This window comes from Stappia stellulata (genome assembly GCF_020176715.1).
Classification (GTDB): Bacteria; Pseudomonadota; Alphaproteobacteria; order Rhizobiales; family Stappiaceae; genus Stappia.
In genome coordinates this window covers 170,011-227,361 of the sequence record NZ_JAIVMF010000003.1, presented here as the reverse complement: position 1 = coordinate 227,361, position 57,351 = coordinate 170,011, and the positions used below count along the sequence as shown (strand labels likewise).

Below are 57,351 nucleotides of genomic sequence, written 5' to 3'. Positions count from 1 at the left end.
GCGAGCGAGATGTTCGCACCAATGGTCTTCACGCTGTCGGTCATCGCCATCGTCTACACCTCGCTGGTGGCGCTCGCCCAGGAAGACATCAAGAAGCTGATCGCCTATTCCTCCGTCGCCCACATGGGGTATGTGACGATGGGCATCTTCACCATGACCGAGCAGGGGGTGCAGGGCGCGCTCTTCCAGATGCTGTCGCACGGCATCGTTTCGGGCGCGCTGTTCCTCTGCGTCGGGGTGATCTACGACCGGATGCACACGCGCGACATCTCGGCCTACGGAGGGCTCGTCAACCGGATGCCGTTCTATGCGGTCGCCTTCCTGATCTTCACGATGGCGAATGTCGGCCTGCCGGGCACCAGCGGGTTCGTCGGCGAGTTCCTGACGCTGATGGGCGCCTTCCAGGTGAACACCTGGGTCGCGTTGATCGCGACCTCCGGTGTGATCCTGTCGGCCGCCTATGCGCTGTTTCTCTACAAGCGCGTCGTCTTCGGCGCGCTCGACAAGGAAAGCCTGAAGTCGATCATGGATCTTAGCCTGCGCGAGCGCGTGATCATCGTGCCGATGATCATCCTGACGATCCTGTTCGGTTTCTATCCCGCACCCATCCTTGACGCCACGGCCGCGTCGGTCACGGCGCTGGTGACCAACTACCAGGCGGCGATCGAGGCCGCGAATTCCACCGCCATGCTGGCGCATTGACGGGTTGAGGACGAGAGACGAGCCATGACTGCTTACAATCAACTCCCTGACCTCGCGCCTGCATTGCCGGAGCTGTTTCTCGCGGGCGGGTCGCTGGCGCTGCTGATGCTGGGCGTCTTCGGCGGGCGGACGGCCGTTCGCTACGTCACCGCACTTGCCGTTGCGCTGCTGGCGGTGGCGGCGCTGCCGCTGCTGTTGCCGGCGCAATTCGGGATCACCGACGGCACAACGTTTCACGGCGCCTTCGTGCTCGACGGCTTTGCCACCTATCTCAAGATCCTGACGCTTATCGGCTCGGGCTTTGCGATCGCCATGTCGGTGGCCTTCGCGCGCAACGAGAACTTCGAGCAGTTCGAGTATCCGGTGCTGATCCTGCTGGCGACGCTCGGCATGATGCTGATGCTGTCGGCCAACGACCTGATCATCCTCTATCTCGGGCTCGAGCTTCAGTCCCTGGCGCTTTATGTGATCGCGGCCTTCAACCGGGACAGCGTGCGCTCCACGGAAGCGGGCCTGAAGTATTTCGTGCTCGGATCGGTCTCGTCGGGCATGCTGCTTTACGGCATGTCGCTCGTCTACGGCTTTACCGGCAACACGGGTTTCCCGGAGATCGCGGCCGCCATCACCGCGCAGGGCGGATCGTCGCTCGGCCTCGTGTTCGGTCTCGTGTTCATTCTCGCCGGTCTGGCATTCAAGGTCTCCGCCGTTCCGTTCCACATGTGGACGCCGGATGTCTATGAGGGCGCGCCGACCCCGGTCACGGCCTTCTTTGCGGCGGCTCCCAAGATCGCGGCTATGGGGATGCTGACGCGCATCGTGATCGATGCCTTCGAGCCGGTCACCCACGACTGGCAGCAGATCATTGTCTTCGTCTCGATCGCCTCCATGGCGCTTGGCGCTTTCGCGGCGATCGGCCAGCACAACATCAAGCGCCTGATGGCCTATTCGTCCATCGGTCACATGGGCTTCGCGCTTGTCGGCCTCGCGGCCGGATCGCAGGCCGGCGTGGAAGGCGTCGTGATCTACATGACCGCCTATCTGGCGATGACGCTCGGCGCCTTTGCCTGCATCCTGTCGATGCGCCGCAAGGAGGGCATGGTCGAGGAGATCTCCGATCTCAGCGGTCTTGCGCGCACCAACCTGCCGATGGCGGTTCTTCTGGGGATCATCCTGTTCTCGCTGGCCGGAATTCCGCCCTTCGTCGGGTTCTTCGCGAAGTTCTACGTGTTCCTCGCTGCGGTGGAGGCGGGTCTTTATCCGCTGGCGATCATCGGCATCCTGTCATCGGTTGTCGGCGCCTATTATTATCTGCGGATCGTCAAGGTGATGTTCTTCGACGAGCCGGCCCGTGCCTTCCTGCCGATGCCGGTCGAGCTGAAGTTCACGCTTGGCCTGTCGAGCCTGTTCGTCATGTTCTTCGTGGTGTTCGCGGGGTCCATCGTCGAGATGGCGGCGGCTGCGGCCGGGACGCTGTTCTGATCGCGGGCCTGTCGTTCGACGGCCGGGTGCATCCGATCCCGGCGGTTCCGCCGTATCGCGTCGTCGGTCTGGAGACCGTCGGCTCGACCAATGCGGTCGCCCTTGACCATGCCTACAAGGGCGATGCAGGGCAATTGTGGGTCGTGGCCGGCCGTCAAACGGGCGGGCGCGGCCGGCGTGGCCGCCCCTGGGCGTCGGAGCCGGGCAATCTCTATGCGTCGCTGCTCTTGATCGATCCGGCCGATCCGGCGCGGCTTGGCCAGCTTCCGCTGGTCTGTGCGCTTGCGCTTGCCGATGCGGTCGACCGGATGTGCGGGACCCATCGGCTGGTCCGGCTGAAGTGGCCGAACGATCTGCTCGTGGACGGCGCCAAGATATCCGGTATCCTGCTGGAGGCCGCCGTCGTCGGCGAGGGCCGGCGGGCTGTGGCCTGCGGGTTCGGCTTGAACATTTCCCACCACCCGGAGCTTGCCGACTATGCGGCTGCCGACCTGGCGGGACTGGGCTACCGGGTTACGCCGGAGATCGGATTTGGGGCTCTGGCGGAGAGCGTTTCGAGGCAGCTCGACCGTTGGAGACACGAGGAATTTTCGGGCATCCTCACGGATTGGCTGTCGCGGGCGCAAGGGATCGGCATGCCGATCCGCGTTCGCCTGAGCCAGGACGAGCTTCACGGAACCTTCGTCGGTCTCGACGAGGAGGGACGTCTTTTGTTGCGCGGCGCAGATGGATCGATGACGACGATCTCCGCCGGCGATGTGTTTTTTTGACAAGCGCGGATATGACTGCGCGCCGCCAGTGGCGGTCAGATAGGAGTACAGGATGACGGGCGATCAGGAGCTCGTATTCGTCGCGCTCGGCGGTCTCGGCGAGATCGGCATGAACATGGCGCTTTACGGCTACGGCCCCGCTCACGAGCGGCGTTGGCTGATGGTCGATTGCGGTGTGACATTTGCCGGTCCGGACCTCCCGGGCGTCGACATCGTGGTGCCGGACATCAGCTATATCGAGGACAAGCTCGACCGGCTGGACGGCATCGTGATCACCCATGCCCATGAGGATCACTATGGCGCGCTGATCCATCTGTGGCCGCGGCTCAAGGCGCCGCTCTACATGACGCCGTTCACCGCCGGGCTGCTGGCTGCGAAGACGCAAAGCGAGCCGGGCGTCGACAAGATCCCGGTCAGCGTGGTGAAGCAGGGCGACCGGTTCCAGCTCGGGCCGTTCGATGTGGAAATGGTGGCGATGTCGCATTCCATTCCCGAGCCTTGCGCATTGGCGATTCGTACGCCCGCCGGTCTGGTGGTGCATTCCGGCGACTGGAAGATCGATCCGACACCGGGCATCGGCCGTCCGATCGACGTCGAACGCCTGGCACAGCTTGGCGAAGAGGGCGTGCGCGCGCTGATCTGCGATTCCACCAATGCCGTGCGCGATGGCGTCAGCCCGAGCGAAATGGACGTTGCGGCGGATCTGACCCGTGTGATCCAGAAAGCCAAACGGCGTGTTGCCGTCACCACCTTTGCCTCGAATGTGGCGCGGATCCGCTCCATTGCCCTGGCCGCCAAGGCGGCGGACCGCGATGTGGTGGTGATGGGACGCTCGATGCACCGTGCGATCGAGGTCGCGACCGAACTCGGCTATATGGACGATCTTCCGGCGTTCCTCTCCGAGGATGCCTACGGCTATCTGCCGCCTGAAAAGGTCGTTCTGCTGCTCACCGGCAGCCAGGGCGAGGAGCGGGCGGCACTTGCGCGGATCGCGGCCGGCGATCACCGGAACGTCGCGCTGTCCAAGGGCGACATGGTGGTGTTTTCCTCGCGCACGATCCCCGGCAACGAGAAGGCGGTGAATGCGATCGTCAACAAGCTCGCCGAGGCCCGTGTCGAGATCGTCACGGACCGCGATGCGCTGGTGCATGTCTCTGGCCATCCGCGCAGGGGCGAGCTGACCCAGCTCTACGACCTGCTCAAGCCGCAGGCGCTGATTCCCGCGCACGGCGAGGCCATGCACCTCAAGGCGCATCACGACCTTGCCAAGGCGCATGGCATCAAGAACGCGATGATCGCGCGCAACGGCGATCTCGTCCGCCTGTCGCCGGGCCGGCTGGATATCGTCGACGAGATTCCGGTCGGGATCGAGGTCAAGGACGGGATGATCTTCGGCGACCCGGAAGAAACCGGGGTGCAGGAACGGCGCAAGCTCTCGTTCGCCGGGGCGATCGTGGTGTCCGTCGTCGTGGATGCGCGCGGCGACCTTGTCGGGGAGCCGCAGGCAGCTCTCTTCGGCCTGCCGGAAACCGACGAGGACGGCGACGACATGGAGGACATCGTGATCGACGAGGTCATCCATGCGCTGGAGAGCATTCCGAAGAACCGCCGCAAGAACCTCGATGTCGTGACCGAGGCCGCCCGTCGGGCTGCGCGGGCCGCGGTTCGCGACTGCTGGGGCAAGAAGCCCCTGACCCAGGCGCTCGTCGCGCGCGTGTGACGTTTTGGGGGCTGGCCGGATGCGGCCGGCTCTCCCACAATGGGGAAGGTCCGTGTTGCGGATGGCGCTTGGACGAAATTGAGCGGGAGGCTTGAATGATCGGACGGTTGAATCACGTGGCAATTGCAGTGCCGGAACTCGGGCCCGCGGTCGCGATGTATCGCGACACTCTGGGTGCCCGGGTGTCGCAGCCGCAGGCCGAGCCCGACCATGGCGTCACGGTGGTGTTCATCGAGCTGCCCAACACGAAGATCGAGTTGCTCGAGCCGCTTGGCGAGGGGTCGCCGATCGCCGCATTTCTGGAACGCAGCCCGTCCGGCGGCATCCATCACGTGTGTTACGAGGTGGAGGATATCATTGCCGCACGCGACCGGCTGAAGGAAAGCGGTGCCAGGGTCCTGGGCACGGGGGAACCGAAGATCGGCGCGCATGGCAAGCCGGTGCTGTTTCTCCATCCGAAGGATTTCAACGGAACGCTCGTCGAACTCGAACAGGTGTAGCCCCGCTTTGCCGCAATCCGGTCCCGCGTCGTCATTTGCGGGGCATTGCGGCACCCGGTTGCCCGTCCACAGATCCCAAACGATTGGAACCAACAGGCCGTGTCTCTCGTCTCCTCGCTTGCCATCTTCTTCATCATCTGGTGGATCATTCTTTTTGCGATCCTGCCGATTGGCGTGGTCACGCAGGAGGAAAGCGGCGACGTCACGCCCGGAACCGAGGCAAGCGCGCCCCGGCGGCCGCACTTGCTCAAGAAGGCCCTGCTGACCACGGCCATCGCCGCCGTCGTCTTCGCCGCCTTCTATTGGCTGAGGGTGTATTCGGGGCTGACGCTGGACGACCTGCCGTTCAAGCCGCCGAGCAGCTGACGCGGCATAGCCCGCTACCAAGCGCTGCCCGGGACCTGGCCCTGCGCGGCGGCGGGCCGGACCCGCTGCCGCGGTCTTGCGTCAGGGCCGAACCGGGGCCTTGTAGAAGCCGGCGGGTTTCATCAGCCGGTTCGACTGGCTCTCCAGCGCGCCGAGCTCGCCGCTGAGCCGCAGATACTCCAGCCACTCGGGATCGGCCCACATCGCCGCGCGCCGCGTCTCGCGGTCGCCGGCGTTTTCGTATGCCCATATGTGGATGTATTCGTTCGGGTCGCCGGTCTCGGTCAGGAGAAAGGCAACGGGCTGCCCGAGATGGCGCGTCTGTGCCGCCTTTCCGCGCGTTTCGTAGAGTTTCAGATGGGCGGCAAGCGTGCCGGGGCGACATCTGTAGGTGCGAACGTCGAGCAGCATTTCAGTCTCCAGAACAGGACATTGGGGGTAGATGTTTGTGGCAGAGGTATCGCCGGACCGGATCCTGATCTGTCCCGCGATTAGGTTGCAACGGGAAACGCTAGCGCATTTTAAACTGGCGCTCACTTGTCACGGTCCATGATCTCGCGACTTTATTGCATTCGGGGATCGGCCGAGCGGGGACGCTTGCGGGGCGTGCACCGATGCCGCCTAATGCGTAGCGGGGATTGGTTGGCCTTGCCGAAACGGACCGTATGCCGCCTCAAGGTTCTTGAGAGTTGCTTTGACAACGATCCTGGCGTTCACGCCGGATGCGCAGTTACCTAGACTGCGGACGGCAGCGACCAGTTCGGGGTCTTCGGGCGATAGGACACAGGCGGCGATATAGAGTGCATGGGCGCGGATCTCCCGGCGGGCCGCATCCTGCGCGAAGGGCGCCAGGGCCGGTTCGAGTTTCGGCGGATAGAAGTAAGTGACTCCAGCGTAATGATCGGCGTCTTCATGTGATCTCACTCCCTTGCGTTTCCAGATCTCCAGAACGGCCGTGCGGCTTAAGTTCAAGGCTGTGCCATCAAGGTTGACGACCCGCTCGCACATCTCGGGAATCTCCAGCTAAAGCCAATACTTGCAACTATCAGTATTACATTCAAATAATAGCACGAGTCTCTGTAATTCGATTCATCAGAACATATTGAGAGTATATTAGGAATTTTATATTTGCGATAATTTAGTCTTTGGTCGGCCGGAGTGCAATAAATTTGAACATGAATTCAAATTTATTGTTTTTTTATTATTGGTCAAAAATAATTGTTTAAGTAATAGTATCATAATTCTCGCGTCGTTGACTGCCCTCCGGGTTCATCTGGAATTTTAACACTGGGGGTTTTGTCATGCAAAGTGAACGCGATCCGTTGCCGTATTTTCGTGCCTTCTCGATTCTCGAAAGTAATCTGAAGGCGAAGGGCGTGCATCCCATGTTGGGACGCGATTTCGCCTGGCTCGACGCAGAGTTGTCCTCCCAAAAAAGCAGATCCGGGTCGGGAGTGAAGGGAGAACTGCTCCCGCATTTTTCGCCGATGCTCAACACTTATGCGCCTAAGGAGGCCTTCTGGTTGACGCTGAACAACGAGGCAGGCGAAATCGTCGCCGTCATCGCGGCCCGCTTGAACGATCTCGGCTCGCAGCCTCTCACCCGGCACCTTGAGGCATACTGGACCCGTTGCTATCGCAGCGAAGGTGGGCATCCGGTGGCTGTTCGCCGGCAGGACGATCTGTTTTCCGACGCGATCACCGGACGGATTGTCTATCTAGGGGAGTTGTTCGTTTCCGTGCACTGGCGCGGCCGCGATCTTTCTCGTCTGCTGTGCCGATTGGCACAGGTCGTCGCCTTCAATCTGTTCGAGCCCGATTATCTCTATGCCTGGATGCGGCCGGTGCATATCGAAAAGGGTCTGCATTCTCGATGGGGGTTCAGCGAGGAGCACCGCCACGCGATCCTTTGGGAGAGAGGGCCTGCCTCTATTGATAACGATCTGGCGATCGTCGGAAACTCGGCAAGGGAAGGCTATCGTATGATCCGTCTGATTTCAGAAGGATTTCTATAGGGTTGGCATAGCAGGATAATTGCTGGGTTCCGCTGCGCGTGTGCCATGGCAGGAGCAGGCGCTCGTATCGTACTTCGAGCACACGCTCGGAAGACAGGGGCAGCTCCGCCGAGATCAATTCGTACTGCGGAGCCCGGTTTTCAATCGCGGCGTGGTAGCCGGCAGAGACAACGCGCCGGAACCCGCTGTTGATCGATCCGCGCATGTCTGAATCCGCGGTCGCCCAGTCGGCGCCGAAGACCGTGGTGGCAAGGGTCTTGTCGCCGGAGTAGAGAATTTGCGGGCTGTCGCCCGGTTCCGCACGGGCATCCATCAGAATCAGATGCGGGGCGAACATAAGCAGGCGCTCGTCGAAACCGCCGCCGCCGCGTTTCCACAAACGGTAGAGTTCGATCGACAAACTGTCGCCGTGCCCGCCTTCCAGATAGGCAAGCGGAAAGGTTTCGACAAAATTCGTCAAGGCCGATCAGTCTCCTGGATCATTGCCGCAACAATGGCGTTGCGGCAGCAGTCGATCAGAACGCGCTTCTTTTCGGTCGTCAAGTTCCCGATATCAGGGTCGCCGAATTGCTGGAGTGCGACCATTTGCGCGAAAACCTGAAGGTCGTATTTTTTGAGTTTCTGCAGCATTTGCTCGAAACGCCAGTCGAGCGACCATTCCAAATCGGAGACATGCCCGTCGTGAGGATCGCCAAAGTGCATGGGTGGTTGCTCCGTTGAATGATGTTAATCCAAAGACGCGTGCCATTCGCACTGCAACCGCATCTGCATTTCGGGGGGCTGGTCCAAAGTGTCGATAAGGCCTCTATGCTCGCCAAGATCCGCGTGCGCCGCCAGACCTAGATCCACGTCATGTCCCCGGACAATGACAATGTCGCGTGATACTATCGTTATTCTCCAATTCTCGGGTCGGTCGCATTTCGGATTAACTTTTTTTGTCATGTTCTTGAGGCCTCCCGCATTAATTCTGTGCGGCGACTGCGCTTCACGCTTTGGGGGAACCTGCGCCGATTCGTGCCGGGCGCGCGGAGGCGCATCATTGGCGATGCGGTAGGGCACCGCACAGCTTGTCACAGGCACCGGACCCCGGTAATGAACCGGAACCACTCACTCGCTAAGCTGAAGAGGCGCGCAATGGGCGACTTCGAACGGGCTCGTACCCATATGGTCGACAATCAGTTGCGGACCAACGACGTAACGGACCATGGCATCCTCGACGCCATGGGAAAGGTCCCGCGTGAACGTTTCGTGCCGGCGTCCAAGCGCTGCATTGCCTATAGCGATAGCGACATTCCCCTGTCCCTGGGCGAGACGCAGCGGTACCTGATGAAGCCGCATGTCTTTGCCAAGCTCGTTCAGCTTGCCGGCGTGCGCAAGGACGACGTCGTGTTGTGCGTCGGCTGCGCCACCGGTTACAGCGTTGCGGTGCTCGCCGAGCTTGCCGGCTCGGTGGTCGGGCTCGAGGAGACGGCGGAGGCAACGGCCGCGGCCTCCGATCTTCTGGTCGATCTCGGGATCGAGAACGCCGCCGTGGTCGATGGCGATCTGGTGACCGGCGCCGCGTCCGAAGGACCCTATGACGTTATCGTCATCGATGGGGCCATCGAGACGTTGCCGGATGCGCTGACGGCGCAGATGAAGGACGGCGGCCGGCTGGTCACAATCGAGGGCGAGGGCGGCGCGGGGGCTGCGCGTCTTTATGTCCGCTCCGGCGAGGTTGTGTCGGGTCGCTTCGCCTTCAACGCGTCCGCCCACGTTCTGCCGGGCTATCGGATCGCGAAAGAGTTCGTGTTTTAGGCCGCAACGGCCGTTTGTCCCTGTCGAGGATCTGGTGCGGCGCAGGCCACTGGCCTGGCCGCATTTCCGATTCCCAATGTACCTCGCGTCGCGTGTGTTGCCGCGAGGACGCATCCCCCCGGGAATAGTCGGCAGCGGGAGTTTGCGCGGTTGTCTCCGCCGATCAGCGCGGTAACAGTATCCCCCGGTTCCTGCCGCTTCGGCGGGTGAGAGATTTCTCGCAGGCGAGAATGTCGAAAACGACACGGCCTGATTTCGATTGAGGCGATTGCGAACCTTTGGTTCGCGGACAAACAGGGCGCTTGTCGCGACACTCTCCTTTAGGGGTGGCGCCAGGCGGACCGACAGAGGTCAACAGGGGTGCTCGACGTGAAACGCAGTGGTTACTGGCTTGGTGCGGCCGCTCTTCTCGTGCTTTCGGGAGCGGTTCCTGGCATTGGCCATGCCCAGTCAATTGACGAGGCCCTGGCGCAAACCTATGCCAATAACCCAACGATTAACGCGGCGCGCGCAACCTTGCGCTCGGTCGACGAGCGCGTGCCGCAGGCCCTGTCCGGCTGGCGTCCGCAGGTGTTCGGCCGCTTCGACGTCGGGGCGCAATATTCCGATTCCGTGCCGGGACGCGCCAGTTATCGCAACACCGCCACGGCGGGACTGTCGCTGACGCAGAACATCTTTCGCGGCTTTCGGACGGTGAATTCCACGCGTCAGGCCGAGGCGGTCGTTCGGTCTGAACGCGAAAGCCTGCGCGCCACCGAACAGGCGATTCTCCAGCAGGCGGCCACCGCCTATATGGACGTGATCTCCAACACCGCGATTGTCTCTCTGCGCCGCAGCAGTCTTGAGTTCCTGTCGGAGCAGGTGCGGGCCGCCGAGGATCGTTTCGAGGTGGGTGAGGGCACGCGCACCGATGTGTCGCAGGCCCGCGCGCGGTTTTCAGAGGCGCAGTCGGATCTCAACCTGGCGATGGCCAATGTGAACACCAGCCGCGCGATCTACCGGCAGCTGGTCGGCGAGGACCCCAAGCGCCTGTCCGCGCGGACCTCGATTTACAGCCGTCTGCCCAAGGGGCTGGATGGCGCCCTTGGCTCGGGTGCCGCCAACCATCCTTCGATCCTGTCCGCACAGCATCTGGTCGATGCGGCCGTCTTTGCCGTGAAGACCACGGAAGGCGAGTTGCTGCCGACCGTAACGCTTGAAGGCAATGTCCAGCGCCAGTGGAGCCCGCCGACATCCTCGACTGTGGATACGGTCGATTCCGCCAGCATTTTCGGCCGGGTGTCGATCCCGCTCTACCAGGGCGGCGCCGTCTCCTCGCGTGTCCGTCAGGCGAAGGAGGATCTTGGCCAGACCCGCATCCAGTTGGATGTGGCCCGCGACCAGATCCGTGCCTCGATCGTATCGGCGTGGGGACAGTATCAGGCGGCTGTCGCCTCGATCGCCGCCGCGCAGGACGCGGTCGCCGCAAACCAGCTCGCCCTTGAGGGCGTGATCGAGGAGCAGCGGGTCGGGCAGCGCACGACGCTCGATGTGTTGAACGCCCAGTTCGAGCTGGTCAACAGCCGCGTCAGCCTGGTGACCGCACAGCGCAACCGGACCGTTGCGGCCTATGCCCTGCTTGCGGCAACCGGCGCCCTGACTGCCGACCGTCTGGGTCTTGCCGTCGCGCGCTACGACGAGAAGGCGCATTACAAGAAGGTTCGCAACAGCTGGTACGGCCTCAAGACGCCGGACGGCCGCTGAAAATCGACGCATTTTGCCGGCCGAATACGCTGAGCGAGCGCGGGAATTGTCCGAATTCTAGCGGAATCGGCACTTTCTTGCGCTTGACAAAGGCGATGCTGCGGATTCGTCGTTGCGTTGTGCTTTTCCCGCGGCGTTGGAACGCGTTATATTCTTAACATGTGAGTCGCGGGACGGTGTGAGGCATGAGCCTCTGCCAAAGTGTCTGGGTTTTTGCCCAAGCATCGCAGTAGTCGAGTACGGGGATCGGTATGGCCAACGCCAATCAAGCTCAGGAACCCTCCATGGAGGAAATTCTGGCGTCAATTCGCCGGATCATCTCCGATGAGGAAACGCCCGCGGCGGAAGCGGAAGACAGTGCAGCCGGGCCGGAAGCCGTTGTCGAGGACGATGACTCCGCCGAGATGTCCCAGGATGATCTCGACAAGCTGTTCGATTCCGCTGGTGACGACGAGATCGAGTTCCAGGAGCCCGAAGCGAAAGGGGAGCCGGAACCCGAGGTCGAAGCGGAGCCCGACGCCGAGGCGGATGACGTTCTCGAGCTCACCGAGGACCTGGCCGTTGCGGATGCAGACGATGCATTCGAAATGGTCGAGGGGCTTGCCAGCGCCGAGGAAGAGGTCGGCGACATCGCCTTTGTGGAAGAAGAGCCGGCACCTGCCGCTGCCTCCCAGGCGACGAGCGAGCGGTTCACCGAGGAACTCCTGTCTCCGACGGCAAACCAGGCGGTGCATTCGGCCTTCAACAATCTCGCCGGCACGATCCTCTCCAACAACGCCCGGACGCTTGAGGATCTGGTGAAGGAGATGCTGCGCCCGATGCTGAAGTCCTGGCTCGATGAAAACCTTCCTCCGATGGTCGAACGCCTCGTACGCCAGGAAATCGAGCGGGTTTCTCGCGGCCGCTAGGGAAGGGCGAACGTCCTTTTTGCGCTTCTCTCCGCGCCGCCCTTTCCGGGCGGCGCCTTTATTTTCCGCTCATGATCCGGCCGCCTTGCTGTCGCCCACTTCCCGGCGACGGTTGACTTGGCGCCGCGCCTGCGAGTAACCACGCGTTCAGTTTTCAGGATCCGAGAAAAACAATGCTCGACAAGTCTTATGATGCCGCAACTGTCGAACCCCGCATCGCGGGGATCTGGGAAAAGGCCGACGCGTTCAAGGCCGGCGCCGGCGCCGAACCCGGTGCGGCGTCCTATTCCATCGTCATTCCGCCGCCCAATGTCACCGGCTCCCTGCACATGGGACATGCCCTCAACAACACGTTGCAGGACATTCTGGTGCGCTTCGAGCGCATGCGCGGTCGTGACGTGTTGTGGCAGCCGGGCATGGACCACGCGGGCATCGCGACGCAGATGGTTGTCGAGCGTCAGCTTGCCGAGCGCCAGGAGCCGGACCGGCGCGCCATGGGCCGCGAGAAATTCGTCGAGCGCGTCTGGGAGTGGAAGGCTGAATCCGGCGGCATGATCCTGAACCAGCTCAAGCGGCTGGGAGCGTCCTGCGACTGGTCGCGCGAGCGCTTCACGATGGACGAGGGCCTGTCGAAGGCCGTGCTCGAGGTGTTTATCAGCCTGTATCGCGAGGGGCTGATCTACAAGGACAAGCGCCTTGTGAACTGGGACCCGCGGTTCCTGACTGCGATTTCCGACCTTGAGGTCGAGCAGCGCGAGATCCAGGGCAATCTTTGGCATTTCCGCTATCCGCTCGAGGCGGGCGAAAGCTTTGAGGCGCCCGTCGAGTGGGATGAGGACGGCAACCCGACCGCCTATGAGACGCGGACCTATATCACCGTCGCGACGACGCGCCCGGAGACGATGCTCGGCGACACGGCGGTCGCCGTGAACCCGGAGGATCCGCGCTATCGCGATCTCATCGGCAAGCATGTGATCCTGCCGCTGGTCGGTCGCCGCATTCCCATCGTCGCGGACGACTATGCCGACCCGGATGCGGGTTCCGGTGCGGTCAAGATCACCCCGGCGCATGATTTCAACGATTTCGAGGTCGGCCGTCGGCACGACCTGCCGATGATCTCGGTGCTTGACCGCGAGGCGCGGGTTCGGCTGCGCGACAATCCGGAGTTCCTCGAGGGGCTCGCGCGGACCGACGAACTTGCCGCGACGATGGATGCCTTCGAAGGGGGCGACCGGTTCGACGTCCGCAAGCGTCTGGTCGAGGCGATGGACGAGAAGGGCCTGCTCGACCGGGTCGAGCCGCATGCGCATATGGTGCCGCACGGCGATCGCGGCGGCGTTCCGATCGAGCCTCTCCTGACCGACCAGTGGTATGTCGACGCCAAGACGCTGGCCAAGCCGGCGATTGCCAGCGTGCGCGAGGGGCGGACCGAGTTCGTTCCGCGCAACTGGGAAAAGACCTATTTCGATTGGATGGAGAACATCCAGCCTTGGTGCATCTCGCGCCAGCTGTGGTGGGGCCATCGCATCCCCGCCTGGTACGGTCCCGACGGCAAGATCTTCGTCGAACGCTCGGAAGAAGACGCGGTGGCAGCGGCTCAGGCACACTATGGCAAGAGCTGCGAAGTGATCGCTCAGGACGACGCACTCGCGCGCTGGGAGGGCGAGGGCACCGATGCCGCGACGATCGCTCTCTACCGGGACGAGGACGTTCTCGACACGTGGTTCTCCTCCGCACTGTGGCCCTTCTCGACGCTCGGATGGCCGGACAAGACGGCGGAGCTTGCCAACTACTATCCGACCAGCGTTCTGGTCACCGGTTTCGACATCATCTTCTTCTGGGTCGCCCGGATGATGATGTTCGGCGATCATTACATGACGACCGAACCCTTCAGCACCGTCTACATCCACGCCCTGGTCCGCGACGAGAAGGGCCAGAAGATGTCGAAGTCGAAGGGCAACGTCATCGACCCGCTGGCGCTGATCGACGAGTTCGGGGCGGATGCGTTGCGCTTTACCCTTGCGGCGATGGCCGCCCAGGGGCGTGACATCAAGCTGGCGACAAGCCGGGTCGGCGGCTACCGCAATTTCGTCACGAAGCTCTGGAATGCAGCCCGCTTCGTGGAGATGAACGGCGGAACGCGGCCCGAGGGCTTCGACCCGGCGGCCGCCACGGAGATCGTCAACCGCTGGATCGTCACGGAAACGGGGCGTTGCATCGCCGAGGTCACCGAGGCGCTGGAGGGCTTCCGCTTCAACGAGGCGGCGGGCGCGGCCTATCGCTTCGTCTGGAACACCTATTGCGACTGGTATCTGGAATTCGCCAAGCCGATCTTCGCCGAAGGCTCCGAGGGCGCGAAAGCGGAGACACGGGCCACCGCGGCCTGGGTGCTCGACGAGATCCTGAAGATCCTGCATCCGTTCATGCCGTTCATGACGGAGGAGCTTTGGGCGCGCACGGTGGAAGCGGAAGGGGCGGGCAAGCCGCGTCCGCGGCTTCTTGCGCACACCCGCTGGCCGAGTTCGCTCGGTGGCGACCTCGAAGCGGCGGCCGAGATCAACTGGCTCGTCGACCTGATTTCGTCCGTTCGCTCGGTGCGCGCGGAGATGAATGTGCCGGCAGGCGCCAAGGTGCCGCTGGTGGTGACGGGTGCGAATGAGGATACCCGCCGCCGTCTGGACACGCATGAGGCGCTGATCCTGAGGCTGGCACGGGCGGAGACCGTTTCGCTTGCGGAGACCGCGCCGCGCGGTGCGGTCCAGATCGTCAGCCGCGAGGCGATGGTCTGCCTGCCGCTGGCAGACGTGATCGACATCGAGGCGGAAGCCGCACGTCTTGCCAAGGAAGCGGCGAAGCTGGACGGCGAGATCGCGCGCATCGACAAGAAGCTTGGCAACGAAGGGTTCCTTGCCAAGGCCCCCGAAGCGATCGTCGTGGCTGAAAAGGAAAAGCGCGACGAACTGCTAGAGCGTAAGACGCGGATTGGCGAGGCGCAGGCGCGGATCGCGGAGTTGACGGCTGCGTGAGCCTGTCGTCGTTCGGAGTGAAATGCATGTTGAAACTTGCAGGACGAACCGCCGGTCGTGGCCCCCTTCTGGGGGCCGCTGCCCTGGTTCTTGCGCTGAGTGCACCGGCGTCGGCGGAAAAGATCGAAAACCCCGTCGCCGTCTTCTCCGGCCTCGACAAGATCACCGGACGGATCATCGCCTTTGATGTCTACATCGGAGAAACGGTCCAGTTCGGCGCGCTGCAGGTGACGCCGCGCCAGTGCAACACCCGTCCTCAGACGGAAACGCCGCAGACCACCGCTTTCGTCGAAGTCGATGAAATCACGCTTGAAAACGAGGTGCGGCGGATTTTCACCGGCTGGATGTTTGCCGCAAGCCCCGGTCTGCATGCGGTGGAACACGCCGTCTATGACGTCTGGCTGACCGATTGCAAGCAGTCGTCGACGGTGGCCCCGCCGGCCAACTACAGCGGACCGCCGATCTCCGAACAGGCGGCGGCGGGCGAAGATCCGCTTGCCGGAACGGCGCCGCAGCTTGGTCCCAGCGAGGTCGTGCCGCGGCTCAAGCCCCAGCCGTAGCGCGGCCTGTCAGGCGACCCTATCGGGCTGTCTTGTCGATCCAGCCGGTAATCGTCGCGATTGCGCCGTCGGCATAGGCGTGGCGACCGAGGACGACGAAGGCGGTCCTGGCCCACCACGGCATGTCCTGGGGAAGCTGATAGTTGAAGAGCCAGCCTTTCAGCAGGCCGTGGGTCGCGCCCGGAATGATCTCGACGCGATTGGCAGGATGATTGGGCAGCAGAAGACGCACATAGTCCCGCGCGTTGGTCGCTGCGTCGACATTGAGATCGTCTTCCCCCCACAGCGCGAGGAGCGGAGCCTTGGCCTTTCTCAGGGCGTCCGTCGCGTCGGCATGCCGGTTGCGCAAGATGAAGCCCGCCCGCTCGCGCGGGACGCCGAACAGGCGGGCCGCGGCATCGATCCTGTCGATCTCGTCGGGCGTGTCGTCCAGTGCGGCCTCGGCGGCAGCTTGCCGGTCGATCTCGGCGGCGATGGCGTCTTCTGACCAGCCGAGGCCCTGCAGGCGGCTGCGGGTCAGATAGGCCCCCTGGCGCTGCCAGTTCAATGCCCCTCCGACAAGGACGAAAAAGGCGTCTTCGTCGGGATCTGTGGCGAGGGTCGGCAGGACCCAGCCGGCTTGCGAGAAACCCAGGTAGCCGATTGCCCCAACCGTGGTGCCGGCGGCGCGTCTGACCGCGTCATGCGCGGTGCGCGCCTCCGACGCCCGGTCGTCCATCGACTGCGTGCGCCAGTCTCCCTCGCTTTTGCCGACGCCGGGCTTGTCCCAGCTGAACACGCCGATCCCGGCGTCCAGCAAGGCATTGATGAGGGGAAGGTAGCCCTCGGCCGAATAGCGGTCCTGTGGTCCGTCGCCATGGATGATGAGGACCACCGGCGGCGGCGCGGGAGATGCAGCGGGCAGGAGGAGTGTGCCGGTGATCTGGCCGGACCGTGAGGGGAAGACGATGTCTTCCGTCACCCGGTCGGCCAAATCGAAATCGGACAGACCGCGCAGCAGACCCAGAGTGAGAGCCAGAAATGCCGTGGCGATCAGGATCAGGGTCAGCTTCCTGCCGGTCATGATGTTCGCTCGCTCCCGGATGCCATCAAGAAACCTCCGGTCCGCATTGCAGGTGGGGTGTAGCGAGACGCGGATCAACGGCGGGGTGACGGGCGAGCGTCACCCCTGAAGATTTTTCTCCAGCCGCCCTGCAAGGTCCTGGATGAACTGGAAGGCGACACGCCCCGATCGGCTTCCACGGGTTGTCGCCCATTCCAGCGCCTGCGAACGCAGATCCGCCGCATCGACATCGAGCTCGAAATGGCGGGCATAGGCGTTGATCATGTCGAGATAATCGTCCTGGCTGCACTTGTGGAAGCCGAGCCACAGGCCGAAACGGTCCGAAAGCGAGACCTTTTCCTCCACCGCCTCGCCCGGATTGATGGCAGTCGACCGTTCGTTCTCGATCATGTCGCGCGGAAGCAGGTGCCGCCGGTTGGACGTTGCGTAGAAAAGCACATTGTCGGGCCGGCCCTCGATGCCGCCGTCAAGCGCGGCCTTGAGCGACTTGTAGGACGTGTCGTCATTGTCGAAGCTGAGGTCGTCGCAAAACAGGATGGTGCGATGCGGCGCCTGTTTCAGGACGCCCATCAGGTCGGGAAGCGTCTCGATGTCCTCGCGGTGGATCTCGACGAGCTTCAGGCGGGCCGTATCGCCCGCATCGGCGAAGTCCCGGTTGATGCGGGCATGAACGGATTTGACCAGCGATGACTTGCCCATGCCCCGCGCGCCCCACAGCAGCACGTTGTTGGCGGCAAAGCCTCTGGCAAAGCGCCTGGTGTTGTCGATGAGCTGGTCGCGGGCGCGGTCCACGCCCTGCAGCAGCGAGATATCGATCCGGTTGACGCGCGCCACGGGCATCAGGCTCGAGGTGCCGGCGGCCCAGACGAAGGCATCGGCGGCATCGAAGTCCGGTTTGGCGCGCGCCGGCGGAACGGCGCGTTCGATCAGCGAGATCAGCGTGTCGAGCCTGTCGTTCAGCGCTTGCAACGCGTGCGTGTCGGGCGGAGAGGTGTCCATGATGTCGGGCCGTGTCCGGAGTTGTTTCGGACGCCTGTCGCCGCGCCCGATGGTGATGGCAAGACGCTCCTCCTAGCATGGGGCGCAGGGGTGGTGAAAGACGCTCCGGCACCGGCGGCGTTGCGGTTCGGTTCGCCTTGCAAAGCGGCACGCGGCTTGTATAGTCCGCGCCACCTGAGGTTCAGTCGTCGGGCAGGGGCGAGATTCCGTTGCGGCGCAAGACGCCCCGCGCCCGGGCAAGGAGAGTTTGATGCTGATTACGCCTGCTTACGCACAAGGGATCGGAGGGGCCGGTGGACCCGACCTGCTGATGTCCATTCTTCCCTTCATTCTGATCTTCGTGATCATGTATTTCCTGATCATCCGTCCGCAGCGCCAGCGGATGAAGCAGCATCAGGAGATGGTTGCCAATCTGCGTCGCGGCGACACGATCGTGACCGCCGGCGGCATCATCGGAAAGATCTCCAAGGTGGTGGACGATGCGGAAGTGCAGGTCGAACTCTCCGAGGGGCTGAAGGTCCGGGTCGTGCGCAGCATGATCACCGAAGTGCGCTCCAAGTCAGAGCCCGCGAAGGACAACGGCTGAACCGACACGTTCGACTTCCAATCCTCTCCGCCGCACGCCGCAAGGCGTGAGGCGGGGATACCAGAGACGGCCACGCCATGCTTTATTTCGCACGCTGGAAGATCGCCCTGATCGTCCTCGTCATCCTGTCCGGGGCAGTGACAACGCTGCCCAATTTCCTGTCGTCCGACACGCTGCGGGGGTTGCCGAACTGGCTTCCCAAGAACCAGATCGTGCTCGGTCTCGATCTGCAGGGCGGTGCCTATCTCCTCTACGAAGTCGATCGCAACGACTACATCAAGAAGCGGCTCAACACGCTGGTCGGCGACATCCGCCAGCGGCTGCGCGACGATCCGCGCATCGGCTATACCGGGCTCGGCGTGCAGGCGGATGGCGCCCAGGTGCGCATTCGCGACCTGACCCGTCTCGACGAGGCGCGCCAACGCCTCAGCGAACTGACCAACCCACTTGTCGCCAACATGTTCGGCGGGCAGGCTGTCGAGGAATTCGGCATGACCGTCAGCGACGACGGGCTGATCCGATTTGCCTATACCGATCAGGGCCTGGCGCAGCGCATGAGCGCAATCGTGCAGCAGTCGATCGAGGTGATTCGCCTGCGTCTCGACGAATTCGGCACGACGGAGCCGTCGATCCAGCGTCAGGGCGAGGATCGTATCCTCGTGGAAGCGCCGGGCGAGGGCGATCCGGAGCGTCTGAAGGACCTTGTCGGCCAGACCGCGCAGCTCACGTTCCACATGGTCGACCAGTCGATGTCGGCGGAACAGGCGATGCAGTCGCGCCCTCCGGTCGGCAGCATCGTGATGTATTCGCAGGACGATCCGCCCTTCCCCTATCTGCTTGAGGATGCACCGCTGCTCTCCGGCGAGGATCTGATCGACGCCCAGGTGTCCTTCAATCCGGAAACCAACGAGCCGGTCGTCAATTTCCGCTTCAACACCTCGGGCGCGCGGACCTTCTCGGTTGTGACCCAGCGCAATGTCGGGCGACCCTTCGCCATCGTGCTCGACAACGAGGTGATCTCCGCGCCGGTCATTCGCGAGCCGATCACCGGCGGCTCCGGCCAGATCTCCGGCGACTTCACCGTGGAGAGTGCCAACGACCTTGCGGTGCTGCTGCGCGCTGGCGCCCTGCCGGCCAAGCTCACAGTCGTCGAGGAACGTTCCATCGGGCCGGGTCTGGGTCAGGATTCGGTCGATGCCGGACGGATCGCATCGCTCATTGGCGCGGCGCTCGTGATCGTCTTCATGGTGCTCGCGTATGGCCGCTTCGGGGTGATCGCGGACCTCGCGCTCGTCACCAACATGCTGTTGATCTTCGGAGCCCTGACGGCGCTTCAGGCGACGCTGACGCTTCCGGGCATCGCCGGGATCGTGCTTACGATCGGCATGGCAGTCGACGCCAACGTGCTGATCTTCGAGCGGATACGGGAGGAGGCGCGGGCCGGGCGATCGGCGATCAGCGCCATTGATGCCGGCTATTCGCGCGCTCTCGGCACGATCTTGGACGCCAATATCACCACGCTGATCGCGGCGCTCATCCTGTTCCAGCTCGGCTCCGGCCCGATCCGCGGATTCGCGGTGACGCTGGCGATCGGTATCTTCACCACGGTGTTTTCCGCTTTCACCGTCTCGCGGCTTCTGGTTGCGCTGTGGGTGCGTTGGCAGCGCCCCAGCCACCTGCCGATCTGACCGACGGGGACCAAGACCATGTTGCTCAAACTCATTCCGGACAATACGCACTTCCGCTTCATGCGGTTCCGGACGATCTCCTTCCCGCTGTCGGCCGTCGTGTTCCTTGCGTCGATCGCGCTGTTCTTTTCGGTCGGGCTGAACTTCGGCATCGATTTTAAGGGCGGCACCGTCTTCGAGATGAAGACGAATGAATCTCCGGCCGACATCGGCGGCATTCGCGAACAGCTCGCGACGCTCAATCTCGGCGACGTGCAGGTGCAGCAATTCGGCGCGCCGGACGAGGTGCTTGTCCGCGTGCAGGAGCCGGAAGGCGGCGAACTGGCGCAGCAGGCCGTCGTCTCGCAGGTGCGCGAAACCTTTGGCGAGAGCGTCGAGTTCCGGCGCGTCGAGGTTGTTGGCCCGCGCGTATCCGGCGAGCTGGCCCAGGCGGGCATGATCGCCGTCACCGCCTCGCTGATCGTCATCCTGTTCTACATCTGGTTCCGTTTCGAATGGCACTTCGCCGTCGGCGCGATCCTGACGACGATCAACGACATCGTGGTCACCGTCGGTCTGTTCGTTGTCCTTCAGCTCGAATTCTCGCTATCCTCGATTGCCGCGATCCTGACGATCATCGGCTATTCGCTGAACGATACCGTCGTCGTCTACGACCGGATCCGGGAAAATCTCAGGCGATACAAGAAGACGCCCCTTCCGGAACTTCTCGACCGCTCGATCAATGAAATGCTGTCGCGTACGGTGATGACGTCGGTGACGACGCTGCTTGCGCTTCTGGCGCTTTATTATTTCGGCGGCGAGGTGATCCGGTCCTTCACCCTGGCGATGATCTTCGGTGTGGTGATCGGGACCTATTCGTCGATTTTCCTGGCGGCGCCGTTCCTCATCGTCCTGAAGCTGCGCGCGTCCAAGGTGATCGGCAGCGATGGCGATTCCGGCGGCTCCGACAAGGACGCGGAAACCGCATCGGCCTGAGGCCGGCAGAGGGGGCATTCCATGGCACAGCGCGGCGAAGGCATCGTTGTCCGGGATGCCCATTTTCCTGATCGGGCGCCGATCGATGCCTATGGCAACGGCGGCTTCCGGTTTGCGGAAATGTCGCATCGCGGCTCCATCCTTTGCGTTCCGAGCGGCATATACGGGTTTGCCGCCTCGTCGGCTGAGGACCTGACCCCGGAGGCCTTGGAGAAGGTCCTGAGCGAGCAAGAGGACATATCGGTCCTGCTCGTCGGAACGGGTGATGACCTGAAGCCGCTGTCGGCGGCCTTGCGCTCCGCGATGCGTGACGCCGGTATCAGCGCCGATCCGATGTCCACTGGGGCGGCGGTGCGCACCTACAACGTTCTGCTTTCGGAAGGCCGACCGGTGGCAGCCGTGTTTTTGGCCGTGGACTGACGTGACCGCGGCCCTAGGTTTGTTTGCATGACATTGGCTTCAATCCCGGACGCGGACTATTGCCTCCAGCACGTCCGCCAGCATGATTTCGAGCGCTATGTGTCGCTGCTCTATGCGCCGGAGGCGGAGCGGGCGGCCCTTGCAGCATTGTATGCCTTCAACGTGGAGATTGCCCGGGCCCGCGAGGTCGTCTCCGATCCGATGCCGGGCGAGATCCGCTTCCAGTGGTGGCGGGACGCGTTGAACGCTCCCGAGGGCGCCGAGGTCGATCAGCATCCGGTTGCAGGGGCGGTGAGGGCGGCGATCTCAAAATACGCCCTGCCGCTTGCCGCCTTCGAAAATCTGATCGATGCCCGCGTGTTCGATCTTTATGACGACCCGATGCCGAGCCTTGTCGACCTGGAAGGCTATGCCGGAGAAACGTCGTCGGCGCTGATCCAGCTGGCGGCAATCATCCTGTCGAAAGGCGACGATCCGGGAACTGCCGAGATCGCAGGTCATGCCGGCGTCGCTTACGCGCTGACCGGACTGTTGCGTGCGTTGCCCTGGCATGCGCGGCGGCGCCAGCTTTACCTTCCGGCCGATCTGCTCGGGGCGCATGACGTCGATCCGGAAACGATCTTTGCCGGAGACGCAACGCCGGAGCTTCGCGCCGCCCTGGGGGACCTTCGCGCAACGGCCCGCCGCCATCTTTCCAGCACCCGTGCCGGCATCGCCGGCGTGCCCCGCACTCTGGTGCCGGCGTTTCTTCCGGTGTGTCTGGTCGGGCCGTTGCTAGACCGGATGGACCGACCGGGCTTCGATCCGTTTCATGACTCGGCCGAACTGTCCGCGCTTCGGCTGCAATGGGCGATCTGGCGCTCCTGGCGCAAGGCGCTGCGGTCCGCTCGCGATGTAACCTAGAATTTATTATCAGGCGCTAGCCTCCCAACGATTGTTCTTTTTTTGTCAAAGGCCACGCCATGATTCTTCTCCGCTCCTATGGTCCCCGCGTCGGGCGCGCCGTCACCACCGGACTGCGCATGGCGGCTGTCGTCGGGTTGGTCGCGTTCTTTGGGTCTGCGTCTGCGCAAGAGCAAGCCCCGGCGGCCGCGCCTGAGCAGACCGGGATGACCGCGTCGCAACCAACAGCCGCGGCGACGCAGTCGGTGGAGGCTGTGGTTGACGATATCCACAAGGGCGCTCCCGACCTTCAGACCTTGCTGCGCGACTATCCGATCTCGCCGCCGGACACGACGAGCCCGCGGGCATCGCTCGAGAGCTTCATGGTGCTGATGTCGGAAGCAAGCCGGGTCTGGCGCGACGTGCGCGACGCGTTCCGCGACAGTGGCCGCGCGTTCATGTCGGAGGAAGAAAAGCGACAGGTCGAGGTGGTGCGCCTGTTGATCTCCAAGGCACGCGAGATTTTCGACCTGGGCGATGTCCCGGAAACCGCGCGCACGGCGGTCGGGGTCGAGATCGTTCTTCAGTTTCAGGAAATCCTCGACCGTATCTTTCTGCCGCCGCTGGACGAAATTCCGGGAGAGCGGGCAGGGTCCTTCCTTCATGCCAAGGAAGCCTCGGACCTCCCGGAGCGGTGGACCATTCCCGGCACCAGCATCGTCTTTCAGCGAAGCGATGCGACGAAAGGGGATCTGAAATATCTCGTATCGCGCGAAACGGTCGACCGGATCCCGGAGGACTACGAAAGCGTCAAGTTGTTCCCGACGCGCTCCGACAAGGGCGAGGATTTCTACGAGTATTATATCTACACGCCGGGCTATCTCGTCGCGCCGCGCTGGTATGACCTGATCCTGGCAGGGCCCGACTGGTTGCAGAACCAGTTCATGTCGCAGGCCTACTGGCAGTGGGCGGCGCTGCTCCTTCTGTTGGCGGTCGCCGTTTCCATCCCGGTCATGCTGCAGCGCTGGAACCGGTGGCGTGCCGTGCCGCTCTCCGACGTGCACCGTCGTCTGCGCGGTTTCCAGCAGCCGCTGCTCCAGTTGATCGTCGTGATCGTGTTCCGCTACCTGGTGGACGAGCAGATAAACATTACGGGCGCGCCGATGATCGCGATCGGCACGTTTTCCTCCGTGGTGATGTGGGTCAGCCTTGCCTGGCTCGCCTATCAGTCGGTCGACCTGCTGGCGAGCTATGTCACCAAGAACCCGGCCATGCCGACGGCAAGCCTCGATTCCAGCCTGTTGCTTTCGGCCTTCCGGCTGTTCGGTCTGGCCTTCGCGATCATCACGCTTGGATATGGCGCGACGCGGATCGGCATTCCGATCTACGGCGTTATCGCCGGTCTGGGTGTCGGCGGTCTGGCGGTCGCGCTTGCCGCGCAGCCCACGCTGGAAAACCTGATCGGTGGCGTCATCCTCTATGCCGACCGGATGGTGCGCGTCGGCGAATATTGCGAGTTCGAGGGCTTTGCCGGGACGGTCGAGGCCATCGGCATCCGCTCGACGCGCCTGCGCGCGCTCGACCGCACGCTGATCACAGTGGCCAATTCCGATCTCGCCAAGCGCAAGATCGTCAATTTCAGCCGTCGTGACCGCTTCCTGTTCCGCCATACCATCGGTCTGCGCTACGAGACCGAGCGCGATCAGGTGATGAGCGTCGTGCGCCAGATCCACACCTATTTCACCGGCCATCCGAAGGTGCTGGATCAGATTGCGTTGCGGGTGTCTCTTGTCGGTTACGGCGCCTATTCGGTCGATATCGAGATTTTCTCCTACATCTCGACCTCCGACCGCGACGAGTTCCTGATGATCCAGGAAGAGTTGCTGCTGGAGATCGGCCGCATCATCAAGGAGAACGGGTCCGATTTCGCCTTCCCGTCGAATGTGACCTATCTGGGTCGCGACGCGGGTCTGCCCGGAATGAAGCGTGGGGCCGCGGCAACGCAGGGCGCGGACAAGGCCCCGCTGCGCGGCGACCGCACGGACGACCTGGTGGACATGGCGTCGGAGGCCTGACGCCTGCTGCCACAGTGTCGGAAAAAGACATGAAAACGGCCGGTGAAGGGTGCTTCACCGGCCGTTTTCATTGGTTGCGCGTGGAGTGCGCCGGGGCGCGCTCTATTCGGCGGCTTCGCGCGTCGGCACGGCCGAGGCGATCCAGGTTTCGAAGTCGGCGCGGGCGCGGCGCGTCATGGCGAGTTTCTTGGCCTTGCCCTTTTCCTTGCCCTTCAGCCGGCGGCCCTCGTCGTCGAGGCGGGGCGCCTCGATCGGGGGAAACAGACCGAAGTTCACGTTCATCGGCTGGAAGGAGCGCGGGCCCGGTTCATCACGCAGGATGTGTCCGCCGGTGATATGCCCGAGCAACGCGCCCATCGCCGTGGTCGGCGGTGGCGGAGGGCAGGCGGTGCCAAGCCGTTCGGCGCTGGCGAACAGACCGGCCATGCAGCCGACGCTTGCCGATTCCACATAGCCCTCGCAGCCGGTGATCTGTCCGGCAAAGCGCAGGGCCGGGCGGGCCTTGAGGCGCAGTGTTCCGTCGAGCAGCTTCGGCGAGTTCAGGAAGGTGTTGCGGTGCAAACCGCCAAGCCGGGCGAAGACGGCGTTTTCCAGCCCCGGGATCATGCGGAAGATCTCGAGCTGGGCGCCATGCTTCAGCTTCGTCTGGAAGCCGACCATGTTGTAGAGCGTGCCGAGCGCATTGTCCTGGCGCAGTTGAACGACCGCATAGGGCTTTTCGGTGGGCTTGTGTGCGTTGGTCAGGCCCATCGGTTTCATCGGGCCGTGGCGCAGCGTCTCGCGTCCGCGTTCCGCCATCACCTCGATGGGCAGGCACCCGTCGAAATAGGGCGTCGACTGCTCCCATTCCTTGAACTCGGTCTTGGGGCCGGCGATCAGCGCGTCGATGAAGGCGTCGTATTGCGCCTTGTCCATCGGGCAGTTGATGTAGTCCTTGCCGGAGCCGCCGGGGCCGACCTTGTCGTAGCGCGACTGGAACCAGCACACGTCGAGATCGATGGAATCGAAGTGCAGAATTGGCGCGATGGCGTCGAAGAAGGCGAGTGCGTCCTCGCCCGTGGCCTCCAGGATCGCGCTCGACAGCGCGGGGGAGGTCAGCGGGCCCGTTGCCACGATGACGCTGTCCCAGTCTTCCGGCGGCAGGCCGTCGACTTCGCCGCGCTCGATGGTGATCAGCGGATGATCCTCGAGCATTTTGGTCACGGCGGCGGCAAATCCGTCGCGATCGACGGCGAGCGCGCCTCCGGCCGGCACCTGATGGGTGTCGGCGGCCGACATGATCAGCGAACCGGCCGCGCGCAATTCCGCGTGCAGCAGCCCGACGGCATTGTGATCGGCATCGTCGGAGCGGAACGAGTTCGAGCACACCAGTTCCGCAAGGTCCTGGGTCTTGTGCGCGTCGGTGCCGCGGGTCGGGCGCATTTCATGCAAGACGACCGGAACACCCCGGCGCGCCATCTGCCAGGCCGCTTCCGAACCCGCGAGGCCGCCGCCGACAACATGGACAGGCTTCATGATCAATCCCTTTGCGACAGCTTGCACGTTGAAGACTACTGTATACCGGCTTTGGGCCGCTGACTTAGCGCGTCCCCTTCCCGGAGGCAATCGGACCGCGGATAATACGGTCTCGCCTGACCGAAAACGGAACCGATTCGAATGACAAGTTCTCCGGCTACGCGCGTGGTCGCTCTCGCAAGTCTTCTCCTGGCGGCCGGATGTGCCGGTCAGGCGGCGGGTCCGGCGCGCTCCTGGTATGCGGCGCATGACGGGGTCGCGCCGCGAGCCGACCGGATCTACGTCTGCCATGCGTTCGGATGCGCGCGCAAGACCGTGGTCGACTATTCCGCGAAGGACCTTGCCACGCTTCGCCGCATTCTGGCCAAGGGTCGGGCCTCTCCGGCGGCGGAACGCAAGGCTATCGCCGAAGCCGTTGCATGGTCGGAACGCAAGACCGGCCCGGTTGTCGGCTCCGAGAATGACGTTGGCGGTTACGATCTCCAGAATTCCGGCGTGCCGGGGCAGATGGACTGCATCGATGAGGCAACCAATACCACCAGCCTGCTTCTGCTCGCGGAGGGCAGGGGCTATCTGTCGCATCACACGGTCTCGCGCCCCGTCGCCCGCGGTTTCTTCCTAGACGGGCGCTATCCGCATGCAACGGCCGTGGTGCGCAGTTCCGACGGCGCGGCATTCGCGATCGACTCCTGGCCCCAGTCAAACGGCAAACTGCCGGTGGTGCAGGATCTGGATGCCTGGTTCGCCGAGCGAAGCTGACCGGCCGAGACAAGGGATCTTCGCCGGGTGCAGGAAGTCGAGGTCGCCCGGACACTCGGCCGGGGTCTCGACTGCACGGACTGCCGCATGGCTGACCATGTGGCGCATCCGCGTGCTTGCAACCGTTGCGCGATCTTGGGGGCTGCGGAATTTCAGTAAAACGAAAGTTCAGACTGCTTGATCGCGTGAAGATCTGATGGGGGCGAATGCAGTGTGTTTTGGTCCGCCAAAGAAAAAAGCAAGGCACAAGGCCTTGCTTTTTAGGTTTCGCGTATCAAACCTCCATACATGCCAAGACATCTAGGATGTTCGGCACGGGCAGCAGCCTTTTACAGCGCGCCAGAAGGCTCTTCCTCCCAAGACTCAGACCGCGATGTCTGCTTTGTCAGCAAAGTAAGCCTTGCAGCTTCTTCGCCTTGTTATCGCCGCAGACACTAGCGCATCGATATCCGCTTGTCACCATTTTGTGCATGCCGCGCCCAAATTTTTTGCGGGCCCTGTCTTGAAATGCCTGATTGCATCGCCACAGCCTGCGCCCCGCACATTCATGTGCCCGATATTGACGCGGGTCTTGTCTTTTTGCAGTGCATGCGCTTTGACTGCCGCTTGAGAGATTCCCGCGCAAGACGTCGGCCGCGTTGCCTTCATCGTCGGTCTGCCGCGCCCACCCAATAGCCGAGTGTCCCCGAATGCGCCTGTCCCGCTATTTTCTTCCGATCCTGAAGGAAACGCCCAAGGAGGCGGAAATCGTCTCCCACCGGCTGATGCTGCGCGCCGGGCTGATCCGCCAGGAGGCGGCGGGCATCTACGCATGGCTGCCGCTGGGGCTGCGCGTGCTGCGCAAGATCGAGCAGATCGTGCGCGAGGAGCAGAATCGCGCAGGCGCCAACGAGCTTCTCATGCCGACCATCCAGCCGGCCGACCTGTGGATGGAAAGCGGGCGCTACAACGCCTATGGCAAGGAGATGCTGCGCATCCAGGACCGTCAGGAGCGGGCCATGCTCTACGGGCCGACGAACGAGGAAATGATCACGGAGATCTTCCGGGGCTCGGTGCGCTCCTACAAGGACCTGCCGCTCAATCTCTACCATATCCAGTGGAAGTTCCGCGACGAGCTGCGTCCCCGCTTCGGCATCATGCGTGGCCGCGAGTTCCTGATGAAGGACGCCTATTCCTTCGATCTGGACAAGGAAGGCGCGCGCCACGCCTACAATCGCATGTTCGTCGCCTATCTGCGGACCTTCGACCGGATGGGCCTGAAGGCCATTCCGATGCGGGCGGACACCGGGCCGATCGGCGGCGACATGAGCCACGAATTCATCATCCTGGCCTCGACCGGCGAGAGCGAGGTGTTCTGCGACAAGGCCATTCTCGACCTGCCGATCCCGGGCGAGGACACGGATTTCGAATCCGATCTGACGCCGGTGATCGACGCCTGGACGGCGCCTTATGCCGCGACCGACGAGATGCATGACGCCGCAGCCTATGAGGCGATTGCGGAAGATGCGCGCATGTCGGCACGGGGCATTGAGGTGGGACACATCTTCTATTTCGGCACGAAGTACTCCGAGCCGATGAACGCGAAGGTCGCCGGCCCCGACGGCGTCGAGGTGCCGGTTCACATGGGCTCCTACGGCGTTGGTGTGTCGCGGCTTCTCGGTGCGATCATCGAGGCGCATCACGATGACGACGGCATCGTGTGGCCCGCCTCCGTCGCGCCGTTCGACGTCGGCCTGATCAATCTGAAGCCTGGCGACGCGGCGACCGATGCTGCCTGCGACGACATCGAGGCGCAACTCACCGCAGCGGGCCTTGAGGTGCTCCTCGACGATGTCGACACGCGTGCGGGCGCGAAATTCGCGACGATGGATCTTATCGGGCTTCCGTGGCAGCTTGTCGTCGGTCCGCGGGGCTTGAAGGACGGTACGGTCGAGCTCAAGAATCGCGCGAGCGGCGAACGTGTCGCGATGTCGGTGCAGGATGCCGTCAACCGCCTGGTCGAAAGCCGGTCCGGCACGTGAGGCCCAGTCAACGGGCGCAGGGGCGCGAGAGGCGGGAATGACAGACGGCGCGGCGACGAGCAGGGACGTTGGCGAAACCCGGATGTTTGCCGGGTTCGAGTGGATGCTGGCCGGTCGCTACCTGCGGTCGCGGCGCCGGGAGACTTTCATTTCCGTGATCGCCGGCTTTTCCTTTCTCGGCATCATGCTCGGCGTTGCCACGCTGATCATCGTCATGGCGGTGATGAACGGCTTTCGCGGGGAGTTGCTGTCGAAGATCCTCGGCATCAACGGCCACCTGCTGATCCAGCCGATCGGCAGCGAACTCGACGACTATGACGCCGTCGCCGCCCGGATCGAGAACCTCGAAAATGTCACCTTCACGCTTCCCTTTGTGGAAGGGCAAGCGCTGGTGTCCGGGCCGTCAGGGGCGTTCGGCGCGCTCGTGCGCGGCGTTCGCGAAGTGGACCTGCGCAAGCTGCCGCTGGTCGCGGAAACGGTGAAGACCGGAACGCTTGACGGGTTCGACCAGGGGCAGGGGCTTGCGATCGGCACGCGCATGGCGCAACAGCTCGGCGTGACCGTTGGCGACCGCATCACGCTGGTCAGCCCGCGGGGCAACGTCACGGCGCTTGGCGTCACGCCGCGTGTAAAGGGCTATCCGGTTGCCGCGATCTTCGAGATCGGCATGTCGGAGTATGACGGCACGATCGCCTTCATGCCGCTGACGGAGGCGCAGCTCTATTTCAACCAGGAAGGCATCGCCACCGGGATCGAGGTGTTCACCGAGGATCCCGACATGGTCGGCGAGCTTCGCCCGAGGATCGAGGAAGGCGCGGGGCGCCCCGCCTTCGTCAGCGACTGGCGATCGCGCAACATGACGTTCTTCTCCGCGCTCGAGGTCGAGCGCAACGTGATGTTCCTGATCCTGACGCTGATCGTGATCGTGGCGGCGCTCAACATCATTTCCGGCATGACAATGCTGGTGAAGGACAAGGGGCGCGACATCGCCATCCTGCGCACCATGGGAGCCACCCGCGGCGCGATCCTCAGGGTGTTCGTGATCACTGGCGCGAGCATCGGGATCGTCGGCACGCTTGCCGGCTTTCTCCTCGGCTTTGTGGTCTGTCTCAACATCGAGAGCATCCGGCAGGCGATTTCCTGGATGACCCGCACCGAGCTGTTTTCGCCGGAACTCTATTTCCTCAGCCGGCTGCCGGCGGAGATGGACACCGGGGAAACGCTCTCCGTCGTCGTGATGGCCATGGTGCTGTCGCTTCTGGCGACACTCTATCCGGCATGGCGCGCAGCCCGGCTGGATCCGGTCGAGGCGCTCAGGTACGAATGACGATGGATATGGAGCATCTGCACGACGGGCAGGCCGACGCGCTGCCGCTGGTTCTGTCCGGGGTGTGCCGGGCCTTTCGCGAGGGCGAGGGCCAGCTGGAGATCCTGCGCGATGCCAATCTCGCGCTGAACCCGGGCGAGCTGGTCGCGCTGGTCGCGCCGTCGGGAGCCGGCAAGTCCACCCTTTTGCATATTGCCGGCCTGCTGGAGCGCCCTGACAGCGGCGAGGTGCTGATCGGCGGCGTTGCCTGCGAGGGGTTGGCCGATGCCGAACGAACCCGCATGCGCCGGCTCAGCCTGGGGTTCGTCTATCAGTTCCATCACCTTTTGCCGGAGTTCACCGCGCTTGAGAACCTGATGATGCCGCAGCTGATCCGCGGTCTCGACAAGCGCGAGGCGCGCGAGCGCGCAAGCCAGCTGCTCGACTACATGCGGCTCGGCCCCCGGGCCGATCATCGGCCGTCGGAGCTCTCCGGCGGCGAGCAGCAGCGGGTTGCGATCGCGCGTGCCGTTGCCAATGCGCCGCGCGTTCTCCTCGCCGACGAGCCGACCGGAAACCTCGATCCCGTGACCTCCGCCTATGTGTTCGATGCGCTGGTGGCGCTGGTGCGTGCGTCAGGTCTGGCGGCGCTGATCGCGACGCACAACATGGAGCTCGCTTCGCGCATGGATCGCCGGATCACACTTCGCGACCGGCAGGTCGTGGAACTGTAGATCGAGAGCCGATCACGACGTCATGTCACGGGGCGCGCCAGGCCAGGCGCGCCCCGTTTCGTTTGCGGCGCGCGTCAGGACAGTTTCATTGTCACCATTCCGGCGATGATCAGTCCGGCGGCGATGATGCGTTGCGGCGACAGGTCTTCGCCGAGAAAAGCCACGCCCACAGCGAAGGCGCCGACGGCGCCGATGCCCGTCCAGATCATATAGGCGGTGCCGAGCGGCAGACTGCGCATGGTAAGCGCGAGCAAGGTGAAGGAGCCGAGCATCGCGACAAGCATCAAGAGTGTCGGGGTGAGGCGAGAGAAGCCGGCGGATTGTTTCATCGCGAAGGCCCAGACGACCTCGAGCAGACCGGCGACAATCAGAAGAAGCCAGGACATGTCATTCCCCATAACCGGGTCGTCCCGGCGAATGTGCCCATGGCGGGGAGGTCGTCCTCTGGATGCCGGCAAGATCGCGGTGGCGGTCGAAAAGGTCAAGAGGGAAAGCGAGGGCGTGGCGCGGTGGTGAAGGGCCGCGGCCGCGGCAATGTTCAGGATCCCTTTACCATAACCGCGCTGCCAGTGGTCGGTCCGCCGCAAGGGACTTGCAAAAAGAACAAAACAAGAACATACTAGGTTTTATCGAGGGTTTGAGACGCGGGAGGGCACCATGCTCGACGATTTTCGAGAGACACTTCAGGACCTGGCGGCGCTTGGATCCCTGGTTCTGCTGGGCGCGACGATGCTGATCTGGAGCGACGTTCTGGTGGAGCTTGCGCGGGTCTGACGCGCCTCTTCCCCTGTTTTGACACTGTGGAGCAGCCGGCACTTTCTGGGGAGGGAGCCGTGCGGGGGCTCGACACGGGCTTTCGCACCATCGACACTTGACGCTCTTTTTCCTTGCGGGATCTTCCGCTCGGGGGCGCGAATGCAGACCGGCGTTCGCGCGGGAACTCAAGGGTCGAAGAGGGTTCATGTCCGACGTCGGTTTTGTGCATCTGCGCGTGCATTCGGCTTTCTCGCTGCTTGAGGGGGCGTTGCCGCTCGGCCGGCTCATCGATCTGGCGCGTGCCGACGACCAACCGGCGATCGCGATCACCGACACGGCCAATCTGTTTGGCGCGTTGGAGTTCTCCGAAAAGGCCTGGGGGGCGGGGGTGCAGCCGATCGTCGGGGTGCAGATCCCGGTCGATTTTCAGGACGGCGGTGTCAAGAAGGGACGCGAGACCGTTCATCTGAGCGATGTCGTCCTGCTTGCCGCCGATCAGTCCGGTTACGCCAACCTGATGGATATCGTCAGCCGGGCCTATCTGGATACCGACCCTTCCGTCCAGGCGCATGTGACCTCGGATCGTCTCCTGGATCATGCCGACGGGTTGATCCTGCTGACCGGCGGGGTTGCCGGGCCGGTCGGACAGGCTCTGGTCGCCGGGGACATGACCCTGGCGCGCGCACGGCTCCAGACCTTGAAGGCCGGCTTCGCCGACCGCCTGTACGTCGAGGTCCAGCGTCACGACATGCCGGAAGAGATCGCGACGGAGCCGGATATGGTCGCGCTCGCCTATGAGCTGGACCTGCCGCTGGTCGCGACGAACGAGCCGTTCTTTGCCCATCGCGCCGACTATGAAGCGCATGACGCGCTGATCTGCATTTCCGAGGGGCGTGTGCTCGTCGAGGACGACCGGCGCCGGCTGACACCGGAGCATTGCTTCAAAACCCGCGCGGAGATGCTGGAACTCTTCGCCGACCTGCCGGAGGCGACCGCGAGCACGGTGGAGATTGCCCGCCGCTGTCATGCGCGCCCGCTCAAGCACGCGCCCATCCTGCCGCAATTCGCCGGTGCGTCCGACGACCCGGAAGCGGCCTTCACGGCCGAGGTCGAGGAGTTGCGCCGGCAGGCAAAGGAGGGGCTGTCCGCCCGGCTGGCCGCACATGGCCTCGCGCCGAATGTGTCGGAGGAGGAGTACTGGTCCCGTCTCGACTATGAGCTTGGCGTCATCGAGCGGATGCGCTTTCCCGGTTACTTCCTGATCGTTGCGGACTTCATCAAGTGGGCGAAGGCGCATGACATCCCGGTCGGGCCGGGCCGCGGCTCGGGTGCCGGCTCTCTGGTGGCATGGTCATTGACCATTACCGACCTTGATCCAATGCGTTATGCGCTTCTGTTCGAGCGGTTTCTTAATCCGGAACGTGTGTCGATGCCGGATTTCGACATCGATTTCTGCCAGAACCGCCGAGAGGAGGTGATCCGCTACGTTCAGGAGAAATACGGCCGGGCGCAGGTTGCGCAGATCATCACCTTCGGAACGCTGCAGGCGCGCGCCGTGTTGCGCGATGTCGGCCGCGTCCTGCAGATGCCCTATGGCCAGGTCGACCGCCTGTCCAAGATGGTGCCGGCGACGCCTGGCCAGCAGGTCACGCTCGAACAGGCGATCCGCGACGAGCCGCGCTTGCAGGAGGCGCAGCGCGACGAGGAGATCGTCGCGCGATTGCTGGCGATGTCGCAGAAGCTCGAGGGCCTCTACCGGCATGCCTCGACGCATGCCGCCGGCGTTGTGATCGGCGACCGTCCGCTTGAGCAGCTGGTTCCGCTCTACCGCGACCCGCGCTCCGACATGCCGGTTGCGCAGTTCAACATGAAGTGGGTGGAGCAGGCGGGGCTGGTCAAGTTCGACTTCCTCGGTCTGAAGACGCTTACGGTGATCGATACGGCGGTGAAGCTGATCGCCGACAAGGGCATCACCGTCGACATGGCCGGCTTGCCGATGGACGATCCGGCCACCTATCGCCTGCTGGCGGCGGGCGAGACCGTCGGCGTGTTCCAGCTGGAAAGTCAGGGCATGCGTCGCGCGATCGCGGGCATGAAGCCGGACCGCTTCGAGGACATCATCGCCCTTGTGGCGCTCTACCGCCCGGGCCCGATGGACAACATCCCGGTCTACAATGCGGTCAAGCACGGCGAGCAGGAGCCCGATTGCCTGCATCCGCTGCTTGAGCCGATCCTGATCGAGACGAATGGCATCATCGTCTATCAGGAACAGGTGATGCAGATCGCCCAGGTGCTGTCGGGCTATTCGCTCGGTGAAGCCGACCTTTTGCGCCGTGCCATGGGCAAGAAGATCGCCGCTGAAATGGAAGTGCAGCGGGCGCGGTTCGTCGACGGGGCCGTGGAGCGGGGCATCGACAAGGGGCAGGCCGGTTCGATCTTCGATCTGGTCGCGAAATTCGCCAACTACGGTTTCAACAAGTCGCACGCCGCAGCCTATGCGCTGGTCTCCTACCAGACCGCCTGGCTCAAGGCCAACCACCCGGTCGAATTCATGGCCGCGTCGATGACGCTGGATCTTGGAAACACCGACAAGCTGAGCGACTTCTGTGTCGAGGCGCGCCGGATGAAGGTGGAGGTCCTGCCGCCTTCGGTGAACCATTCCGGCGTGCATTTCTCGGTCGAGGACGGGAAGATCCGCTACGCCATGGGCGCGATCAAGGGCGTCGGCGAACAGGCGGTGGAGCACATCATCGAGGTGCGTGGCGCCAAGCCCTTCGCCAGCATCGGCGATTTCGCAACCCGTATCAGCGCGCGCCAGGTGAACAAACGGACACTGGAAAGCCTTGTCAACGCCGGTGCCTTCGATGCGCTGGATTCCAACCGGGCCCGTCTGGTTGCCGGGATGGACCGCATTCTGGGGGTCGCGCAGCGCACCGACGAAGAGGCGCTGAGCGGACAGAACGACATGTTCGGCGGCAGCGAAGGGGGCGAGGAGGTGCACCTCCCCAATACGGACGACTGGCTGCCGGAGGAGCGGCTGCAGCGCGAACAATCGGCTATCGGCTTTTATCTGTCCGCCCACCCGCTCGATTCCTACATGCCGCTGCTGGAGCGCATGCGGGTGCAGATGTGGGCGGATTTCGCCCAGGCGGTGAAGCAGGGGGCGACCGCCGGCCGGCTGGCCGGAACCGTGCTCGGACGCCAGGAGCGCAAGACCCGCTCCGGCAACCGCATGGGGATCGTGCGTCTGTCCGATCCGACGGGGCAATATGAGGCGCTGCTGTTTTCGGAATCCCTGCAGCAATACCGCGATGCGGTGGAGCCTGGAAAATCCGTGGTGCTGCTCGTCGGCGCCGACATGCGCGACGATGAGCCAAGCCTTAGGATCCAGTCGGTCAAGCCGCTTGAGGATGCAGCTCTTCATGTCCAGCGGAGCCTGACGGTGTTCCTCAATCACCCCGATGCGGCCCGCCGGCTGCAGCGTCACCTGGGCGAGCGCGGGGATGGCGACGTCAGTGTTGTTGTGCTGGCCGAGGGCGGGGCGCGGGAGGTCGAGGTCAAGCTTCCGGGCGGCTATCGCCTGTCGCCCCAGATTGCCGGCGCGATGAAGACGATCCCCGGTGTGGTCGAGGTCCAGCTCGCCTGACTGCCGGTCTTGCAGGAGGCGAATCGCCCCCGGCCGCCCGCAGCGGGATGCGCAACAGGAGCAGCGGGCATCGGCCCGTAATTCCGCTGCGGGAGGCGCTGGGGGTGATGGCGAACCATCGACCCGGAGGCGTGAGGTGTTTCGCGGGATCGCCTGCTTTGTGCTGGCTGTCGGCGACGGAATTGCCGGGCCCGCCCGTCCGGGCTTGAATTGCCGGTCAACGACGACTATAACGCGCGCATTCCACACGCAGGGTCGGTTTTCGTTCTTGAACGGAGTCCATCCGGTGTAAGCGCGCGAGCGCTGCCACGCCCTGCGGAGGTCTAACCGGAAAATCAAGGAGTTGCACGGCCATGGCCCTGCCCGAATTCTCTATGCGTCAGCTGCTGGAAGCTGGTGTCCACTTCGGTCACCAGAAGCACCGTTGGAACCCGAAGATGGGCGATTACATCTTCGGTGTCCGCAACAACATCCATATTCTCGATCTCGCACAGACCGTTCCGCTGCTGCACCAGGCGCTGAAGACGGTGTCCGACACCGTCGCCGCCGGCGGTCGCGTGCTGCTGGTCGGCACCAAGCGCCAGGCACAGGAAGCGGTTGCCGAGAGCGCCCGTCGCTCCGCGCAGTACCACGTCAATGCCCGCTGGCTTGGCGGCATGCTGACCAACTGGAAGACCATCTCCCAGTCGATCCAGCGTCTGCGCAAGCTGGAAGAGACGCTCAGCAATCCGAGCGGCCTGACCAAGAAAGAGCGGCTCTTCATGGACCGCGAGCGCGAGAAGCTCGAGCGCAACCTTGGCGGCATCAAGGACATGGGCGGCCTGCCGGACCTCCTGTTCGTGATCGACACCAACCGCGAGGCGATCGCCATCCAGGAAGCCAAGCGTCTTGGCATTCCGGTCGCCGCCATCGTCGACAGCAACTGCGATCCGGTCGGCATCGACTACCCGGTTCCGGGCAATGACGACGCGGGCCGTGCCATCAGCCTCTATTGCGATCTGATCGCCCGCGCCGCAATCGACGGCATTTCCCGTGCCCAGGGCGGCATGGGTATCGACGTCGGCGCAGCCGAGGAAGCTCCGGTCGAGCCGGCGCTGGAAACGGAAGCCGCGAGCGAGGCTCCGGCCGAAGCGGCGACTGCCGAAGAAACCCCGGCGCAGGCCGGCTGACGAAACCCCTGCGCTGCCCGGCAGTCCACCGCGTCTGCCGGGCGAAGCGCCTGAGCGTTTCTGTCATTATTCTTATGTGAGGCCTCGGCTAGAAATGCCGGGGTAAACACCCGTCAACGAGGCGATCTATGAGCATTACCGCAGCGATGGTGAAAGAGCTCCGCGAAAAGACCGGCGTGGGCATGATGGACTGCAAGGCTGCCCTTGCAGAGAACAACGGCGACATGGACGCGGCCGTCGACTGGCTGCGCACCAAGGGTCTGGCGAAGGCCGCCAAGAAGGCCGGCCGCGTCGCGGCCGAGGGTCTTGTCGGCGTGGCGTCGGACGGCACCCGTGCGGCGGTGGTCGAGCTGAACTCCGAAACCGACTTCGTCGCCCGCAACGACGCCTTCCAGGCGCTGATCGCAGGCACGTCGCAGGCGGCGCTTGCCGTCAACGGCGACGTCGAGGCCCTTGCAGAGGCTCCGTTCCCGGGGCGCGACAAGACGGTCGGCGACGAGATCAAGGAAGCGATCGCAACGATCGGCGAGAACATGTCGCTGCGTCGCGCGGCCGCGCTTTCGGTCGAGAATGGCGCTGTCGCGACCTATGTCCATGGCGCGATCGCCGACGGCATGGGCAAGATCGGCGTGCTTGTCGCGCTGGAGTCGACCGGCGATGCCGAGCAGGTCAATGCCTTCGGCCGCAAGATCGCGATGCATGTCGCGGCGACCAATCCGCTGTCCCTCGATGTTGCGTCGCTCGATGCCGACGTCGTCGAGCGCGAGCGCCAGATCTTTTCCGAACAGGCGCGTGAATCCGGCAAGCCCGAAAACATCATCGAAAAGATGGTCGAGGGTCGCCTGCGCAAGTTCTACGAGGAAGTGACGCTGGAGAAGCAGGCCTTCGTCATCGATCCGGACAAGACGATCGAGCAGGCCATCGAAGCTTTCGCGAAGGATCTCGGCAGCCCGGTCAAGCTGACCGGATTCGTCCGTTTCGCCCTTGGCGAGGGGATCGAAAAGGAAGAGACGGATTTCGCGGCCGAAGTCGCCGCGGCGGCAGGCAGCTAAGCCCCGACAAAGGCGCCGGTCATTCCGGCGCCTTTCTTCTGTCCGGCATCGCGGCCCGTCAGTGCAGCGGTCTGCCGCCTTGCCGGACCCTATAAGAACAGAACCGGCCAACCCAAACGGCGAGACAAAAAGATGACGAGACAACTTCGCTGGCGGCGGGTGCTTGTGAAACTTTCGGGTGAGGCCCTCATGGGGTCGCAGGAATTCGGGATCGATCCGGAAACCGTTGGCCGCGTTGCCAAGGAAATCGCCGAGGCGGTGAGCCTTGGGGCCCAGGTCGGGGTCGTTGTCGGCGGCGGCAACATCTTTCGCGGCGTCGCGGTTGCCGCCAAGGGCGGGAACCGGGTCACCGGCGACCACATGGGCATGCTGGCGACCGTGATGAATTCGCTGACGCTCGCCGATGCCCTGCGCCGCCTCGGCGTCCCGGCGCGCGTGCTGTCCGCCGTTCCGGTGCCCTCGATCTGCGAGACCTTCACCCAGCGCAGCGCCGAGCGCTACATGGAAGACGGCGACGTGATCGTCTTTGCCGGCGGCACGGGCAACCCGTTCTTCACCACCGACAGCGGCGCCGCGCTGCGGGCCGCGGAGATGCGCTGCGACGCCTTCTTGAAAGGCACCAGCGTCGATGGGGTCTATTCGGCCGATCCCAAGAAGGTGCCGGATGCGGAGCGCTACGACTCGCTGACGCCCGGCGAAGTTCTGGGGCGGGATCTCAAGGTCATGGATGCCACGGCAATCGCGCTCGCGCGCGACAATGCGATTCCCGTGATCGTGTTTTCCATCCGCACGCCCGGTGCTTTGGTGGATGTGATGAACGGGGCAGGGCTTTACACAGTCATTTCCGATTGATTGCCGGAAATCGCCGCCGTCCGCCAATGTGTGGCGGGTCCTCTCGTGTTTTCCTGGTTTGATCATGGGTTTCACAGGGACGCGCGATGCGGAAGCGCTTGCGTTTCCGCCGCGCGTCATGGAAATAAGACGCAATGTGTTGGGACGACCGGCGCAAGGCCGTTCGCGTGAAATGATGAGAGAGGACACTATGGCGGATCAGGATGTCGACTTTGGCGATCTCGAGCGTCGGATGACCGGGGCGATTGCCGTCCTCAAGACCGATCTTGCCGGTCTGCGCACCGGTCGCGCATCCTCCAGCATGCTGGATGCGATCTCGGTCGAGGCCTATGGATCGCCGATGCCGATCAACCAGGTGGCCACGGTCAGCGTTCCCGAGCCGCGTATGATCTCGGTTCAGGTCTGGGACAAGTCGATGGTGGGCGCCGTTGAGCGCGCGATCCGCGAATCGAACCTTGGTCTGAATCCGGTCGTGGACGGCACCAACCTGCGTCTGCCGATTCCCGAACTGAACGAGGAGCGGCGCAAGGATCTGATCAAGATCGCTCACAAATATGCGGAACAGTCGAAGGTGGCCGTCCGCCACGTTCGTCGCGATGGAATGGAAACGCTCAAGAAGCTGGAGAAGGACGGCAGCATCAGCGAGGACGACAGCCGCGTGTCCGCCGACCGCGTCCAGAAGATGACCGACGCGATGATCGCCGATATCGACGCAATGCTTGCCAAAAAAGAACAGGAAATCTCCCAGATCTGATTGCAGATTGCGATGTGATCACAGCGAAAGGGAGCAGGGGATGACGGTGACGGCAGGCCTGAACGTATCCGCACAGGTCAGCGCGGCGGAGCGCGTCGACGTTCCGCGGCATGTCGCCGTGATCATGGACGGCAACGGGCGATGGGCGGTGAAGCGCGGACTTCCGCGGACGGAGGGCCATCGCGCCGGCGTCACCGCCCTGCGCCGTATCGTTCGTCATTGCTCTGATCGCGGCGTGAAGGTTCTCACGCTGTTCAGCTTCTCGTCCGAAAACTGGAACCGCCCCGCGGCCGAGGTCGGCTTCCTGATGGGGCTGCTCGAACGTTTCGTGCGTCGGGACTTGGCGGAGATCCACCGCCAGAACGTGCGGGTCGAGATGATCGGCGAACGCGAGGGGCTCGACGCGCGCATTCTCGGCCTGATCGAGGAAGGTGAGGCGCTGACCCGCGACAACACGGGCATGACGCTGGTCGTCGCCTTCAATTACGGCGGTCGCAACGAGATCGCCCGGGCGATCCGGCGCATTGCCGAGGACGTCGAGGCCGGAAAGCTCACGGCGGGCGACGTGACGGAGGCGCGGATCGCGCAGTATCTCGATACCGCAGCGCTTCCCGACCCGGATCTTATCATCCGCACCAGCGGCGAGCAGCGGCTGTCCAATTTCCTGCTCTGGCAGGCGGCCTATGCCGAGTTCTATTTTCCCGACGTTCACTGGCCGGATTTTGACGAACGGGCGCTCGAGCAGGCATTCGCGGCCTATGCCGCGCGCGACCGTCGCTTCGGCGGTCTGTCGGCGAAAGTCGCCAGATGAGCGACGGACCGCCACCCGTTTCACCGCCCGCCGCCCGGCGATCCGAACTTCGGCTGCGCGTGCTCTCCGCCGTCCTGCTCGTTCCCGCGGCCCTGGCGGTGACCGCTCTCGGTGGCGTGTGGTTCGCGCTTGGAGCCGGCGCCTGCGCGCTGATCCTGCTGCGGGAATGGATCCTGATCGTCAGGGCGCAACATGAGACCCTTGCCAGCGCGATCGCCTATGCAAGCGTTGTTGGTGCTGCGGTTGCCGCTGCTGCGGGTGAGATCGTGGCCGGTTTCGCGCTTCTGCTTGTGAGTGCCGCCGGTCTTGCGCTCTTTGGGAGCGTGAAGCAGCACAAACAGATCCTGTGGCTCGCGGCCGGCATCGTCTATGCCGGCAGCTCCGGTGCGGTCTTGATCGCGCTTCGGGACGGAACGGCCGGCCTTGCCGTGATCGTGTTTCTGTTCGGCGTGGTCTGGGCGACCGATATTGTTGCCTATTTCGTCGGACGGCGGGTCGGCGGCCCCAAGCTCTGGGCCCGGGTCTCGCCGAAAAAGACCTGGAGCGGCGCCATCGGCGGCTTTGTCGCGGCGGTTGCGGTCGGCTGGCTCGGATTTTTGCTCACCGGGCGTGCCAGTCCCGGTGTCTGGCTGGCGTTCGCGGCAGTTCTTTCGGTGTTTTCCCAGGTTGGGGACCTGTTTGAATCCGCGCTGAAACGCCATTTCGGCGTCAAGGATTCCGGCCATATCATTCCCGGGCACGGGGGTGTCATGGACCGTTTGGACGGGCTCGTCGGGGCCGCCGTTCTCGGATATGCGGTTGCCGTTCTCCTGACCGGATCGGCGGGCGATCCCGTCGGTGAGATCATTACGATGCGGGGTTATTGACGCGTGGCTGACACCCGAAGCCGGCAGACCGACCCCGGGCGCGCTGCAACCGCGCCGCTGCGCCTGAGCATTCTCGGTGCCAGCGGATCGATCGGCACGAGCACGCTCGACCTCGTCGCGCGCAACCCGGACCGTTTCGATATCTCAGCGCTCACCGCGAACACGAATGCGGAGGCGCTTGCCGCAGCCGCGATCCGGGTTGGCGCCGACCATGCCGTGGTGGCGGACGAAAGCGCCTACGAGAGCCTGAAGGGCGCGCTCGCCGGCACGGGGATCTCCTGCGCGGCAGGGGCTTCCGCGATTGCGGAGGCCGCCGTTCGCCCGGTCGACATGCTGGTCGCGGCCATTGTGGGTGCGGCCGGTCTGGCGCCGACGCTTGCCGCCGTCCGGCAGGGCACGACCATCGCTCTCGCCAACAAGGAATGCCTTGTGTGTGCCGGCGATCTCTTCATGTCGGCGGTCCGTGCGTCTGGAGCGACAATCCTTCCCGTCGATTCCGAACACAATGCCGTGTTTCAGGTGTTCGAGCAGGGCAACATCGAGCAGATCGAATGCCTGACGCTTACCGCGTCCGGCGGCCCTTTCAGAACCTATACGCTGGACGAAATGCGCGTGGCGACACCCGAGGCCGCGTTGAAACATCCCAACTGGAGCATGGGCGCGCGTATTTCTATCGACAGCGCGACGATGATGAACAAAGGCTTCGAGATCATCGAGGCGCATCATCTGTTTCCTCTGCGACAGGATCAGCTTGAAGTTCTGGTTCACCCTCAATCTGTTGTTCATGGAATGGTGCAATATTCCGACGGGTCCGTGCTTGCACAACTCGGGGCTCCGGATATGAGAACGCCGATTTCCCATTGTCTGGCCTGGCCGCGGCGCATGCATACGCCGGCGCAACGCCTTGATCTTGCCGCATTGGCAACGCTCACCTTCGAGACGCCGGATCCGGTGCGGTTCCCCGCGCTGAGGCTGGCGCGAGCGGCCATGACGTCGGGGACTGCGGCATCCGCAGCGCTGAACGCGGCCGACGAGGTGATGGTAAAGGCGTTCCTGGAGCGCAAACTCGGGTTTCTCGGGATCGCGGAGACCATCGAGCGCGTGCTTGAGCGCATGACGGCGAGCGGCGACCTGAACGAGGCGCGCTCCATCGTGGATGTGATGGCGGTGGATGCGGCCGCGCGGCGGGTCTCGCTGGAAGAGCTTTCGCGCATCGCGCACTAGAGAACACCACCGCGGGGACCGGCGCAGGCGTGCCGGACCCGTCGGGATATCGAGGACGCGCCGATAGCGCGGGGCGGGCAACGCCTGCCGAAGGAGACAACATGGAATTGATCGGATCGCTGTTCGGGTCTGTTGCCGGATATATCCTGCCGTTCCTCTTCGTATTGACGATCGTGGTCTTCTTTCACGAGCTTGGCCACTTCCTCGTGGCGCGCTGGTGCGGCGTACGGGTTGTCGCCTTTTCCGTCGGTTTCGGTCCGGAATTGTTCGGGCGCGACGACAAGCACGGGACGCGCTGGAAAGTGTCGGCCATTCCGCTCGGCGGTTATGTGAAATTCGCCGGCGACGAGAACGAGGCCAGTGTTCCCGATACCGACGCACTGGCGCGGATGAGCGAGACGGAACGTGCCGACGCCTTCCAGACGAAGAGCGTGGGCCGGCGCGCGGCAATCGTCGCTGCGGGGCCGTTTGCCAATTTCCTGCTCTCCATCGTGATATTTGCGGTGCTGTTTTCGACCATGGGCCGCCCGGAGATCTCGCCGCGCGTCGATCAGGTGCAGGAAAACAGCGCGGCAGCCGAGGCCGGCCTTGAGCAGGGCGATCTGATCATTGCCATCGACGGGAAGGCGGTCGAGACGTTCTCCGACCTGCAGAGGATCGTCAGCGTGAGCGCGGATGTCCCGCTCAACGTCACGGTCGAACGCGGGACGCAGACGCTTGATCTGGTGGTGACGCCCAATCGACGCGAGATCCGCGACCGGTTCGGCAATGTGCAAAGGGTCGGGCAGCTTGGCGTGAGCCGCAGCGCCAACCAGGAAGATGTGATCCTGCGCAGTTTCGGACCCCTTGAGGCGGTGGTCGAAGGCGGCAAGGAAACCTGGTTTGTCGTCTCGCGGACGGCCGGCTACATCGCGGGGATCGTTACCGGACGCGAATCCGTTGACCAGCTCGGCGGGCCGATCCGCGTCGCCCAGATTTCCGGGCAGGTGGCGACGCTCGGCTTTGCCGCCCTGCTGAACCTGACGGCGATCCTGTCGGTGAGCATCGGCCTGTTGAATCTCTTGCCGATCCCGATGCTCGATGGTGGTCACCTGCTTTTCTATGCGGCTGAAGCCTTGCGCGGGAAGCCGCTCAGCGAAAGGACGCAGGAGTACGGATTCCGGATCGGCATCGCGATCGTGCTGTTCCTCATGGTCTTTGCGACCTGGAACGATGTGCTCCATCTCAGTTCGCTCTAGGCGAGGCTGCGTGTCGCCGGTGCAACGCTTTGTCGGGAAACGCGGAAACGCGGTCATGTGTGGTTGCGTCGTTGGAAAAAGCCTGTAAAACGACTGACGGATATAGAGAATCTGACTGTCCTGGTGTCTGCGTGCCCTGCGTGTTCACCGGTCGATGGAAAACCGAAGGCGAAGCGTCTTTATGCACTGTTTGCAGAACCTCACCAGAACGATCCTGGTAGCCGCCATCCTGAGCGGTTTCGCGCCGATCCTTTCCGGCTCGCTCCCCGTGATCGGTGCCGTCGAGGCCTCCGCCGCTACGGTCAGCCGCATCATCGTGCGTGGCAACACGCGCGTTGAAGCCTCCACCGTCGAGAGCTACCTGACCATCCGGCCCGGTCGGCCCTATGGTCCCTCCGATGTGGACGAATCGCTGAAGACGCTGTTTGCGACCGGTCTGTTCGGTGACGTGTCGATCAACCGCCAGGGCAATGCCCTCGTGGTGACGGTCACGGAGAACCCGATGGTGAACCGGATCTCCTTCGAGGGGAACAAGCGGCTCAACGACAAGACCCTGACGGGTGTCGTGCGCACGGAAGAGCGGTCCATGCTCACCAACGCGAAGGTGCAGTCGGACGTTCAGAACATTCTCGAGGCCTATCGCCGTTCCGGTCGCTACCGCGCGACCGTCGAGCCGAAGATCATCGACCGGTCGAACAATCGCGTCGACCTCGTGTTCGAGATCAACGAGGGCGATCGTACCGGCATCGAGCGCATCACCTTCATCGGCAACACCAAGTTCAGTGACGGTCGTCTGCGCGACGTGATCCGCACGCGCCAGAGCGGTCTCCTGAGCTTCCTGCGCACGACTGACTCCTTCGATCCGGATCGTCTCGATGCGGACCAGGAGCTGCTGCGCCAGTTCTACTATCGTTACGGCTATGCCGACTTCCAGATCGTCTCGGCCGTTGCCGACCTCGACCGCGAGGAAAACGTCTTCTACGTGACCTTCACCGTGGAAGAGGGCGAGCAGTATACGTATGGCGACATCGATCTCCAGACGTCGCTGTCGAGCGTCGATCCGGAAGAGCTGCGTCGCAAGATCCGCACCGATCCGGGTGACACCTATTCGTCGCTCGAGGTCGAGAAGACGCTCGAAGACCTGACCCTCGACGTGTCGCGCCAGGGCTATGCCTTCGCGCAGATCCGTCCGCGGGCAAGCCGCGACTATGAAAACCGCACGATTTCACTGACCTACTACATCGAAGAGGGACCGCGGGTTTACATCGAGCGGATCAACATTCGCGGCAACGACCGGACGCGTGAATACGTCATCCGTCGCGAGTTCGATCTGGTCGAGGGCGACGCCTTCAACCGTGTCCTGCTCGACAAGGCGGAACGCCGGCTGAAGGACCTCCAGTTCTTCAAGGATGTTCGGATCACCACCTCGCGCGGCAGTGCGCCGGACCGCATCGTCATCAATGTCGATGTCGAGGAGCAGGCAACGGGTGAGGTCGGCTTCGGTATCGGTTACTCTACGTCCGACGGCGTCATCGGTGATGTCACCATCAGCGAGAAGAACTTCCTCGGACGCGGCCAGTTCGTCAGTGCCCGTGTCGGTGTCGGTTCGTCGACGCAGTCCTACGAGTTCGCCTTCACCGAGCCGTATTTCCTCGGCCGTCGCATCGCGCTGTCGCTGGACGCCTATCGCAAGTCCTTCGATCGTAACGACTACCGCAACTACGAGCTCCAGACGACGGGCGGCTCGATCGGTCTCGGTCTTCCGCTGCGCGATGACGAACTGCGCCTGAACCTCGTCTACCGGATCTTCGACCAGAAGCTGACGCAGGATGCCGGCACCATTCTTTCGAACGGTCTGCGCACCTCGCTCGGCCGCAACCTGACGTCTTCGATCGGCTATGCTCTGGTCTGGGATACCCGGGACAGCCGCCTGAACCCGCGTGACGGCTTCTACTTCAAGTTCGGGCAGGACTTTGCCGGTCTTGGTGGTGACAGCCGCTATATCTCGACGACCGTCGATGCGCGCGCCTACAAGGAGCTGCTTCCCGAGTGGGGTGTGATCGGTATCCTGCGCGCCGGCGCCGGCAATATCATGGGTGTCGGCCGCGACCTGCGCGCCTCCGACCAGTTCCAGCACAGCGACAGCTGGCTGCGTGGCTTCGAGCCGCAGGGCATTGGTCCGCGCGATGCGCTCACGGGTGACGCGCTCGGTGGCCGCTGGTACGTCCACGCCAATGCGGAAGCCGAATTCCCGATCCTCGGCCTGCCCAAGGAACTGGGCCTGTCCGGCGCCGTCTTTACCGACTTCGGTGCGGTTTGGGACTCGGATCCGGCAATCGTTCGCTGCGTCGAGACCGCCAACGGATGTGGCGGCAACCAGCCGGCCGGATCGGTTCTGTCGAACGGCTTCTCGCCGCGCGTCTCCGCTGGCGTCGGCGTCAAGTGGGCGTCGCCCTTCGGGCCGTTGCGTGCCGATTTCGCCTGGCCGCTCCTGAAGGAAACCGGCGACCGCACCCAGTTCTTCCGGATCGGTGGCGGCACCCGTTTCTGATCCTTGTGAATGCAGGACACGTGATCCGGCCGCCGACTTCTCGGCGGCCGGCTTTTCTGTGGTGACCCTATGACAGACCCTTTCTTTTTTCCGGCCTTCGAGCCGGTCAGTGCGGCCGCGATCACAGAGTGGGTCGGCGGCGACCTGGCTGGCGGGCCTGCGTCCGCCACGATCACCGGCGTTGCGCCGCTCGAGGATGCGAGCAGCGGCGATCTCGTCTTTTTCGACAATACCAAGTATCTGGACGCGCTGTCTGACACTCAGGCGGCCGCGTGTCTCGTTGCGAAAAAGCATGCGGCGAAAGTGCCGGAGGGTGTTGCCGCCATCGTAGTTGACCAGCCCTACAAGGCCTGGGGCATCGTTCTCGGCAAACTCTATCCGACAGCCATGCGGCCGCATTCCCTGGACGGCACAATCGCGGGGATCTCGCCGCGTGCGAGCGTCGATGAAACCGCGTCCCTGGAACAGGGGGTGGTGGTCGAACATGGCGCGATTGTCGGCCCCGGTGTCGAGATCGGGGCGGGAAGCCTGATTCAGGCGAACGCGGTCCTCGGCGCCGGCGTGCGCATCGGGCGAAACAGCACCGTCGGTGCCAATGCGGTCGTGCAGCACGCGCTGATCGGAGACCGGGTCATCCTTCATCCGGGCGTGTGCATCGGTCAGGACGGTTTCGGGTTTGCGATGGGGCCGGGCGGGCATCTCAAGGTGCCGCAGATCGGCCGGGTGATTATCCAAGATGATGTCGAGATCGGCGCCAACACCACGGTGGACCGCGGCGCCAACCGCGATACGGTGATCGGCGAGGGCACCAAGATCGACAATCAGGTCCAGATTGGGCACAACGTCGTGATCGGCCGTCATTGCGTGATCGTCTCGCAGGTCGGAATCTCCGGCAGCGCGACACTTGAAGACTATGTCGCGATCGGCGGTCAGTCCGGCGTGCGCGGACATGTCACCGTGGGCATGGGCGCGCAAATCGCGGCCGTGAGTGTCGTCGAAGCGGATGTGCCGGCGGGCGCGCGTTACGGTGGCGTGCCGGCGAAACCGGTCAAGGTCTGGTTCCGTGAGGTCAAGACCTTGAGCAAGCTTGCTGAACGGGGTTTGGGCGCGCGCGACAAGGACTGAGCGTGCGAGACATGGGCATCTTGAGGACGTCGAAATGAGCGAAGGCGATAAGAACACACTCGATAGCGCCGATATCCTGCGGATCATGGAGCTTCTGCCGCATCGTTATCCGTTCCTGATGGTCGACCGGATCATCGATATGGACGGAGACAACAGCGCGGTTGGCATCAAGAACGTGACGGCGAACGAACCGCACTTCATGGGTCATTTCCCGGGCCAGCCGGTGATGCCGGGCGTGCTGCTGATCGAGGGCATGGCGCAGACCGCAGGCGCGCTTTGCGTGCATTCCCGGGGGCAGTCCGGCGCCCCGAAGCTCGTCTATTTCATGACCATCGACAAGGCGAAGTTCCGCAAGCCGGTGCTTCCGGGCGACCAGGTGCGCTTCGAGATGCGCAAGATCCGCAACCGGACGAACATCTGGAAGTTCGAGGGCATCGCGACGGTCGACGGGATGAAGGTCGCCGAGGCCGAGATCAGCGCGATGCTTATCGATGGCGCGTCAAGCGAGGCTTCATGACGGCACAGATTCATGCCTCGGCGGTTGTCGAGGATGGGGCGCAGCTCGGCGACGGTGTGCGCATCGGACCGTTCTGCCATGTCGGACCGGAGGTGGTTCTGGGCGAGGGCGTTGAGCTCAAGTCACATGCCGTCGTTGCCGGGCGGACGCGGATCGGCGCGCGCAGCACGATCTTTCCCTTCGCCTCCATCGGCCATCAGGCCCAGGACCTGAAATATCGCGGCGAGGCGGCAACGCTGACCATCGGCCAGGATTGCATCATGCGCGAAGGCGTGACGATCAATCCGGGGACCGAGGGCGGCGGCCTGGAGACGGTCATCGGCGATCGTTGTGCGTTTCTTGCCAATTCGCACGTCGGTCACGATTCCCGGCTCGGGAATGGCATTATCCTCTCCAACAATGTGATGATCGCGGGCCATGTGACAGTCGGCGACAACGTGATCATGGGCGGCGGCGCGGCGGTGATCCAGTTCACGCGGATCGGCGACAACGCCTTCGTCGGCGGGCTTGCCGGGCTTGAGAACGATCTCATTCCCTTCGGCATGGTGATGGGCAACCGGGCACGCCTCAACGGGCTCAATCTCGTCGGACTGAAGCGTCACGGTTTTGCGCGCGAGGAGATCCACGCCCTGCGCAGCGCGTTCAAGGAGCTCTTCGACGACAACAGCGGAACGCTGCGTCAGCGCGCCGAGACGGTGGCGGCGGCCTATGCCGGACGTGAACTCGTTCAGCGGGTCACCGACTTCATTCTGGCGGAACCCGACCGACGGTTTTGCACACCGAAGAGCGACGGATAGAAATCATGACAGGGGGCGCGCCCTTGCCGCCGGTGGCCGTAATTTGCGGTGGCGGGCGTCTGCCCGTCGAGGTCATCGCGGCCGCGATCGAGAATGGTCGCCAGGTTGTCGCGATTGCCATCAAGGGAGAGGCGGACCCGCGCGTCGCCGATTACAATCCCACCTATCTCGGCTGGGGCCAGATCGGCAAACTCGCCTCTTTGCTGGAGCGCGAGGGCTGCCGGGACGTGGTCATGATCGGCAGCGTGACCCGGCGTCCGGAACTTCGCGAGATCGTCGGCGATCTCGGCACGATGCGCCGGCTTCCCAAGATCATCGCCTCGCTTGCCGGTGGTGACGATTCCATCCTGAAGAAGATCATTCGCCTGTTCGAGGACGAGGGCTTTCGCATCATCGGCGCGCATGAGGTCGCGCCGGGGCTGCTGGCGCGTCCCGGAACGATCGTCGGCCGGGATCCGGACCCTGATGCGTCCCGCGACCTGGCGCTTGCACGCGAAGCCGTGATGGCGCTCGGGCGGCTGGATATCGGGCAAGCGGCGGTCAGTGTCTGCGGTCGGGTGATCGCCGTCGAAGGAGCAGAGGGCACGGACGCGATGCTGGAGCGGTGCCGCGCCGTGCGCGACCGCGGCCGGGTGAAGGGCAAGGGCGGCGTGCTCGTCAAATGCGCCAAGCCCGGTCAGGACATGCGGGTGGATCTTCCAACAGTCGGTCCTGAAACGGTCCGGGCTGCGGCGAAGGCCGGTCTTTCCGGCATCGGTATCGAGGCCGGGCGCGTGCTGATCGCCGAACGGGCAGAAACCGAGGCGCTTGCGAAAGCGCTGTCCATATCGCTCTGGGGGATCGAGCCTCTCGAGCGGACGGATCAGGCTGGCGAGGTGTCGAGATGAACGCAGGGGCTGATGCGCCGCTTTCGGTCTATCTGGTGGTCGGGGAGGAATCCGGCGACCAGCTCGGCGCGGGCCTGATCGAGGCGCTGAAGGCGCAGGGGCCGGATGCCATCCGGTTTCTGGGCGTGGGCGGCGAGCGCATGGCAGCACAGGGCGTTTCGTCGCTGTTTCCGATCAGCGATATCGCGGTGATGGGACTGTCCGCCGTGCTCCCGCGCCTGCCGCTGATCGTCAAGCGTGTCTACCAGACCGTCGACCATATCCTTGAGACCGATCCGGATGTCGTTGTTATCATCGACAGTCCCGACTTCACCCACAGCGTTGCCAAGCGCGTGCGCAAGCGGGCGCCGCATATTCCGATTGTCGATTATGTCTCGCCGTCGGTCTGGGCCTGGCGGCCGGGGCGAGCGCGGCGCATGTCGGCCTATGTCGATCACCTGCTCGCGATCCTGCCGTTCGAGCCGGAGGTACACAAAAAGCTGGGTGGTCCTGCGACAACCTATGTCGGACATCCGCTGATCGAGCGCGCAGAGCGTCTGCGGCCCGGGCCCGGGGAGCGGGTGGATCTCGCAGGCGACGTGGCGCCGGTGCTTCTGGTGCTTCCGGGCAGCCGCCGCAGCGAGATCAGTCGCCTGCTGGCGGATTTCGGTGCGGCCACCGCGCTGTTGAAAGCGGCAATTCCCGACCTGACGGTCGTGCTGCCGGCCGTGCCGCATCTGCGCGAGCGGATCGCGGAGGAGACGGCGGGCTGGGCGGTGCAGCCCGAGATCGTCAGCGGGGAAACCGAGAAGCTTGCAGCCTTCCGCCGCGCGCATGCGGCACTTGCCGCGTCGGGAACGGTGACCCTGGAACTTGCGATTTCCGGCGTGCCGATGGCGGTGGCCTACCGCCTCGACTGGTTCTATCGTCGGATCAAGGATCTCAACCGCTTCCTGCCGATCGCCACGGTCACCTCGATGGTGTTGCCGAACATCATTCTCGGGCAAAACGTCGTGCCGGAATTCCTCGACGACGGGGCATCGCCGGAGGCGCTTGCCGCCACGGTCGAGCCGCTCCTTAGGGACACGCCGCAAAGAACAGCTCAAGTGGAGGCCTTCCGCCGGCTGGATGCGGAAATGCAGCTCGGCGAGGGCAAGAGCCAGGCCGGCGAGGCGGCGCGTATCGTGCTTGAGGTTGCCGCGCGCGGCTGACGGGTCATCCCGGATCAAGCAAAAACGGCGCCGCGAGGCGCCGTTGAGAGTGATGACAAACCCTGAAGAATCGTCATCCCGGCCGAATGCAATGAGAGCCGGGATCGGGGAGGCACTGCCTGTCGGCTTCTTTTGGCTTGAAATTATAGGCCTTTAGCTCTCCGATACCGGGTCGCGCTGACGCTTGCCCGGTATGACGCCTGGAGCAACTCCACCTTTGTCAGCAGCCTGAACGGCGCCGCGAGGCGCCGTTTTCGGTTTCAGCAGCTGGTGGTCCGTCGAAACCGACGGAGACGCGTCAGCGACGCTGCGGGATCGGCAGATAGTCGCGCGGTGCGGCGCCGGTGTAGAGCTGGCGCGGGCGACCGATCTTCTGCGAGGGATCCTCGACCATTTCCTTCCACTGGGCGATCCAACCGACCGTGCGCGCCAGTGCGAAGAGCACCGTGAACATGGTGGTCGGGAAGCCGAGCGCACGTAGCGTGATGCCGGAGTAGAAGTCGATGTTCGGATAGAGCTTCTTCTCGACGAAATATTCGTCGCTCAGCGCGATGCGCTCCAGCTCCATGGCAACGTCCAGAAGCGGATCGTCGCGCATGCCGAGCTCGGCCAGAACCTCATGCGTCGTCTTCTGCATGATGCGGGCGCGCGGATCGTAGTTCTTGTAGACCCGGTGACCGAAGCCCATCAGACGGAACGGATCGTTCTTGTCCTTGGCGCGGGCGATGTATTCCGGGATCCGGTCGACCGAGCCGATCTCGGCCAGCATGTTGAGCGCGGCCTCATTGGCGCCGCCGTGGGCGGGGCCCCAGAGGCAGGCGATGCCGGCTGCGATACAGGCAAACGGATTGGCGCCCGAGGAGCCCGCCAGACGCACCGTGGAGGTGGAGGCGTTCTGCTCGTGGTCGGCATGCAGGATGAAGATCCGGTCCATCGCGCGGGCGAGCACCGGGTTCACCTTGTATTCCTCGCAAGGCACGGCGAAGCACATGTGCAGGAAGTTCGCCGCATAGTCGAGATCGTTGCGCGGATACACGAAGGGCTGGCCGACGTGGTACTTGTAGGCCATTGCCGCGATCGTCGGCATCTTTGCGATCATGCGAAGCGAGGCCACCATCCGCTGGTGCGGATCGGAAATGTCGGTGCTGTCGTGATAAAAGGCGGAAAGCGCGCCGACGGTGCCGACCATGATTGCCATCGGATGGGCGTCGCGGCGGAAGCCGGTGAAGAAGCGGCTCATCTGCTCGTGAATCATCGTGTGATAGGTCACGCGATTGACGAAGTCGTCCTTCTGCGCCTTGGTCGGCAGTTCGCCGTAAAGCAGAAGGTAGCAGCTCTCCAGGAAGTCGCCGTGCTCGGCCAGCTGCTCGATCGGGTAGCCCCGGTAGAGAAGCGTACCTTCATCGCCATCGATGTAGGTGATGCCGGATTCGCACGACGCGGTGGAGGTGAAACCCGGATCGTAGGTGAAGCACCCGGTCTGGCTGTACAGGGACGCGATGTCGACAACGTCGGGACCGACGGATCCCTGGCGGACCTTCAGGTCCCACGACTTGTCGCCAATCGTCAGCTTGGCATTGGTGTCAGTCATTCAGGCTACCCCCTGGTAAATATGGCGCCGTGGATGCATGGCCGCGTCCCGTGAGAGGCGGAAGACCGGCCGGCCATGCTGGCGGGAGGAAAAGTCGATTGTTGGGTATCCCATTTGCATGATCCTCGCAAGCGCACACCCCTACCGCTTTGGTCATATAGTGACGCACCGTTCACCTTTCCCTTGCGGCACCTCTGGCTCCAATCGCGGAACGTCGTGTCACGACACGGCCTGATCCTTGATGCGGGCAAGCGATTCTTCGCGTCCCAGAACGTCAAGCACGTCAAAGATCCCGGGCGAGGTTCCCTTTCCGGTCAGGGCCGCGCGCAGCGGCTGGGCGGCCTTGCCGAGCTTGAGGTCCGCTTCTTCCGCGTAGGCGCGCACCGCGGCCTCCGTGGTTTCGGCCGACCAGACGTCGAGCGCGGACAGCGTCTCGTGGAGGCCCTTGAGCGCATCGCGCGCGCCGTCGGCGGCCAGCAGCTTTTCGGCCTTTTCGTCCAGCGCCAGCGGGCGGGTCGCCCACAGATACTCGGCGCTTTCCAGCAGTTCGACCAGGGTCTTGGCGCGTTCCTTGAGGCCTGGAAGGGCGGCGCGGAACATCTTGTCGTGGGTCTTGTCGGACAGCCATTCGGCGACGGGGGCGCCACCCTCGGCATGGGGAAGGAAGGCTGCGAAATCGCGCATCAGCTCGTCTGTCGACTGGGCACGCATGTAGTGGCCGTTGAGATTCTGCAGCTTCTGCATGTCGAAGCGCGACGCCGACTTGCCGATCGCATCGAGATCAAACCACTGGATGAGCTGTTCGGTCGGGAAGATCTCCTCATCGCCATGGCTCCAGCCAAGGCGGGCGAGATAGTTGCGCATCGCCGCCGGCAGATAGCCCATCGCGCGATAGGCTTCCGCGCCGAGCGCGCCGTGGCGCTTGGAGAGTTTCGCGCCGTCCGGGCCGTGGATCAGCGGAATATGCGCCATCGTCGGCACATCCCAGCCCATCGCCTTGTAGATCAGCGTCTGGCGGGCCGCATTGGTGAGGTGATCGTCACCACGCACGATATGGGTCACGCCCATGTCGTGATCGTCCACCACCACGGCGAGCATATAGGTAGGCGAGCCGTCGGAGCGCAGCAGAACGAGATCGTCGAGCTCCTTGTTGGCGAAGACCACGCGGCCCTGCACCTTGTCGTCGATCACGGTTTCGCCGTCGAGCGGGGCCTTGAGGCGGACAGCGGGCTTTACGCCGGCCGGGGCCTCGGAAGGATCGCGGTCGCGCCAGCGTCCCTCGTAGCGCGGCGGACGGCCTTCGGCGCGCGCGGTCTCGCGCATTTCCGCCAGTTCCTCGGGCGTTGCATAGCAGTAGTAGGCCTGACCCGCATCGATCAGCGCCTTGGCGACCTCCTGATGGCGGCCCGCGCGCGCATATTGCGAGATCGGCTCGCCGTCCCAGTCGAGTCCCAGCCAGGTCAGGCCGTCGAGAATGGCGTTGACCGCGTCCTGCGTGCTGCGGCTGCGGTCGGTGTCCTCGATGCGCAGCAGCATCTTGCCGCCGAACCGCTTCGCGTAGAGCCAGTTGAAGAGGGCCGTTCTGGCGCCGCCGATATGCAGGAATCCGGTGGGCGAGGGGGCGAAACGCGTGACCACGGGGGCGCTCATGACAATTGCCTTGTGTTTGTTTGACGTGTTCGCTCGACGAAAATGACGGCTTTGCCTGCGGCTGCCGGCGACCGGCAGCGAGGATTCCCGTCTTGCGCGAACCTGGGTTGCATTGCACCTTCATATGTCGGCGCAGGGTTGGCGATCATTTAGCATAGCGTTCCCGCGCGCCAAAGCCTGAAAACCGCGCGACCGGATCGGCCGGACGCCGCGGTCCCAGGGCGTTGAAAAGGGGCAGGACAATGCCGACCGGGCGACAGGCGGGTTCCGGCAGGGGGGCGGATCGCGGGCAGGGCGACAGCGCTTCCGTCCCGGGTGCCGGGCGGGACGGTGCCGCTGTTCGCAACCGCGATCCCGCCCGGGAGCAACCGCGGCCGTCGTCGCTTCTCGCCGATTTCCTTCGTGCGCGGTTTCCCGCCGCTCCCGGCAAACGCCCGTTCGAGACGACGCGGCGCGCGGCCTTTGCGGCAGCGCTGCAGGCCGATCTCGACCGCGGGCGCGGTCTGGTCTGGGCCTGTCTCGCCTTCGTCTTCGGCATTGCGGTGTATTTCCAGCTGCCGCGCGAGCCGTCCCTGCTGGCGCTTCTTGCCACCACCGCGCTGCTCGCGGTCCTGTTCGCCAGGGCGCATCGCAGCGGTCGCGGCGCGGCCGGGTTGTTGGCCCTTGCGCTGGTCCTGTCGGGTGTCACGGCATCGAGCCTTCGAACCGCGATTGTCAGCGCGCCGGTTCTGGAGAGGGCGCGCAGCGTCACTCTGACCGGGTTTGTCGAGTTGGCGGAGGTGCGCGCCGGCGGGCGGACGCGGTTGACCCTTCGTGTCGTCTCGGCCGCGCCGCTGCGCGAAGGGAGCCGGCCGAAACGCGTCCGGGTGAGCCTGCGCGGCGGGGCCGACAGCCTGCTTGCAACCGGAAGCGCGGTCCGGCTGAGGGCCCGGCTGATGCCGCCGGCCACTGCGGTTATGCCCGGGGGATACGACTATTCGTTTCGCGCCTTTTTCGATGGCGTGGGGGCGAGCGGCTTTGCCTTCGGAGACCCCGAGCCGGCGGATCTCGGCGCCGTGCCCTGGGACCTGAAGGCCATGTCGGCCATCGACGGTCTGCGCCGTGCCATTGCCGAGCGCATCCTTCAGGTGCTCGGGAGCGGTGTTGCCGGAGGGCTGGCCGTTGCCCTGATCGTGGGAGACCGGTCAGGCATCCCGCCCGAGGTGACCGAGGCGCTCCGCACGGCGGGACTTGCTCATATCCTGGCAATCTCGGGGTTGCATATGGCCCTTTTTTCCGGGGCGGTGTTCTTTGCGGTGCGCGCCGTCCTGGCGGTGTCCGCGCGCCTGTCGCAGGAACAGCCGATCGATCTCTGGGCGGCGGGCGGCGCGCTTGCCGCCGCCACCTTCTATCTCGCGATCTCGGGCGGGTCGATCGCAACCCAGCGGGCCTATGTGATGATCGCGCTGGTGCTGGCGGGCCGGCTGCTTGGACGACGCGCACTGACGCTGAGAAACGCCGCCCTTGCGGCGTTCCTGATCCTGCTGGCCACGCCGGAAGCGCTTCTCGATCCAGGCTTCCAGATGTCTTTCGCCGCGGTGGTTGCGCTGATTGCGGCCTATGAGGAGCTCACCCGACGCAGACGGCGGACCGATCCGCGCGAGGCCGCCGCAAACGGCCTCATCCTGTCGGCTGTGTCCGGTGTCGGGCTCTGGCTTGGCGCGATCCTGATGACGTCGCTGATCGCGGGGGCGGCGACGGGCGCCATCGGGGCCTATCATTTCCACCGGATCGCACCGCTCGGGCCGCTGATCAATCTCATCGCCATGCCACTGGTGAGCGTGCTTGTCATGCCGATGGCCGTGCTGGCGCTCGCGCTCCTGCCCTTCGGGCTGGAGGTGCTGCCGCTGTCGGTGATGGGGCTGGCGCTGGAACAGGTGGCGGGCGTTTCGAGCTGGGCGCAGGAGGCAACGCCGGACGAGGGTGTGATCGGCGCGCTCCCGCTCACCGCGATTCTCCTGGTGGTGGCGTGTGGGGGTGTCCTCTGCCTCGCACCCGCCGGTTATCGGCGGTTTTCGCTGGTGCCGCTCACGCTTGCCGGCCTTTCCCTGACACTCCATCGCCCCCCGGACATGTTCATTTCCGAAACCGGTACGGCAATCGCCCTGCGCACCGCCGAGGGAAAGATGATGGTCACGCCGCGCCCGGCGAGTTTTCTGGCCGATGTCTGGCTGCGCGCCGAAGGCGTTTCGGCGAAAGAACGACCGAATCGCCACCTCTCGAGACGGCGGATGTCCTGTGACGAACAGGCCTGCATCGTCGAGGCATATCCCGCAACGGGCGGGAACCGCGCGCAAGCACCGCCCGCAACCCGTAACCCCACCGTCGGCGCGCCGACGACCCCGGCGCTCACGGTCTCGCTGGTGTCCGACCCTTCGGCCCTTGAGCAGGACTGCGGCCGCGTGGACATGATCGTGACACCGCTGACGGCGCCGGTTTCCTGTGCCGCGCTCTATGTCTTCGACGCGAGGCATCTGGCGCGAACAGGCGCGCTCGCGTTGTACCTCGACCCAAGGCAGGGCGCGCCGCCGCGCGTCACGCTGCGGCCAAGCTACACGGCCATTCGTCCATGGACACCGAACCGCCCGTCAGGCTTTCAGACAGCGTTCCAGTAGTCAGCATTCCGGCAAACAGCGCCGGGACCCGAGCACGGCAGAGGCCGATCCATCAACCGCGCAAGCGTCCGCTCGTGCGCGTTCAGTAGCGGCGGAAGAGCGAGATCAGCTTGCCCTGGACGCGGACGCGGCCCGGGCCGAAGATGCGGGTCTCATAGGCCGGGTTTGCCGCTTCCAGCGCGATGGACTCGCCCTTCTTGCGCAGCCGCTTCAGCGTGGCTTCCTCGTCGTCGATCAACGCCACGACGATGTCGCCGCTGTCGGCGCTGTCCGACTTGCGAATGACGACGGTGTCGCCGTCCAGAATGCCGGCATCGATCATGGAATCGCCGCGCACCTCGAGCGCATAGTGCTCACCCGACCCGAGAAGGTCGGCGGGCATGGAAATCGTGTGGCTGTGGGACTGGATCGCCTCGATCGGCACACCGGCGGCGATGCGGCCCATGACCGGGATCGAGACACTGTCGGTGTCGGAGACGACCGGCTGGGGCGCGGCCGATGGCGTCTTGCCGCGCGAGCCTTCGATCACGGAGGGCGAGAAGCCTTGCGAACGGGGCGCGGCGAGACCGGGAGCGACCGATTCCGGCAGCTTCACGATCTCGAGCGCACGGGCGCGATTGGGCAGGCGGCGGATGAAGCCGCGCTCCTCAAGAGCGGTGATCAGGCGGTGGATGCCGGACTTGGAGCGCAGGTCGAGCGCGTCCTTCATTTCGTCGAAGGAGGGCGGGACACCGGTTTCCTTGAGCCGCTCATGGATAAACAGGAGCAATTCGTGCTGCTTGCGCGTCAACATCCGACAGGATCCCCAATGCCATTCGACTCAGACTACGGACAAATCATGAACATAGTCTAGCCGTTCCCGGCTTGTTCCACAACCGCGTCGGTGTTTTCAGATGCGAATGACCGGAACGGGGGTACCGGCGGGCAGCGCCGGCCCGTACGGCGGGCGCACGATCAGCACGTCGGCGCGGGCGAGGGTGGCGAGCATGGAGGAATCCTGCCTTTCGAACGGACGGACGCGCTCGATACCGTCGTCGCCGATCTCAAGGCTGGCCCGGAGGTAGTCCTCGCGCCGGTCGTTTTCGCCGACATCGGCGGCGAGCGGAAGCTGCTCGGACAGGCGCTCGATCCGCGGGCGGCCGCTCAGGGCGGCGAGCAGCGGCTTGAGGAACAGCAGCGAACAGACGAGGCTCGACACCGGGTTGCCGGGAAGGCCGAGCACCTGCATGTCGCCGATCCGTCCCGCCATCAGCGGCTTGCCGGGGCGCATGGCGATCCGCCAGAACGCGAGGTCCATGCCGGCCTGTCCCAGGGCATCCTGAACGAGATCGTGATCGCCGACGGAGGCTCCGCCGAGGGTCACGAGAACATCGGCTTTTGCGTCCCGCGCGGCGGCGATCTTCCGCGCCAGC

General features: G+C 64.1%; 50 protein-coding genes (2 of these 50 cut by a window edge). 38 read left to right on the top strand and 12 right to left on the bottom strand.

Annotation, left to right across the window (positions count from 1 at the left end):
* From LC092_RS05785 to LC092_RS05760, 6 genes are all read left to right on the top strand, one after another.
* On the top strand, nt 1–702 hold the end of the coding sequence (locus LC092_RS05785; RefSeq protein WP_224805496.1) for an NADH-quinone oxidoreductase subunit M. Its footprint begins 810 nt before the window's first position; only the last 702 of its 1,512 coding nucleotides appear in the window; its start codon lies beyond the left edge, outside the window; it ends in the stop codon at nt 700–702.
* Between the two features lie 24 nt (nt 703–726).
* A complete protein-coding gene (gene nuoN, locus LC092_RS05780) occupies nt 727–2,181 on the top strand; it encodes an NADH-quinone oxidoreductase subunit NuoN (RefSeq protein ID WP_224805495.1) in 1,455 nt (484 codons plus the stop codon).
* Between the two features lie 26 nt (nt 2,182–2,207).
* The gene (locus LC092_RS05775; RefSeq protein ID WP_224805494.1) at nt 2,208–2,951 is read left to right on the top strand and encodes a biotin--[acetyl-CoA-carboxylase] ligase; all 744 of its coding nucleotides are present in this window, start codon (nt 2,208–2,210) and stop codon (nt 2,949–2,951) included.
* A gap of 52 nt (nt 2,952–3,003) precedes the next feature.
* Nucleotides 3,004–4,671, top strand: coding sequence for a ribonuclease J (locus tag LC092_RS05770; RefSeq protein WP_224805493.1), 1,668 nt, complete (start codon nt 3,004–3,006; stop codon nt 4,669–4,671).
* A 95-nt stretch (nt 4,672–4,766) separates the two neighbouring features.
* Entirely contained in the window at nt 4,767–5,171 is a 405-nt protein-coding gene (mce, locus tag LC092_RS05765) for a methylmalonyl-CoA epimerase (protein ID WP_224805492.1), read from the top strand.
* Between the two features lie 99 nt (nt 5,172–5,270).
* Nucleotides 5,271–5,537, top strand: coding sequence for a DUF1467 family protein (locus LC092_RS05760; protein ID WP_224805491.1), 267 nt, complete (start codon nt 5,271–5,273; stop codon nt 5,535–5,537).
* A gap of 81 nt (nt 5,538–5,618) precedes the next feature.
* On the opposite strand, the gene LC092_RS05755 is transcribed toward LC092_RS05760, so the two are convergent.
* Together LC092_RS05755 and LC092_RS05750 are read right to left on the bottom strand one after the other, a co-directional pair.
* The gene (locus LC092_RS05755; protein ID WP_224805490.1) at nt 5,619–5,948 is read right to left on the bottom strand and encodes an NIPSNAP family protein; all 330 of its coding nucleotides are present in this window, start codon (nt 5,946–5,948) and stop codon (nt 5,619–5,621) included.
* Between the two features lie 210 nt (nt 5,949–6,158).
* Nucleotides 6,159–6,545: a hypothetical protein gene (locus tag LC092_RS05750; protein ID WP_224805489.1), complete on the bottom strand. Its 387-nt coding sequence runs from the start codon at nt 6,543–6,545 to the stop codon at nt 6,159–6,161.
* Between the two features lie 293 nt (nt 6,546–6,838).
* Between LC092_RS05750 and LC092_RS05745 the strand changes: the two genes are divergently transcribed.
* Nucleotides 6,839–7,552 carry a hypothetical protein gene (locus LC092_RS05745; protein WP_224805488.1) on the top strand — a complete coding sequence of 238 codons (714 nt, stop codon included), beginning with the start codon at nt 6,839–6,841 and terminating at the stop codon, nt 7,550–7,552.
* Here LC092_RS05745 and LC092_RS05740 read toward each other — a convergent pair.
* The gene (locus tag LC092_RS05740) at nt 7,467–8,012 is read right to left on the bottom strand and encodes a hypothetical protein (protein ID WP_224805487.1); all 546 of its coding nucleotides are present in this window, start codon (nt 8,010–8,012) and stop codon (nt 7,467–7,469) included. The genes LC092_RS05745 and LC092_RS05740 overlap by 86 nt on opposite strands.
* Entirely contained in the window at nt 8,009–8,254 is a 246-nt protein-coding gene (locus LC092_RS05735) for a hypothetical protein (RefSeq protein ID WP_224805486.1), read from the bottom strand. The genes LC092_RS05740 and LC092_RS05735 overlap by 4 nt, the downstream gene beginning before the upstream one ends.
* A 432-nt stretch (nt 8,255–8,686) precedes the next feature.
* Between LC092_RS05735 and LC092_RS05730 the strand changes: the two genes are divergently transcribed.
* From LC092_RS05730 to LC092_RS05710, 5 genes are all read left to right on the top strand, one after another.
* A complete protein-coding gene (locus tag LC092_RS05730) occupies nt 8,687–9,349 on the top strand; it encodes a protein-L-isoaspartate O-methyltransferase family protein (RefSeq protein ID WP_224805485.1) in 663 nt (220 codons plus the stop codon).
* A 369-nt stretch (nt 9,350–9,718) separates the two neighbouring features.
* Nucleotides 9,719–11,092, top strand: a complete 1,374-nt coding sequence (locus LC092_RS05725) for a TolC family outer membrane protein (RefSeq protein ID WP_224805484.1) — start codon at nt 9,719–9,721, stop codon at nt 11,090–11,092.
* A 284-nt stretch (nt 11,093–11,376) separates the two neighbouring features.
* The gene (locus tag LC092_RS05720; protein ID WP_224805483.1) at nt 11,377–12,000 is read left to right on the top strand and encodes a PopZ family protein; all 624 of its coding nucleotides are present in this window, start codon (nt 11,377–11,379) and stop codon (nt 11,998–12,000) included.
* Between the two features lie 173 nt (nt 12,001–12,173).
* Nucleotides 12,174–15,026, top strand: coding sequence for a valine--tRNA ligase (locus LC092_RS05715; protein WP_224805482.1), 2,853 nt, complete (start codon nt 12,174–12,176; stop codon nt 15,024–15,026).
* Nucleotides 15,027–15,052: 26 nt separating this feature from the next.
* Nucleotides 15,053–15,586, top strand: coding sequence for a DUF2155 domain-containing protein (locus tag LC092_RS05710; RefSeq protein WP_224805481.1), 534 nt, complete (start codon nt 15,053–15,055; stop codon nt 15,584–15,586).
* 19 nt (nt 15,587–15,605) lie between these two features.
* Here the strand turns inward: LC092_RS05710 and LC092_RS05705 are convergent, their stop codons facing one another.
* Both LC092_RS05705 and LC092_RS05700 read right to left on the bottom strand, forming a co-directional pair.
* Nucleotides 15,606–16,727, bottom strand: coding sequence for an alpha/beta hydrolase family protein (locus tag LC092_RS05705; protein WP_224805480.1), 1,122 nt, complete (start codon nt 16,725–16,727; stop codon nt 15,606–15,608).
* A 21-nt stretch (nt 16,728–16,748) separates the two neighbouring features.
* The gene (locus LC092_RS05700; RefSeq protein ID WP_224805479.1) at nt 16,749–17,648 is read right to left on the bottom strand and encodes an ATP-binding protein; all 900 of its coding nucleotides are present in this window, start codon (nt 17,646–17,648) and stop codon (nt 16,749–16,751) included.
* 250 nt (nt 17,649–17,898) lie between these two features.
* Here LC092_RS05700 and yajC point away from each other — a divergent pair, with 250 nt between their 5' ends.
* The 6 genes from yajC to LC092_RS05670 all read left to right on the top strand — a co-directional run bounded on the left by yajC (nt 17,899) and on the right by LC092_RS05670 (nt 24,274).
* Nucleotides 17,899–18,234: a preprotein translocase subunit YajC gene (yajC, locus tag LC092_RS05695; RefSeq protein ID WP_224805478.1), complete on the top strand. Its 336-nt coding sequence runs from the start codon at nt 17,899–17,901 to the stop codon at nt 18,232–18,234.
* 77 nt (nt 18,235–18,311) lie between these two features.
* Entirely contained in the window at nt 18,312–19,922 is a 1,611-nt protein-coding gene (secD, locus tag LC092_RS05690) for a protein translocase subunit SecD (protein WP_224805477.1), read from the top strand.
* An 18-nt stretch (nt 19,923–19,940) separates the two neighbouring features.
* Nucleotides 19,941–20,897 carry a protein translocase subunit SecF gene (secF, locus tag LC092_RS05685; RefSeq protein ID WP_224805476.1) on the top strand — a complete coding sequence of 319 codons (957 nt, stop codon included), beginning with the start codon at nt 19,941–19,943 and terminating at the stop codon, nt 20,895–20,897.
* 21 nt (nt 20,898–20,918) lie between these two features.
* Nucleotides 20,919–21,317 (top strand): Mth938-like domain-containing protein, encoded by a 399-nt coding sequence (locus LC092_RS05680; RefSeq protein ID WP_224805475.1) that lies wholly within the window; start codon nt 20,919–20,921, stop codon nt 21,315–21,317.
* Nucleotides 21,318–21,344: 27 nt separating this feature from the next.
* Complete coding sequence (locus LC092_RS05675; protein WP_224805474.1) at nt 21,345–22,220, top strand: phytoene/squalene synthase family protein; 876 nt, start codon at nt 21,345–21,347, stop codon at nt 22,218–22,220.
* A 206-nt stretch (nt 22,221–22,426) separates the two neighbouring features.
* On the top strand, nt 22,427–24,274 hold the full coding sequence (locus LC092_RS05670) for a mechanosensitive ion channel family protein (protein WP_224805473.1): 1,848 nt from the start codon (nt 22,427–22,429) through the stop codon (nt 24,272–24,274).
* A 102-nt stretch (nt 24,275–24,376) separates the two neighbouring features.
* On the opposite strand, the gene trmFO is transcribed toward LC092_RS05670, so the two are convergent.
* Nucleotides 24,377–25,789 (bottom strand): methylenetetrahydrofolate--tRNA-(uracil(54)-C(5))-methyltransferase (FADH(2)-oxidizing) TrmFO, encoded by a 1,413-nt coding sequence (trmFO, locus tag LC092_RS05665; RefSeq protein ID WP_224805472.1) that lies wholly within the window; start codon nt 25,787–25,789, stop codon nt 24,377–24,379.
* Nucleotides 25,790–25,930: 141 nt separating this feature from the next.
* Between trmFO and LC092_RS05660 the strand changes: the two genes are divergently transcribed.
* From LC092_RS05660 to LC092_RS05645, 4 genes are all read left to right on the top strand, one after another.
* Nucleotides 25,931–26,548: a hypothetical protein gene (locus LC092_RS05660; protein WP_224805471.1), complete on the top strand. Its 618-nt coding sequence runs from the start codon at nt 25,931–25,933 to the stop codon at nt 26,546–26,548.
* Between the two features lie 689 nt (nt 26,549–27,237).
* Nucleotides 27,238–28,569, top strand: a complete 1,332-nt coding sequence (gene proS / locus LC092_RS05655) for a proline--tRNA ligase (RefSeq protein WP_224805470.1) — start codon at nt 27,238–27,240, stop codon at nt 28,567–28,569.
* Between the two features lie 37 nt (nt 28,570–28,606).
* Nucleotides 28,607–29,896, top strand: a complete 1,290-nt coding sequence (locus LC092_RS05650; protein ID WP_224805469.1) for a lipoprotein-releasing ABC transporter permease subunit — start codon at nt 28,607–28,609, stop codon at nt 29,894–29,896.
* On the top strand, nt 29,893–30,609 hold the full coding sequence (locus LC092_RS05645) for an ABC transporter ATP-binding protein (RefSeq protein ID WP_412103525.1): 717 nt from the start codon (nt 29,893–29,895) through the stop codon (nt 30,607–30,609). The genes LC092_RS05650 and LC092_RS05645 overlap by 4 nt, the downstream gene beginning before the upstream one ends.
* A 74-nt stretch (nt 30,610–30,683) precedes the next feature.
* Here the strand turns inward: LC092_RS05645 and LC092_RS05640 are convergent, their stop codons facing one another.
* Nucleotides 30,684–30,995: a DMT family transporter gene (locus LC092_RS05640; protein WP_224805468.1), complete on the bottom strand. Its 312-nt coding sequence runs from the start codon at nt 30,993–30,995 to the stop codon at nt 30,684–30,686.
* Between the two features lie 575 nt (nt 30,996–31,570).
* Between LC092_RS05640 and dnaE the strand changes: the two genes are divergently transcribed.
* The 15 genes from dnaE to lpxB all read left to right on the top strand — a co-directional run bounded on the left by dnaE (nt 31,571) and on the right by lpxB (nt 50,044).
* Nucleotides 31,571–35,011, top strand: coding sequence for a DNA polymerase III subunit alpha (dnaE, locus tag LC092_RS05635; RefSeq protein ID WP_224805467.1), 3,441 nt, complete (start codon nt 31,571–31,573; stop codon nt 35,009–35,011).
* Nucleotides 35,012–35,364: 353 nt separating this feature from the next.
* Nucleotides 35,365–36,180 carry a 30S ribosomal protein S2 gene (gene rpsB, locus LC092_RS05630; RefSeq protein WP_224805466.1) on the top strand — a complete coding sequence of 272 codons (816 nt, stop codon included), beginning with the start codon at nt 35,365–35,367 and terminating at the stop codon, nt 36,178–36,180.
* Nucleotides 36,181–36,308: 128 nt separating this feature from the next.
* Nucleotides 36,309–37,232 carry a translation elongation factor Ts gene (gene tsf, locus LC092_RS05625; protein ID WP_224805465.1) on the top strand — a complete coding sequence of 308 codons (924 nt, stop codon included), beginning with the start codon at nt 36,309–36,311 and terminating at the stop codon, nt 37,230–37,232.
* 132 nt (nt 37,233–37,364) lie between these two features.
* The gene (pyrH, locus tag LC092_RS05620) at nt 37,365–38,084 is read left to right on the top strand and encodes a UMP kinase (RefSeq protein ID WP_224805464.1); all 720 of its coding nucleotides are present in this window, start codon (nt 37,365–37,367) and stop codon (nt 38,082–38,084) included.
* A gap of 190 nt (nt 38,085–38,274) precedes the next feature.
* Nucleotides 38,275–38,838 (top strand): ribosome recycling factor, encoded by a 564-nt coding sequence (gene frr, locus LC092_RS05615; protein WP_224805609.1) that lies wholly within the window; start codon nt 38,275–38,277, stop codon nt 38,836–38,838.
* 40 nt (nt 38,839–38,878) lie between these two features.
* On the top strand, nt 38,879–39,649 hold the full coding sequence (locus LC092_RS05610; RefSeq protein WP_224805463.1) for an isoprenyl transferase: 771 nt from the start codon (nt 38,879–38,881) through the stop codon (nt 39,647–39,649).
* The gene (locus LC092_RS05605) at nt 39,646–40,515 is read left to right on the top strand and encodes a phosphatidate cytidylyltransferase (protein WP_224805462.1); all 870 of its coding nucleotides are present in this window, start codon (nt 39,646–39,648) and stop codon (nt 40,513–40,515) included. Before LC092_RS05610 ends, LC092_RS05605 begins: the two co-directional genes overlap by 4 nt.
* Nucleotides 40,516–40,518: 3 nt before the next feature.
* The gene (gene dxr, locus LC092_RS05600) at nt 40,519–41,739 is read left to right on the top strand and encodes a 1-deoxy-D-xylulose-5-phosphate reductoisomerase (RefSeq protein WP_224805461.1); all 1,221 of its coding nucleotides are present in this window, start codon (nt 40,519–40,521) and stop codon (nt 41,737–41,739) included.
* Between the two features lie 101 nt (nt 41,740–41,840).
* Nucleotides 41,841–42,977, top strand: a complete 1,137-nt coding sequence (gene rseP, locus LC092_RS05595; RefSeq protein ID WP_224805460.1) for an RIP metalloprotease RseP — start codon at nt 41,841–41,843, stop codon at nt 42,975–42,977.
* A gap of 181 nt (nt 42,978–43,158) precedes the next feature.
* Nucleotides 43,159–45,528 carry an outer membrane protein assembly factor BamA gene (gene bamA, locus LC092_RS05590; RefSeq protein WP_224805459.1) on the top strand — a complete coding sequence of 790 codons (2,370 nt, stop codon included), beginning with the start codon at nt 43,159–43,161 and terminating at the stop codon, nt 45,526–45,528.
* Between the two features lie 69 nt (nt 45,529–45,597).
* Nucleotides 45,598–46,653, top strand: a complete 1,056-nt coding sequence (lpxD, locus tag LC092_RS05585; protein WP_224805458.1) for a UDP-3-O-(3-hydroxymyristoyl)glucosamine N-acyltransferase — start codon at nt 45,598–45,600, stop codon at nt 46,651–46,653.
* Nucleotides 46,654–46,687: 34 nt separating this feature from the next.
* Nucleotides 46,688–47,170, top strand: coding sequence for a 3-hydroxyacyl-ACP dehydratase FabZ (fabZ, locus tag LC092_RS05580; RefSeq protein ID WP_224805457.1), 483 nt, complete (start codon nt 46,688–46,690; stop codon nt 47,168–47,170).
* Complete coding sequence (gene lpxA, locus LC092_RS05575; protein WP_224805456.1) at nt 47,167–47,967, top strand: acyl-ACP--UDP-N-acetylglucosamine O-acyltransferase; 801 nt, start codon at nt 47,167–47,169, stop codon at nt 47,965–47,967. Before fabZ ends, lpxA begins: the two co-directional genes overlap by 4 nt.
* Before the next feature lie 5 nt (nt 47,968–47,972).
* On the top strand, nt 47,973–48,854 hold the full coding sequence (locus tag LC092_RS05570) for an LpxI family protein (RefSeq protein WP_224805455.1): 882 nt from the start codon (nt 47,973–47,975) through the stop codon (nt 48,852–48,854).
* Nucleotides 48,851–50,044, top strand: a complete 1,194-nt coding sequence (gene lpxB / locus LC092_RS05565; protein ID WP_224805454.1) for a lipid-A-disaccharide synthase — start codon at nt 48,851–48,853, stop codon at nt 50,042–50,044. The genes LC092_RS05570 and lpxB overlap by 4 nt, the downstream gene beginning before the upstream one ends.
* Nucleotides 50,045–50,342: 298 nt before the next feature.
* Here the strand turns inward: lpxB and gltA are convergent, their stop codons facing one another.
* Nucleotides 50,343–51,635, bottom strand: coding sequence for a citrate synthase (gene gltA / locus LC092_RS05560; RefSeq protein WP_224805453.1), 1,293 nt, complete (start codon nt 51,633–51,635; stop codon nt 50,343–50,345).
* Between the two features lie 219 nt (nt 51,636–51,854).
* Complete coding sequence (gene gltX / locus LC092_RS05555; RefSeq protein WP_224805452.1) at nt 51,855–53,285, bottom strand: glutamate--tRNA ligase; 1,431 nt, start codon at nt 53,283–53,285, stop codon at nt 51,855–51,857.
* 242 nt (nt 53,286–53,527) lie between these two features.
* Between gltX and LC092_RS05550 the strand changes: the two genes are divergently transcribed.
* Nucleotides 53,528–55,939: a ComEC/Rec2 family competence protein gene (locus tag LC092_RS05550; RefSeq protein ID WP_224805451.1), complete on the top strand. Its 2,412-nt coding sequence runs from the start codon at nt 53,528–53,530 to the stop codon at nt 55,937–55,939.
* 82 nt (nt 55,940–56,021) lie between these two features.
* Here LC092_RS05550 and lexA read toward each other — a convergent pair whose 3' ends face one another.
* Both lexA and glp read right to left on the bottom strand, forming a co-directional pair.
* Nucleotides 56,022–56,732, bottom strand: a complete 711-nt coding sequence (lexA, locus tag LC092_RS05545; protein WP_224805450.1) for a transcriptional repressor LexA — start codon at nt 56,730–56,732, stop codon at nt 56,022–56,024.
* Nucleotides 56,733–56,828: 96 nt separating this feature from the next.
* On the bottom strand, nt 56,829–57,351 hold the 3' portion of the coding sequence (gene glp, locus LC092_RS05540) for a gephyrin-like molybdotransferase Glp (protein ID WP_224805449.1). 689 nt of this gene lie beyond the right edge of the window; 523 of the gene's 1,212 nt are visible here — the last part of the coding sequence; its start codon lies off the right edge, out of view — the gene reads right to left on this strand; the stop codon is at nt 56,829–56,831.

What these genes read in the sequence shown, in the direction of transcription:
- nuoN (WP_224805495.1), top strand. Translation starts at nt 727, where the DNA reads ATGACTGCTTACAATCAACTCCCTGACCTCGCGCCTGCATTGCCGGAG.
- LC092_RS05770 (WP_224805493.1), top strand. Translation starts at nt 3,004, where the DNA reads ATGACGGGCGATCAGGAGCTCGTATTCGTCGCGCTCGGCGGTCTCGGC.
- mce (WP_224805492.1), top strand. Translation starts at nt 4,767, where the DNA reads ATGATCGGACGGTTGAATCACGTGGCAATTGCAGTGCCGGAACTCGGG.
- LC092_RS05755 (WP_224805490.1), bottom strand. Translation starts at nt 5,948, where the DNA reads ATGCTGCTCGACGTTCGCACCTACAGATGTCGCCCCGGCACGCTTGCC.
- LC092_RS05750 (WP_224805489.1), bottom strand. Translation starts at nt 6,545, where the DNA reads ATGTGCGAGCGGGTCGTCAACCTTGATGGCACAGCCTTGAACTTAAGC.
- LC092_RS05745 (WP_224805488.1), top strand. Translation starts at nt 6,839, where the DNA reads ATGCAAAGTGAACGCGATCCGTTGCCGTATTTTCGTGCCTTCTCGATT.
- LC092_RS05735 (WP_224805486.1), bottom strand. Translation starts at nt 8,254, where the DNA reads ATGCACTTTGGCGATCCTCACGACGGGCATGTCTCCGATTTGGAATGG.
- LC092_RS05730 (WP_224805485.1), top strand. Translation starts at nt 8,687, where the DNA reads ATGGGCGACTTCGAACGGGCTCGTACCCATATGGTCGACAATCAGTTG.
- LC092_RS05720 (WP_224805483.1), top strand. Translation starts at nt 11,377, where the DNA reads ATGGAGGAAATTCTGGCGTCAATTCGCCGGATCATCTCCGATGAGGAA.
- LC092_RS05715 (WP_224805482.1), top strand. Translation starts at nt 12,174, where the DNA reads ATGCTCGACAAGTCTTATGATGCCGCAACTGTCGAACCCCGCATCGCG.
- LC092_RS05710 (WP_224805481.1), top strand. Translation starts at nt 15,053, where the DNA reads ATGTTGAAACTTGCAGGACGAACCGCCGGTCGTGGCCCCCTTCTGGGG.
- LC092_RS05700 (WP_224805479.1), bottom strand. Translation starts at nt 17,648, where the DNA reads ATGGACACCTCTCCGCCCGACACGCACGCGTTGCAAGCGCTGAACGAC.
- yajC (WP_224805478.1), top strand. Translation starts at nt 17,899, where the DNA reads ATGCTGATTACGCCTGCTTACGCACAAGGGATCGGAGGGGCCGGTGGA.
- secD (WP_224805477.1), top strand. Translation starts at nt 18,312, where the DNA reads ATGCTTTATTTCGCACGCTGGAAGATCGCCCTGATCGTCCTCGTCATC.
- secF (WP_224805476.1), top strand. Translation starts at nt 19,941, where the DNA reads ATGTTGCTCAAACTCATTCCGGACAATACGCACTTCCGCTTCATGCGG.
- LC092_RS05680 (WP_224805475.1), top strand. Translation starts at nt 20,919, where the DNA reads ATGGCACAGCGCGGCGAAGGCATCGTTGTCCGGGATGCCCATTTTCCT.
- LC092_RS05675 (WP_224805474.1), top strand. Translation starts at nt 21,345, where the DNA reads ATGACATTGGCTTCAATCCCGGACGCGGACTATTGCCTCCAGCACGTC.
- LC092_RS05670 (WP_224805473.1), top strand. Translation starts at nt 22,427, where the DNA reads ATGACCGCGTCGCAACCAACAGCCGCGGCGACGCAGTCGGTGGAGGCT.
- trmFO (WP_224805472.1), bottom strand. Translation starts at nt 25,789, where the DNA reads ATGAAGCCTGTCCATGTTGTCGGCGGCGGCCTCGCGGGTTCGGAAGCG.
- LC092_RS05660 (WP_224805471.1), top strand. Translation starts at nt 25,931, where the DNA reads ATGACAAGTTCTCCGGCTACGCGCGTGGTCGCTCTCGCAAGTCTTCTC.
- proS (WP_224805470.1), top strand. Translation starts at nt 27,238, where the DNA reads ATGCGCCTGTCCCGCTATTTTCTTCCGATCCTGAAGGAAACGCCCAAG.
- LC092_RS05650 (WP_224805469.1), top strand. Translation starts at nt 28,607, where the DNA reads ATGACAGACGGCGCGGCGACGAGCAGGGACGTTGGCGAAACCCGGATG.
- LC092_RS05645 (WP_412103525.1), top strand. Translation starts at nt 29,893, where the DNA reads ATGACGATGGATATGGAGCATCTGCACGACGGGCAGGCCGACGCGCTG.
- LC092_RS05640 (WP_224805468.1), bottom strand. Translation starts at nt 30,995, where the DNA reads ATGTCCTGGCTTCTTCTGATTGTCGCCGGTCTGCTCGAGGTCGTCTGG.
- dnaE (WP_224805467.1), top strand. Translation starts at nt 31,571, where the DNA reads ATGTCCGACGTCGGTTTTGTGCATCTGCGCGTGCATTCGGCTTTCTCG.
- rpsB (WP_224805466.1), top strand. Translation starts at nt 35,365, where the DNA reads ATGGCCCTGCCCGAATTCTCTATGCGTCAGCTGCTGGAAGCTGGTGTC.
- tsf (WP_224805465.1), top strand. Translation starts at nt 36,309, where the DNA reads ATGAGCATTACCGCAGCGATGGTGAAAGAGCTCCGCGAAAAGACCGGC.
- pyrH (WP_224805464.1), top strand. Translation starts at nt 37,365, where the DNA reads ATGACGAGACAACTTCGCTGGCGGCGGGTGCTTGTGAAACTTTCGGGT.
- frr (WP_224805609.1), top strand. Translation starts at nt 38,275, where the DNA reads ATGGCGGATCAGGATGTCGACTTTGGCGATCTCGAGCGTCGGATGACC.
- LC092_RS05610 (WP_224805463.1), top strand. Translation starts at nt 38,879, where the DNA reads ATGACGGTGACGGCAGGCCTGAACGTATCCGCACAGGTCAGCGCGGCG.
- LC092_RS05605 (WP_224805462.1), top strand. Translation starts at nt 39,646, where the DNA reads ATGAGCGACGGACCGCCACCCGTTTCACCGCCCGCCGCCCGGCGATCC.
- rseP (WP_224805460.1), top strand. Translation starts at nt 41,841, where the DNA reads ATGGAATTGATCGGATCGCTGTTCGGGTCTGTTGCCGGATATATCCTG.
- bamA (WP_224805459.1), top strand. Translation starts at nt 43,159, where the DNA reads ATGCACTGTTTGCAGAACCTCACCAGAACGATCCTGGTAGCCGCCATC.
- lpxD (WP_224805458.1), top strand. Translation starts at nt 45,598, where the DNA reads ATGACAGACCCTTTCTTTTTTCCGGCCTTCGAGCCGGTCAGTGCGGCC.
- fabZ (WP_224805457.1), top strand. Translation starts at nt 46,688, where the DNA reads ATGAGCGAAGGCGATAAGAACACACTCGATAGCGCCGATATCCTGCGG.
- lpxA (WP_224805456.1), top strand. Translation starts at nt 47,167, where the DNA reads ATGACGGCACAGATTCATGCCTCGGCGGTTGTCGAGGATGGGGCGCAG.
- LC092_RS05570 (WP_224805455.1), top strand. Translation starts at nt 47,973, where the DNA reads ATGACAGGGGGCGCGCCCTTGCCGCCGGTGGCCGTAATTTGCGGTGGC.
- lpxB (WP_224805454.1), top strand. Translation starts at nt 48,851, where the DNA reads ATGAACGCAGGGGCTGATGCGCCGCTTTCGGTCTATCTGGTGGTCGGG.
- gltA (WP_224805453.1), bottom strand. Translation starts at nt 51,635, where the DNA reads ATGACTGACACCAATGCCAAGCTGACGATTGGCGACAAGTCGTGGGAC.
- gltX (WP_224805452.1), bottom strand. Translation starts at nt 53,285, where the DNA reads ATGAGCGCCCCCGTGGTCACGCGTTTCGCCCCCTCGCCCACCGGATTC.
- LC092_RS05550 (WP_224805451.1), top strand. Translation starts at nt 53,528, where the DNA reads ATGCCGACCGGGCGACAGGCGGGTTCCGGCAGGGGGGCGGATCGCGGG.
- lexA (WP_224805450.1), bottom strand. Translation starts at nt 56,732, where the DNA reads ATGTTGACGCGCAAGCAGCACGAATTGCTCCTGTTTATCCATGAGCGG.